This window comes from Bacillota bacterium (assembly GCA_040757085.1).
Lineage (GTDB): Bacteria > Bacillota > Sulfobacillia > JACIYH01 > JACIYH01 > JACIYH01.
In genome coordinates this window covers 1-57671 of the sequence record JBFLXJ010000007.1, presented here as the reverse complement: position 1 = coordinate 57671, position 57671 = coordinate 1, and the positions used below count along the sequence as shown (strand labels likewise).

61 protein-coding genes and 1 tRNA gene (1 of these 62 running past the window's edge) are annotated in these 57671 nt (G+C 63.4%); 55 read left to right on the top strand and 7 right to left on the bottom strand.

Going from position 1 to position 57671, the window contains the following annotated elements:
* The 28 genes from AB1446_02810 to AB1446_02675 form a co-directional block, all read left to right on the top strand.
* Positions 1-902, top strand: partial view of an FAD-dependent oxidoreductase gene (locus AB1446_02810; protein ID MEW6545837.1) — the 3' portion only. 421 nt of this gene lie to the left of the window's left edge; only the last 902 of its 1323 coding nucleotides appear in the window; its start codon lies off the left edge, out of view; the stop codon is at positions 900-902.
* Positions 903-981: 79 nt separating this feature from the next.
* Positions 982-1422 (top strand): hypothetical protein, encoded by a 441-nt coding sequence (locus AB1446_02805; protein ID MEW6545836.1) that lies wholly within the window; start codon positions 982-984, stop codon positions 1420-1422.
* Positions 1423-1522: 100 nt separating this feature from the next.
* Positions 1523-2980, top strand: a complete 1458-nt coding sequence (locus AB1446_02800) for a hypothetical protein (GenBank protein ID MEW6545835.1) — start codon at positions 1523-1525, stop codon at positions 2978-2980.
* A 70-nt stretch (positions 2981-3050) separates the two neighbouring features.
* Entirely contained in the window at positions 3051-3776 is a 726-nt protein-coding gene (locus AB1446_02795) for an FCD domain-containing protein (GenBank protein MEW6545834.1), read from the top strand.
* A 75-nt stretch (positions 3777-3851) separates the two neighbouring features.
* Positions 3852-4094 carry a hypothetical protein gene (locus tag AB1446_02790; GenBank protein ID MEW6545833.1) on the top strand — a complete coding sequence of 81 codons (243 nt, stop codon included), beginning with the start codon at positions 3852-3854 and terminating at the stop codon, positions 4092-4094.
* A complete protein-coding gene (locus AB1446_02785; protein ID MEW6545832.1) occupies positions 4084-5922 on the top strand; it encodes a cobalamin-dependent protein in 1839 nt (612 codons plus the stop codon). Before AB1446_02790 ends, AB1446_02785 begins: the two co-directional genes overlap by 11 nt.
* Positions 5923-6972, top strand: a complete 1050-nt coding sequence (locus AB1446_02780) for a hypothetical protein (protein MEW6545831.1) — start codon at positions 5923-5925, stop codon at positions 6970-6972.
* On the top strand, positions 6947-7732 hold the full coding sequence (locus AB1446_02775) for a pseudouridine synthase (GenBank protein MEW6545830.1): 786 nt from the start codon (positions 6947-6949) through the stop codon (positions 7730-7732). Before AB1446_02780 ends, AB1446_02775 begins: the two co-directional genes overlap by 26 nt.
* 64 nt (positions 7733-7796) lie before the next feature.
* Entirely contained in the window at positions 7797-8318 is a 522-nt protein-coding gene (locus AB1446_02770; GenBank protein MEW6545829.1) for an isochorismatase family cysteine hydrolase, read from the top strand.
* Positions 8319-8362: 44 nt separating this feature from the next.
* A complete protein-coding gene (locus AB1446_02765) occupies positions 8363-9382 on the top strand; it encodes a nicotinate phosphoribosyltransferase (protein MEW6545828.1) in 1020 nt (339 codons plus the stop codon).
* 167 nt (positions 9383-9549) lie between these two features.
* Positions 9550-9678 (top strand): hypothetical protein, encoded by a 129-nt coding sequence (locus AB1446_02760; protein ID MEW6545827.1) that lies wholly within the window; start codon positions 9550-9552, stop codon positions 9676-9678.
* 30 nt (positions 9679-9708) lie between these two features.
* On the top strand, positions 9709-10611 hold the full coding sequence (locus tag AB1446_02755) for a radical SAM protein (GenBank protein MEW6545826.1): 903 nt from the start codon (positions 9709-9711) through the stop codon (positions 10609-10611).
* 28 nt (positions 10612-10639) lie between these two features.
* Positions 10640-11356: a (d)CMP kinase gene (gene cmk / locus AB1446_02750; GenBank protein ID MEW6545825.1), complete on the top strand. Its 717-nt coding sequence runs from the start codon at positions 10640-10642 to the stop codon at positions 11354-11356.
* Positions 11341-11979, top strand: coding sequence for a lysophospholipid acyltransferase family protein (locus AB1446_02745; protein ID MEW6545824.1), 639 nt, complete (start codon positions 11341-11343; stop codon positions 11977-11979). The genes cmk and AB1446_02745 overlap by 16 nt, the downstream gene beginning before the upstream one ends.
* Entirely contained in the window at positions 11960-14164 is a 2205-nt protein-coding gene (locus AB1446_02740; protein MEW6545823.1) for a bifunctional 4-hydroxy-3-methylbut-2-enyl diphosphate reductase/30S ribosomal protein S1, read from the top strand. The genes AB1446_02745 and AB1446_02740 overlap by 20 nt, the downstream gene beginning before the upstream one ends.
* A gap of 154 nt (positions 14165-14318) precedes the next feature.
* Positions 14319-14990: a DUF1614 domain-containing protein gene (locus AB1446_02735; protein ID MEW6545822.1), complete on the top strand. Its 672-nt coding sequence runs from the start codon at positions 14319-14321 to the stop codon at positions 14988-14990.
* A gap of 53 nt (positions 14991-15043) precedes the next feature.
* Positions 15044-16195: a stage II sporulation protein P gene (spoIIP, locus tag AB1446_02730; protein MEW6545821.1), complete on the top strand. Its 1152-nt coding sequence runs from the start codon at positions 15044-15046 to the stop codon at positions 16193-16195.
* Positions 16182-16874, top strand: a complete 693-nt coding sequence (locus AB1446_02725) for a DUF3189 family protein (GenBank protein ID MEW6545820.1) — start codon at positions 16182-16184, stop codon at positions 16872-16874. The genes spoIIP and AB1446_02725 overlap by 14 nt, the downstream gene beginning before the upstream one ends.
* A 59-nt stretch (positions 16875-16933) precedes the next feature.
* Positions 16934-18289 carry a DUF512 domain-containing protein gene (locus AB1446_02720; protein ID MEW6545819.1) on the top strand — a complete coding sequence of 452 codons (1356 nt, stop codon included), beginning with the start codon at positions 16934-16936 and terminating at the stop codon, positions 18287-18289.
* On the top strand, positions 18286-19629 hold the full coding sequence (gene der / locus AB1446_02715; GenBank protein ID MEW6545818.1) for a ribosome biogenesis GTPase Der: 1344 nt from the start codon (positions 18286-18288) through the stop codon (positions 19627-19629). Before AB1446_02720 ends, der begins: the two co-directional genes overlap by 4 nt.
* Before the next feature lie 52 nt (positions 19630-19681).
* Positions 19682-21160: a stage IV sporulation protein A gene (gene spoIVA, locus AB1446_02710; protein ID MEW6545817.1), complete on the top strand. Its 1479-nt coding sequence runs from the start codon at positions 19682-19684 to the stop codon at positions 21158-21160.
* A 259-nt stretch (positions 21161-21419) separates the two neighbouring features.
* Complete coding sequence (locus AB1446_02705; GenBank protein MEW6545816.1) at positions 21420-21692, top strand: HU family DNA-binding protein; 273 nt, start codon at positions 21420-21422, stop codon at positions 21690-21692.
* A gap of 185 nt (positions 21693-21877) precedes the next feature.
* Positions 21878-21954: transfer RNA gene (locus tag AB1446_02700), tRNA-Pro, on the top strand.
* A 37-nt stretch (positions 21955-21991) separates the two neighbouring features.
* A complete protein-coding gene (locus AB1446_02695) occupies positions 21992-22822 on the top strand; it encodes a fumarylacetoacetate hydrolase family protein (GenBank protein MEW6545815.1) in 831 nt (276 codons plus the stop codon).
* A 94-nt stretch (positions 22823-22916) separates the two neighbouring features.
* A complete protein-coding gene (gene speD / locus AB1446_02690) occupies positions 22917-23300 on the top strand; it encodes an adenosylmethionine decarboxylase (protein MEW6545814.1) in 384 nt (127 codons plus the stop codon).
* Between the two features lie 201 nt (positions 23301-23501).
* Positions 23502-24560 (top strand): M42 family metallopeptidase, encoded by a 1059-nt coding sequence (locus AB1446_02685; GenBank protein ID MEW6545813.1) that lies wholly within the window; start codon positions 23502-23504, stop codon positions 24558-24560.
* 22 nt (positions 24561-24582) lie between these two features.
* Entirely contained in the window at positions 24583-25038 is a 456-nt protein-coding gene (gene ndk, locus AB1446_02680) for a nucleoside-diphosphate kinase (protein ID MEW6545812.1), read from the top strand.
* Complete coding sequence (locus AB1446_02675; GenBank protein ID MEW6545811.1) at positions 25023-25841, top strand: DUF72 domain-containing protein; 819 nt, start codon at positions 25023-25025, stop codon at positions 25839-25841. The genes ndk and AB1446_02675 overlap by 16 nt, the downstream gene beginning before the upstream one ends.
* A gap of 11 nt (positions 25842-25852) precedes the next feature.
* Here the strand turns inward: AB1446_02675 and AB1446_02670 are convergent, their stop codons facing one another.
* Complete coding sequence (locus AB1446_02670) at positions 25853-27049, bottom strand: DUF401 family protein (protein ID MEW6545810.1); 1197 nt, start codon at positions 27047-27049, stop codon at positions 25853-25855.
* A 115-nt stretch (positions 27050-27164) separates the two neighbouring features.
* Here AB1446_02670 and AB1446_02665 point away from each other — a divergent pair, with 115 nt between their 5' ends.
* Positions 27165-28217, top strand: coding sequence for an aldo/keto reductase (locus AB1446_02665; protein MEW6545809.1), 1053 nt, complete (start codon positions 27165-27167; stop codon positions 28215-28217).
* On the opposite strand, the gene AB1446_02660 is transcribed toward AB1446_02665, so the two are convergent.
* Positions 28177-28923, bottom strand: coding sequence for a 2-phosphosulfolactate phosphatase (locus AB1446_02660; GenBank protein ID MEW6545808.1), 747 nt, complete (start codon positions 28921-28923; stop codon positions 28177-28179). The genes AB1446_02665 and AB1446_02660 overlap by 41 nt on opposite strands.
* A 52-nt stretch (positions 28924-28975) precedes the next feature.
* Between AB1446_02660 and surE the strand changes: the two genes are divergently transcribed.
* The 6 genes from surE to AB1446_02630 all read left to right on the top strand — a co-directional run bounded on the left by surE (position 28976) and on the right by AB1446_02630 (position 33994).
* Positions 28976-29764: a 5'/3'-nucleotidase SurE gene (surE, locus tag AB1446_02655; protein MEW6545807.1), complete on the top strand. Its 789-nt coding sequence runs from the start codon at positions 28976-28978 to the stop codon at positions 29762-29764.
* 70 nt (positions 29765-29834) lie between these two features.
* A complete protein-coding gene (locus tag AB1446_02650; GenBank protein ID MEW6545806.1) occupies positions 29835-30887 on the top strand; it encodes a histone deacetylase in 1053 nt (350 codons plus the stop codon).
* 64 nt (positions 30888-30951) lie between these two features.
* On the top strand, positions 30952-31200 hold the full coding sequence (locus AB1446_02645) for an alpha/beta-type small acid-soluble spore protein (GenBank protein ID MEW6545805.1): 249 nt from the start codon (positions 30952-30954) through the stop codon (positions 31198-31200).
* A 176-nt stretch (positions 31201-31376) separates the two neighbouring features.
* Positions 31377-31763 (top strand): TIGR04086 family membrane protein, encoded by a 387-nt coding sequence (locus AB1446_02640; protein ID MEW6545804.1) that lies wholly within the window; start codon positions 31377-31379, stop codon positions 31761-31763.
* An 18-nt stretch (positions 31764-31781) separates the two neighbouring features.
* Positions 31782-32984 carry a polysaccharide deacetylase family protein gene (locus AB1446_02635; GenBank protein ID MEW6545803.1) on the top strand — a complete coding sequence of 401 codons (1203 nt, stop codon included), beginning with the start codon at positions 31782-31784 and terminating at the stop codon, positions 32982-32984.
* Between the two features lie 587 nt (positions 32985-33571).
* Positions 33572-33994 (top strand): PaaI family thioesterase, encoded by a 423-nt coding sequence (locus AB1446_02630; GenBank protein ID MEW6545802.1) that lies wholly within the window; start codon positions 33572-33574, stop codon positions 33992-33994.
* A 58-nt stretch (positions 33995-34052) separates the two neighbouring features.
* On the opposite strand, the gene dinB is transcribed toward AB1446_02630, so the two are convergent.
* Entirely contained in the window at positions 34053-35315 is a 1263-nt protein-coding gene (gene dinB, locus AB1446_02625; protein ID MEW6545801.1) for a DNA polymerase IV, read from the bottom strand.
* Between the two features lie 227 nt (positions 35316-35542).
* Positions 35543-35743: an NAD-dependent epimerase/dehydratase family protein gene (locus tag AB1446_02620; protein MEW6545800.1), complete on the bottom strand. Its 201-nt coding sequence runs from the start codon at positions 35741-35743 to the stop codon at positions 35543-35545.
* Positions 35744-35876: 133 nt separating this feature from the next.
* Between AB1446_02620 and AB1446_02615 the strand changes: the two genes are divergently transcribed.
* Positions 35877-36371 carry an ABC transporter ATP-binding protein gene (locus AB1446_02615; GenBank protein MEW6545799.1) on the top strand — a complete coding sequence of 165 codons (495 nt, stop codon included), beginning with the start codon at positions 35877-35879 and terminating at the stop codon, positions 36369-36371.
* Entirely contained in the window at positions 36368-37231 is an 864-nt protein-coding gene (locus AB1446_02610) for a phosphotransferase (GenBank protein ID MEW6545798.1), read from the top strand. Before AB1446_02615 ends, AB1446_02610 begins: the two co-directional genes overlap by 4 nt.
* Before the next feature lie 157 nt (positions 37232-37388).
* Here the strand turns inward: AB1446_02610 and AB1446_02605 are convergent, their stop codons facing one another.
* Positions 37389-37904 carry a hypothetical protein gene (locus AB1446_02605; GenBank protein ID MEW6545797.1) on the bottom strand — a complete coding sequence of 172 codons (516 nt, stop codon included), beginning with the start codon at positions 37902-37904 and terminating at the stop codon, positions 37389-37391.
* A gap of 180 nt (positions 37905-38084) precedes the next feature.
* Entirely contained in the window at positions 38085-38315 is a 231-nt protein-coding gene (locus tag AB1446_02600; GenBank protein MEW6545796.1) for an alpha/beta-type small acid-soluble spore protein, read from the bottom strand.
* A 148-nt stretch (positions 38316-38463) separates the two neighbouring features.
* Between AB1446_02600 and AB1446_02595 the strand changes: the two genes are divergently transcribed.
* From AB1446_02595 to AB1446_02560, 8 genes are all read left to right on the top strand, one after another.
* On the top strand, positions 38464-38952 hold the full coding sequence (locus tag AB1446_02595) for a DUF5680 domain-containing protein (GenBank protein MEW6545795.1): 489 nt from the start codon (positions 38464-38466) through the stop codon (positions 38950-38952).
* A 295-nt stretch (positions 38953-39247) separates the two neighbouring features.
* A complete protein-coding gene (locus tag AB1446_02590) occupies positions 39248-39538 on the top strand; it encodes a hypothetical protein (protein MEW6545794.1) in 291 nt (96 codons plus the stop codon).
* Between the two features lie 636 nt (positions 39539-40174).
* Positions 40175-40981 (top strand): FadR/GntR family transcriptional regulator, encoded by an 807-nt coding sequence (locus AB1446_02585; protein ID MEW6545793.1) that lies wholly within the window; start codon positions 40175-40177, stop codon positions 40979-40981.
* A complete protein-coding gene (locus tag AB1446_02580) occupies positions 40981-42171 on the top strand; it encodes an ABC transporter substrate-binding protein (protein ID MEW6545792.1) in 1191 nt (396 codons plus the stop codon). The genes AB1446_02585 and AB1446_02580 overlap by 1 nt, the downstream gene beginning before the upstream one ends.
* Positions 42172-42399: 228 nt before the next feature.
* Positions 42400-43257: a branched-chain amino acid ABC transporter permease gene (locus AB1446_02575; GenBank protein MEW6545791.1), complete on the top strand. Its 858-nt coding sequence runs from the start codon at positions 42400-42402 to the stop codon at positions 43255-43257.
* A gap of 18 nt (positions 43258-43275) precedes the next feature.
* Entirely contained in the window at positions 43276-44229 is a 954-nt protein-coding gene (locus tag AB1446_02570) for a branched-chain amino acid ABC transporter permease (GenBank protein ID MEW6545790.1), read from the top strand.
* Complete coding sequence (locus AB1446_02565) at positions 44213-44959, top strand: ABC transporter ATP-binding protein (protein ID MEW6545789.1); 747 nt, start codon at positions 44213-44215, stop codon at positions 44957-44959. Before AB1446_02570 ends, AB1446_02565 begins: the two co-directional genes overlap by 17 nt.
* Positions 44959-45672: an ABC transporter ATP-binding protein gene (locus AB1446_02560; protein ID MEW6545788.1), complete on the top strand. Its 714-nt coding sequence runs from the start codon at positions 44959-44961 to the stop codon at positions 45670-45672. Before AB1446_02565 ends, AB1446_02560 begins: the two co-directional genes overlap by 1 nt.
* A gap of 88 nt (positions 45673-45760) precedes the next feature.
* Here the strand turns inward: AB1446_02560 and AB1446_02555 are convergent, their stop codons facing one another.
* Positions 45761-47134 (bottom strand): ISNCY family transposase, encoded by a 1374-nt coding sequence (locus AB1446_02555; protein ID MEW6545787.1) that lies wholly within the window; start codon positions 47132-47134, stop codon positions 45761-45763.
* Between the two features lie 329 nt (positions 47135-47463).
* Here AB1446_02555 and AB1446_02550 point away from each other — a divergent pair, with 329 nt between their 5' ends.
* The 10 genes from AB1446_02550 (at position 47464) to AB1446_02505 (ending at position 57549) form a co-directional block, all read left to right on the top strand.
* Positions 47464-48096, top strand: coding sequence for a methylenetetrahydrofolate reductase C-terminal domain-containing protein (locus tag AB1446_02550; protein MEW6545786.1), 633 nt, complete (start codon positions 47464-47466; stop codon positions 48094-48096).
* Positions 48093-48959 (top strand): methylenetetrahydrofolate reductase, encoded by an 867-nt coding sequence (locus AB1446_02545; GenBank protein ID MEW6545785.1) that lies wholly within the window; start codon positions 48093-48095, stop codon positions 48957-48959. Before AB1446_02550 ends, AB1446_02545 begins: the two co-directional genes overlap by 4 nt.
* 18 nt (positions 48960-48977) lie before the next feature.
* On the top strand, positions 48978-50198 hold the full coding sequence (locus AB1446_02540; GenBank protein MEW6545784.1) for a DUF362 domain-containing protein: 1221 nt from the start codon (positions 48978-48980) through the stop codon (positions 50196-50198).
* Between the two features lie 119 nt (positions 50199-50317).
* The gene (locus AB1446_02535; protein MEW6545783.1) at positions 50318-50740 is read left to right on the top strand and encodes a MaoC family dehydratase; all 423 of its coding nucleotides are present in this window, start codon (positions 50318-50320) and stop codon (positions 50738-50740) included.
* Between the two features lie 24 nt (positions 50741-50764).
* On the top strand, positions 50765-52294 hold the full coding sequence (locus AB1446_02530; GenBank protein MEW6545782.1) for a CoA-transferase: 1530 nt from the start codon (positions 50765-50767) through the stop codon (positions 52292-52294).
* Positions 52295-52342: 48 nt separating this feature from the next.
* Complete coding sequence (locus AB1446_02525; protein ID MEW6545781.1) at positions 52343-53425, top strand: alcohol dehydrogenase catalytic domain-containing protein; 1083 nt, start codon at positions 52343-52345, stop codon at positions 53423-53425.
* A 38-nt stretch (positions 53426-53463) separates the two neighbouring features.
* Positions 53464-55398, top strand: coding sequence for an FAD-dependent oxidoreductase (locus tag AB1446_02520; GenBank protein ID MEW6545780.1), 1935 nt, complete (start codon positions 53464-53466; stop codon positions 55396-55398).
* Between the two features lie 133 nt (positions 55399-55531).
* Positions 55532-56767 carry a pyruvate carboxyltransferase gene (locus tag AB1446_02515; protein MEW6545779.1) on the top strand — a complete coding sequence of 412 codons (1236 nt, stop codon included), beginning with the start codon at positions 55532-55534 and terminating at the stop codon, positions 56765-56767.
* 136 nt (positions 56768-56903) lie between these two features.
* On the top strand, positions 56904-57200 hold the full coding sequence (locus AB1446_02510) for a hypothetical protein (protein MEW6545778.1): 297 nt from the start codon (positions 56904-56906) through the stop codon (positions 57198-57200).
* Positions 57201-57309: 109 nt separating this feature from the next.
* Positions 57310-57549, top strand: coding sequence for a 7-cyano-7-deazaguanine synthase (locus AB1446_02505; GenBank protein MEW6545777.1), 240 nt, complete (start codon positions 57310-57312; stop codon positions 57547-57549).
* Positions 57550-57671 lie beyond the last annotated feature (122 nt).

The following is a 57671-nucleotide window of genomic DNA, read 5'->3' as shown; positions in this document are numbered from 1 at the left end:
AGGGGGATGCCTTCGTGGACACCACCGGTGGTGCCGGCCCCCAGGGTAACTGCACCCGCTACGGGCATGGTTGCTGCATGTGCGTCCTGCGCTGTCCCTCCTTCGGGCCCCGGGTGAGCGTGGCGGAGAAGGCGGGGGTTAAGGAGAAGATGGGACGCACCCCGGCCGGCCAGGTGGGTTCCATGAGCGGGTCGTGCAAGATCCTCAAGGATTCTCTGGCTCCCGACTTGCAGCGGGTCCTGGATCGGGACGGGGTGGTCATCCTGCCCCTGCCACCGGAACTGCGTAAGGCCGACCTCTCCAGGAAGGCCTGTCAGCAGTACGCGCTGCCCGACTTCGGCGAGAACCTGATCCTTCTGGATACCGGGCACGCCAAGCTCATGACCAGCTACTTCCCGCTGGAGGCACTGCGTTCCATACCGGGCATGGAAAATGCGCGTTACGAGGACCCGTATGCAGCCGGGGTGGGTAATTCCATCCGCTACCTGGCCATGAGTCCCCACGATGAGGCCCTGAGGGTGGAAGGGGTGGCCAACCTCTTCTGTGCCGGAGAGAAGGCCGGTCCGATGGTGGGACACACCGAGGCCATCTGCACGGGTACGCTGGCCGGTCACAACGCTGCCCGCTGGGTCTCGGGCCTGCCGCTACTCGTTCTGCCCACCAGCCTGGCAGTGGGAGATGCCATTGCTCAGGTCACCGACAGGATGCGGGGGCCGGAGGAAGGGCTTACCGAGAAGTACACATTCTCGGGTTCGGTGTACTTTGCCCGCATGAAGTCGCTCGGGCTTTACACCACCGACCGCGCGCAGATCCGGCAGCGGGTTCGGCACGCAGGGCTGGAGGGGGTATTCTCCAGTCTGGCCCGGGCGGAAGCAGCCGCCGCGCGCGACGACGGCCGGTGACGGGGCCGGCGCTGCCCGGAGCCTCAGGCTTCCCAAGGGGTGGGCCCGAGAACGGCGAGGTAACCGAGGAGGGGAACAGGTGACACCCGGACGCGATCCTTACCTGAGACAAAACCCGCCCGCCCGGTTCGTGCGTCACCGGCCGGTCACCGGAGTGGTGGTGGCCGTGCTGGCGGGGTCGTTGCCCGATCGGGGGTTGGAGTTGATCCCGCAACCTTCCCGGGTGCTGTGCCAGGGTGAGGTGCACGAACTCATCCTCACTACCGAGGACGCCGGGCCCGGCTGCCGGGTGAATGCCATCTCCTACCTGGGCTTCTTTGAAGTTAAGCAGGGGGGCGTGGTGGTGGTGGGCGACGACGTCCGGGTGAGGGGTTCGGTAGTAGGTGAGATAGCCGGCTTCGATGCCACCCACATGCCCAACCACCTCAACGTGGTGCTCAAGGGCAAGGTGGCCCTGGACGGGCTGGCCTGGCGCGTCGGGCTGGGCGACCAGGTGGTGATCGGTGGTGCCCCGGCCTGACCGTTTCCGGGTCCGGGCAGCGGGAGAGAGCGGCGCGGGAGAGTAAGCTGGTAGCATGCAATCGAGAACGGGACAATGCAACACATCAGGAGGGGTGACGATGGGTTTCTCTTACCGGTTTCAGTTATACCGTTACCTGCAGCAAAACGCTGGGCGCATCTACGAGGAGATGCGAAAGGCAGCCGACGAAATCGGCATCCCTGCCGAACTGCGGGGCAAGTTCGGCCTGACAGGGGCAATTTCCGGTGCTCCTGCTCCCCTGCGTCGTGACATCCTGGAGGCGAGCGAGAAGGGGGCTACTGACGTAGTCCCGCTGGCCCGGCTGGTGGATGAGATCCGGGAAATCGTCAAGGACGTGTACGGCGACGAGTGGGACGTCTGCCCGGTTAACACCTGTGAAGCGGGTCTCTGGGTTTCGTTTGACTGTCTGTGCACGCCGCCCAATCTCGGCCGGGGCGATAACTACCGGGCCCGATACATTGTGCCCTACGAAAAGCACCTGCACCACCAGGGGGCGTACGGCCGGCCCTTCCCTCCCCGGTACAAGGACATCCTGGCTGACCGGGGTTGCACGGCCGGTGAGCTTGGGTTCTACGGCAAGCGGCTCAACAACCTCGACACGGTGATCGTCCCGCTGCCGGGGGCGAAATACCCAAATCACGGCATCAAGTTCTACCCGGTCCCCTTTATGCTGGACGTGGACCCCGAAGGCAGCCGCCAGGCTCTGGCCGAGGCCGCCGAGAGGCACCGCGACCTCCTCAGCGGGTTCAGTTCCCTGGGCTATGATACCCCCGGCTACGGATACGGGGTGAAGGACGAAAAGGGGACGCCGGTGTTGCTCAAGTACATCGGAGATCTGGCCCGCCAGTACAACGTGCCCTATGTGGTGGACAACGCCTGGGGCCTCCCGTTTGTGGGCACCGATCCGCGTGCCATCGGGGCGGACGTCATGGTTTACAGCATGGACAAGGCCTCGGGGGCGGCCACCAGCGGGCTGATCATCGGCCGGGAAGAAGTGATGGTGCCCATCCGGCGAGCCCTGGGCATGCACGGGGACCGCTACGGCACCACGGCCTCGTACGGCAAGGCTGCCTACGTGACCCAGGACCCGGGGAAAGAGGCGCTTCTGACGCAGATCCAGGCCCTCAAGGTGCTGCGCGACCGGCCTGAGGTGGTCACCCGGCCGGTGGACGAACTGGAGATCATCGTGCGTGAGGAACTGCAGGGGCTCCCCGCCCGGCTGCGCTCCGGCCTGGTGGTCACCAAGTCGTACAACTCCGGCACGGTGGAGATCAATTATGAGCGCACCTGGAGGGACGGTTTGGGCCTGCCGGTTTTCTCCATCGAAGACATGTACGCGGGCAGCCACCTCATCCAGAGCGGCCTTTCCCAGATGGGGATCATCCCTACCATCTGCTATGATGCCAACATCTTCATATCGCCCGGCATGGGCACCAGCGATCCCGACGGCAACCTGATCCCTGACCGCATGCGCCTGGCGGTGCGCGGGCTGGTCAAGGTGCTGGACATCCTGGCCCGCTGGGCGGGTGTGGCCTGAGGGCCGCGCGGACAGGCACGCATGCGCCGGTGGTGCGGCGGCGCAAGAAGACTGAGATGGGAGAGGCAAAGTGGAGCGAGAACTGGAGTATCTGGCCCTGAAGGCAATAGGGGAATCACCCGAGCCCATGGGATCGTGGGGTCTACGCGACGGGCTGGCCCAGGCGGGCATCAGGGTTTCCGAGGCTACCGCCGGGCGCATCCTGCGGGAGATGGACAAGCGGGGATTCACCGAGCGCCAGGGCTTCCGGGGGCGCGTGCTGACCGCCCAGGGGCGCGAGCGCCTTCAGGCTCTGGCCCAGGAGCGGCGGGCGTCCCAGAACCAGCGGGCCTTTCTGCAGGCACTGCGTGCTCACAACCGGGAACAGTTGCTGGAGATCCTGGAGGCACGCCGAGCGATCGAAAGCGAGGTGGCGCGCCTAGCCGCTCTGCGTGCCCCTGCCGACCTGGTCGAACAGATGGCACAGGTGGTTAACCACCACCAGGCCCAGGTGGCATCGCAGATGACCGGATGGCACGAGGATGCCTCCTTCCATCGCTTGCTCGCTCAGGCGGCCGGTAACCGCGTGCTGCTGGCCGCGAGCGAACTGGTGCGGGAAGAGGGGCAGCTCTCCCCCGTGCTGGAGTACATCCGGGGTCGGGTAGGGGGCGTGATGGTGGCCGACCACCGTGCCATTTTGGAAAAGGTGATAGCCCGCGATTCCGAGGGTGCGCAGCAGGCGATGGCTCGCCACATAGACAATATCATCCGCGACGTGATCAGGTTCTGGGAAGAACACGCCAGCGAAGCCCGTTAGAGCAGCAGCGAGTGTGGTGTGAATCTGCTCTCGTGTGGGGCAAGCTGGTCATCAATGATGAGCGGGAGGCAGGAAATGCACAGGGCACTGGACCATGTGGCCGACGCCATAGACGTGGAAACGTTCCTGCTCGGGCAGAGTGAAGAGGAGTGCGTGCGTCTTGCCCGCGCGCTGATCGAAGAGTTGGGGCTTGGCGAGTGCGATGTGGTGTCCCTGCAATTCCGGGGGGTAGGGGCACGGGTGAGGCTGCGTGCCTACGTGCACCGCCCGGGAGGCGAATACGCCTGGCTGAAGAAGGTGGTCGCCAATGCCGGCTAGCGAAACCGGGGCTGCTTCGCGGGCCAGGCGGGTCTTGCTGGCCCCGCTCGATCCCGTACACGACGTGGGCCTGAAGCTGATCAAAAAGCGCTTGGAGGCCCGCGGGCACCGGGTTACCCTCCTGCCGCCGGACCTCACCGCGGAAGAGATCACCCGGGCGGCCCTGGGGGATCACTACGACTGCCTGCTGGTCAGCCGCACCGTCGGGTACGAGTCGGCCGAGACTCTGGCGCACCTAGCGGACCTGCTGGATGGTGCCGGCCTGCGGCCGCGCCTGCGCGTTGCCGTCGGCGGGATGGCGGTGCGACCCGAACTGGCGGCGGAAATGGGATACGATGCTGGCTTCGGTCCCGGGACGCCGCCGGAAGCAGCGGTGGCGTTCGTGGAGGAAATGCCGTTCCACCACGGTGAGGAGGCCCTCAGCCTCGAAAAACCCGACCTGTGTGCCCGCTACACTTACCGGTGGAAGGATGCCCACATTGGCCGGTGGGCGGGGGAACTGGCGCGGGGGATTCTCGCCTGGGGAGAGGGCACCAGCACCCCGGGCACGGAGCGGGCCGTTCTCGTGCGGGCCATGCTCACGGCGGACGAGGTAGAGAGGGCCCGCCTGGAGGAGGAATACCTGCGCCTGGCCAGCCCAGAGGTGGTGGCCATGAGGCAGGGGCAGTTGCCCGCCCACTGCCGGCCCATCGGGCAGGAAGAGCGAGATCGCGCCCTGGAACTGCTGGGGAAGGGCAGGGGATGGCGTCCCCTGGTGGCGACCGGGTACGACCGGCGCCCCGTGGTATTCATCCAGTACGGCACGGGATGCCCGGTCATGGATGCCCTGCACGCGGTGGTGGCCGGCCAGTGGGGGGCGCAAGGTACCGTTCACTTCGATCCCGCCTGGAGCGCCCGGCACGAAGGGCTGCCACGGGGACTCCTGGCCTGGAGTGCCGATGGCACCTTCTGCACGCCGGAGAACCTGCGCTTCTTCCGGGAGGCCACCGGCAATCACCTGCTCTGGCAGGTGCGGGCCCACCGGGGTCTCAACACCCCGGAGACGGTGGTGTGGGCCGCCGCCACGGGTGCGGACCTGACTAAGATCAACCCGGTGTACGGGTCCCTCGGCGGGGGTACCGATCCGGAGCGCCTTCTGGCCGACGCGTTGTTTGCCATGCGCCTGGCCGCGGATTACGGGCTCCCATTCGACGTGGTGACGAACGAGGAACTGGGCGGGGTGCCCGCACACAAGGCGGTGGCCGGCATGCTGGCGGTGGTGGCCACGGCCCTGGAACTGGGGGCGCGGCCGATCCTGCAGCCCCTGTTCTGCTACTCTCCGGAGGCCATGCTGGAAGGATACATGGACCAGGACTACGTGGACTGGAACGCCGCCAAGGTGATTGCCCTGCGCCGGATCATCGATGCCCCCATCTGGCCAGGGGCGCCCATCGGATTCTTGACCCACACGGAGGAAAGGGTGCAATCGGCGGTAACCACTGCCCTGCACGCCGGCCTGGCCGCTTCTCTGGGGGTGGACGCCATTACCATCGCCTCCACCGACGAGGCTTACTCGCGGGGACCGATCACCGCCGCCGCCCGGGTGGATTCCCTCCGGGCGGTAGGGGAGGTGTTCCGTTTCCTGGGGGAGGCCGCCGTCTCCCCCACCCCCCGGGCAGAGCACCTGGCCGAGCAACTGCTGGAAGGTGTGGCGGCGACGTTGCGGGAAGCCCTGCAACAGCCTTCTTTTTGTGAGGCGCTGTATGCGGGGGTGTTCGGCAATCGCGAGGAAGGAGGCAACCCCGGCCGGGCGGGCAAGGGCACGGTGTCACGCTCCGGCCGGGCCTAGATGTACCTCCCGGTACTGGGGTGCGTGGGAACGGCCAAGAACACGGGCAAGACTACGGCCCTCACCGCCATCCTTCAAGAAGCCCGGCGGCGCGGCTACCGGGTGGCGCTGACCAGCATAGGTTACGATGGCGAAGAACTAGACAACCTCACTGGTCTTCCCAAGCCGCGGGTGGAGGTGCACGCGGGCGACCTGGTGGGCACGGCCCGCCCCTGCCTGGAGAAGTCCCCGCTGGGGTGGGACCTGCTGGCTGACTGTGGCGTCTCCACCGCCCTGGGCCCTCTGGTGGTTGCCAGAGTCACTTCGCCCGGACGGGTGATACTGGCCGGTCCCGCCCACCGGCGGGGCTTGGGCCGGCTTTGCCGCCTGCTGGCCGCCCGGCAGGAGTCCGACCTGCTCCTCGTGGACGGAGCCTTCGGGCGTCTTTCGCCCCTGGGGAGGGCGCAGGGGCTGGTGATTTCCACGGGAGCTGCGCGCTCTGTTGACCCGGAGGTGCTGGGCCGGGAGGTGCACGCCCTCACCCGGCTGTTTTCCTTACCCCGCCATCGGCTACAGGGATGCCGTTTGCGTCACCTGCAATCGGAGGATGAGTGCCGGGTGGCGGCCCGGCTGCTGGCCGGGGGCCAGACCGTGCTGATCCTGGGTATGGTAACCCTGGCCGGCCTGGCCTGGCTCGCCGATATGATAAGCGGCATGGAAGCGGGGAAGGGGTGGGGGTGGCTGCTTTTTGCTCATCCCGTGCAGCTATTGCTGGCTGGCCCGGCCGAACGGGTACTCGAGATGGTGTACCGGCTGGAGTCGCTGGGACCGGGTTTGGCAGTAGTAGGCGGACCTGCTATACTGGCGGTGACCGTAAACCCCTTTTATCCCCGGTTGCTGGGGCCCAACCGGTTCCGGGCAGCCAGGCTCGACGCGTCCCAGCTCAAGGCCCGGGTGGCAGAACACGTGGGATCGCAGATTCCGGTGATAGACGTGAAGCGGGACGGGCCCGAGCAGCTGGGGCAGGTGGTGGAGGACTGGTTACTTGGAAGAAGGCCCTCGCCCACGTGAGAGGTTGAATCGTTACCTGGCCCGCTGCGGGATGGGTTCGCGCCGCAAGTGCGACGAGCTGATCCAGGCGGGCCGGGTACAGGTCAACGGGCACGTGGTCACGCGCCTGGGCACTACGGTTGACCCCGCCTGCGACCGGGTAGCGGTGGATGGCCACCCGGTGCGGCCTCAGGAACACGTTTACATCCTGTTACATAAACCCCCCGGGTATGTGAGCACGGCGCGGGACCCGCAGGGCCGGCCCACCGTGCTGGATCTGGTGCCTGGGGATGTGCGGCTTTACCCGGTGGGGAGGCTGGACTGGGACACCTCTGGTCTCCTCTTGCTCACCAACGACGGCCCCCTGGCATTTCGCCTTACCCACCCGCGGTTCGAGGTGCCCAGGACCTACCGCGCCCTGGTACGCGGGGTGCCCGGGCCCCGGGCACTGTCTCGCCTGCGGCGGGGCGTGATGGTGGGCGGCAGGCCCACCGCGCCTGCCCGGGTACGGATACTGGGGAGGGATGGGGAGAACGCATGGTTGGAGGTCACCGTGCGGGAAGGCAGGTACCATCAGGTAAAGCTGATGGCGGAAGCGGTGGGGCATCCCGTTCTGCGCCTGACCCGCGTGAGGATGGGACCTTTGAGCCTGGGGCGCCTGCCGCCCGGACAGTTCCGTTACCTGACCGGGAAGGAACTGGCGGCTCTGCGCCGGGCAGTGGGCATCCCTGCCCCCGGAGAGCAGCGACCTGCCAAAAGTGAGGGAAAGTGGGCCAGGTGAGCCACCCGTATGGCAGGAAAGCCTCCCGAAGGAGCGAATATCAACGCCCAGGAGGGGGCGTAACATGGAAAAATGGGCACTGCTGGTTATAGATATGCTGCGGGATTTTGTGGTCGAGGACGGCAGCCTGTACTGCGGTCCGGCGGCTTCTGCCCTGGTGGACCCGGTCGCGGCGGAGATCGAGGAGGCACGGCGGGCCGGGGTACCCGTGATCTACGTATGTGACCGACACCGGCCCGATGACCCCGAGTTCGCCATGTTCCCCCCCCACTGCGTGGCGGGTTCTCCCGGTGCCGAGGTGGTTCCCGCCCTGGCCCCGCGTCCGGGCGATCGGGTCATCCCCAAGAGACGCTTCAGCGGGTTTTTTGCCACCGACCTGGACCTGACCTTGCGGGAACTGGGGATAACGCGCTTGCGGTTGGTCGGTGTGTGCACCAACATCTGTATCCTGTACACGGCCGCCGACGCACGCATGAGGGGCTACCAGGTGGAAGTCCCCAGGGAGAAGGTGGCCTCATTCGCCGCCGACGCCCATGACTGGGCCCTGAACCAGATGGAGAAGGTGCTGGGAGTGCGGGTGTTCTGAGAGGAGCGGCGTGTCCGAGCGGAGGGATCAATTTGGCAGAATTCATGACCTTGTCCGAGGTACCCGATTACGACCCCGGGCCCCGTCTTCTGCATTCGGCTACCCCTGAAGAAGTGGCCAGAGGGGCGACTACCGACGTCTATTTCTTGCGCACTTACGAGATCCTGAAACGTTTGGGTAAGTTGGAAACCCCCGTGGTGGCGGAGATTTTCACCAGCCGGGCCGGGGTGATGGCGGGAGTCCCCGAGTGCGTCAACCTGCTGCAGGGCCGCCGGGTGGAACTCTGGGCTCTGCCCGAGGGAGAAGAGTTCACCGAAAAGGAAGTCATTATGCGCATTGCCGGTCCTTACGGGGAGTTCGGATTGCTGGAGACTGCCCTTTTGGGCATTCTCGCCTCGAACTGCGCCTGGGCCACGGCGGCCAGGGAGTGCCAAAGAGCTGCGCGGGGGAAACCGGTGATTTGTTTCGGGGCCCGGCACGTGCACCCGGCGGTGGCCCCCGTCATGGAGAGAGCAGCGCTGGTGGGAGGAGCCAGCGGGGCAAGCTGCGTCATGGCCGCCCGGCTGGCAGGGCGGCTTCCCGCGGGCACCATTCCCCACGCTGCCATCCTGATCGTGGGGGATACGGTCGAAGTAGCCCGCGCCTACGACCGGTACATGCCCCCGGACGCGCCCCGCATAATCCTCGTGGACACCTTCAAGGACGAGGCGGAGGAGGCGCTGCGGGTTGCCCACGCCCTGGGGCCGGCGCTGAACGGGGTGAGGCTGGATACCCCGGCCGAGCGTGGGGGGGTCACGCCCGACCTGGTGCGGGAAGTGAGGCAGCGGCTTGACCAGGCGGGGTTTTCCCACGTGAAGGTTTTCGTCTCCGGCGGACTCGACCCCGGGCGCATTGCCATGCTGGCGGAAGCCGGCGCAGACGCATTCGGGGTGGGGAGTTACATTTCCGGGACGCGACCCATAGACATGACCATGGATCTGAAGGAGGTTGCCGGGCAGCCGATAGCCAAACGGGGTCGCATCCCCGGCATTACCCCCGGCACCCGGCTGCAAAAGATCCTGTGAGTGGGAGGGGAGGGCCGGAGCCGACGCGGGTTTTCCAGCGCCCTGCCGGCGGGCGCGCGGCGCGCGCCTCCGCCAGTTGGTTCCGTGCGTCGTTAGGTCGTACCGGTTCTCCGGCTGCCAGGGCGCACGTTGGTGGTGCCCGCCCCGGCAAGGCCGGGCGGGGGGTCGTGCGCACCAGGGTCCCGGCTGGAGGGTGGAATCCCTTTGCTCGCCCGGGCCTTTTCTTGGCCGTCACGACAGGCGTCTTTCTGATGGGGCTGGTGCTGGGTCTGGTCCTGGGTCTCAGGGGTCACTAGTTGGTACGCTACGGGGTGGAGGTGGCGACCTTGAGACGGGATTTCCCGGCGTACCGGCAGCTTGACGCGGGCGTGATCGAGGCCAGGGCGCAGGCTGCCTGGGAACTGGCCGACCCCTGCCGTCTCTGTCCCCGGGAATGCGGAGCACGGCGGCGGCGCGGACAGGTGGGCGTGTGCCGTACGGGCGAGCGGGCGGTGGTTTCCAGCTACGGGCCCCACTTCGGAGAGGAACCGCCTCTTACCGGGTGGCGGGGATCGGGTACCATCTTCTTCGGGTGGTGTAATCTGCGCTGTCTTTACTGCCAGAACTACCAGATCAGTCAGGAGGGTGAGGGTAGGGAGACTACGCATCTGGAACTGGCCCATATGATGCTGACTCTTCAGCACTGGGGGTGTCACAACATCAACCTGGTCAGCCCCACCCACGTAGTGCCTCAAATTCTCTCCGCTCTGGCCATTGCAGCAAGCCAGGGTCTTTCCGTCCCGTTGGTGTACAATACAGGAGGGTACGATGCCCTCCCCGTCCTGCGTCTCCTGGAAGGCATAGTTGACATTTACATGCCGGACATGAAGTACTCTGATGCAGAAGTGGGGAGGCGGTTGTCGGGTGTCCCCGACTACCCGCAGCGCAACCGGGAGGCGGTGCGCGAGATGCACCGCCAAGTGGGTGACCTGGTGATCGAAGACGGGCTGGCAAAAAGGGGGCTCCTCGTACGCCACCTGGTCTTGCCCCACGGTCTTGCGGGAACAGCAGAGGTGGTCCGCTTCCTGGTGGAGGAGATCTCTCCCCGCACGTACGTGAATGTCATGGGGCAGTATCGGCCGTGTTATCGGGCTTGGGAAGCGCAAGAACTGGCCGGGCCCCTGAGCACAAAGGAGTATCTCCGCGCCCGGGAGTTGGCCGTGCGTGCCGGTTTGCGCCTGGCCGAATAGGGATGGTAAGGGGCGGCGGCTTAGAAGCATGAAGAGTGAAAAAGGGAAAGAACAGATCATTGTCGAAAGGGAAGGCGAAAGAGACCGCCGGGCACGAGTTATTGCCATTGACGGGCCGGCGGGGGCGGGAAAAAGTACGGTGGCGAGACGGGTAGCGACGAGGCTCGGATATCTGTATGTGGATACCGGGGGCATGTACCGTGCGCTCACCCTGAAGGTGTTGCGGGCAGGGGTTGACCCGGACGACGAAAGGGCGCTGGCGGGTCTGGCTGCCAGCACGCGCATAACGGTGGAATCTGCTTCGGGGCGCATCCTCCTTGACGGTGAGGACGTTACCTCAGCTATCCGGGGACCTGCCGTTTCCGCTGCGGTCAGCAGGGTGGCCCGGTCACCTGCCGTACGCGAGATCCTCACCCGGCGCATGCGGGAGCTGGCGCAGCCGGGCGGAGCGGTGCTGGAAGGTCGCGATATCGGCACCTGTGTCGTCCCCGAGGCCGATTGCAAGGTGTTCCTGACAGCGTCCCTGGAGGAGAGGGCAAGACGCAGGTGGAAGGAACTCAGGGAGACGGGGTATCCGGTTTCCTTCGAGGAAGTCCGAGATAACCTGGCATCCCGCGACGAGGCGGATTCTCGCCGCGGGCTGGCCCCCCTGGCGGTGGCGGAGGGCGCGGTGGTGATCGATACCACCGACCTGGACGTGGAGCAGACGGTGGAGGCGGTGTTGCGGCTGTGTCAGGACGAGTAACCGTGGCTTACCGCCTGGCGCGGTACTTGGTGTCGGCGTTCCTCAAGCTGTTCTTCTTCTGGAGGGTTGAGGGGCGCCAGCACATCCCTCCGGAGGGACCGGTCCTGTTTTGCTGTAACCACATCAGCGCCTGGGATCCCCCCGTGGTGGGATGCGCCGCCACCCGTCAGGTATACTTCATGGCCAAGCGGGAACTGTGGCGGATACCGGTACTGCGCTCCGTCATCACCGCTCTGGGGGCGTATCCTGTGGACCGCAAGCGGGCCGACCTTTCCTCCGTGCGCCGGTCCCTGGAACTTCTGGAGAAGGGGCAGGCCGTGGGGGTCTTCCCGGAGGGCACGAGGAGCCGGACGGGCAAGCTGGGGCCCCTGCGCAGCGGGGGGGCCAAGCTGGCCCTGCGCACGGGAGCGGCGGTGGTTCCCATGGCCATTGTCGGTCCCTACCGGTTGTTCCGGCCTCTGCACGTGCGAATCGGCAGGCCCCTCTATTTCGGCCGGGATCTCAACCCCAGCCGGGAGAAGGTGAGGGCAGTCCGGGACGAGATGGCCCGGGCCATAGCTGCGTTGCTCGAGGGCTCTATTTCAGGCGAGGCAGGCAAGCGTCGTGAGGGTACTGCTGGCTAGGCACTTTGGCTTCTGTTTCGGGGTAGAAAGGGCGGTCCACATGGCCCGGGAGGCTGCGGGGCGAGGCCCGCTGGCCACTCTCGGGCCGCTTATCCATAACCGGCGCGTAGTCGCTGAACTGGAAGCGGCCGGGGTCAGGTGTGTTTCCGCCCTGGACGATGTAAAGGGCACCGTGATCTTCCGTACCCACGGGGTGGGGCCCTCGGTGTACGAGGAGGCCCGGCGCCGGGGGCTCAAGGTACTGGATGCCACCTGTCCCTTCGTGAGGCGCGCCCGTAGGGAAGCGCAGCGGCTGGCCGACCAGGGTTACCAGGTGGTGGTGGTGGGTGATCCTTCCCACCCGGAAATCCAGGCCCTGGTGGAGTGGGTGGGCGGTAAGGCCAGGGTGGTGAGCGGGCCGGACGAGGTGGCGGATTTCCCCCCTGCGGAGCGCGTGGGCGTGGTGGCTCAGACCACCCTTCCCGCGGAGACGCTGGAGCGCGTGGTCGCGGCACTGCGCCAGCGGTGCGGGGAGGTGACGGTGGCAGACACCGTCTGTACTGCCACCGTCCAGAGACAACAAGCCACCCGGGAGGTGGCCCGGGAGGCCGACCTGGTACTGGTGGTGGGCGACAGCGGGAGCGCCAACACCAGGCGACTGCTCGAGATCGCGCGCGAGCAGGGTTCCCCCGCATACCTGGTCGAGGGCGCCGAGGACATCCAGCCGGGTTGGCTGGAAGGGGTCGGCACGGTGGGCATCGTTGCTGGGGCTTCTACCCCGGAATGGGCGATAAAGGAGGTCGTGGCCAAAGTGCAGGAGTTATCTGGGGAGGATCGCAAGGAACTAGAGGGGGCGTCTGAGGAGGCAGCTACCCTGGAGACCCTGGTGACCGAAGCGGTAGACGTTACCCGCGTGGCGGTCCCGGCAGACGAAACCCAGGCCCCCGCGGACGACGAGGCTGGCGTCGCCGAGGAGGATGGGAGCGCGATCCCCGCGGGGGACCGGGATGCCGTTCCCGTAGAGGTGTCGGAGGCGGAAGACGCGGGCCTCTCGCCGGCGGGATCGGACGTGAGCCTGCTTGAGGAGAGCCTAGGTCTGCTTCAGCCCGGAGACCTGGTGCAGGGCAGGGTGCTGGAAGTGACCCCCCAGGGCGTACTGGTGGACGTGGGATACAAGTCCGAGGGCATCATCCCGCTGGGAGAACTGGCCCGGCGGCGCTTTAATTCCCCCGACGAGATCGTACGACCAGGGGACGAGGTCACAGTGTATGTACTCTCGGTGGACAACCAGGAACAGGTGTTGAAGCTGTCCAAGAAACGGGCCGACGAAATCCTGGCCTGGGAGGAGCTCAAGCAGGTGCGGCAGCAGGGCCAGGTAATCGAGGCCGAGGTCATCCAGGAGGTCAAGGGTGGCCTGGTGGTGGATGTGGGCCTGCGCGGCTTCGTTCCTGCTTCCCAGATTGAGCGGGGCTACGTCCAGGACCTCAGCAAGTACGTGGGGAAGAAGCTGCGCCTCAAGGTAATTGAACTGGACCGTAGCAAGGGTCGCTGCATTCTCTCTCAGCGGGTGGTGCTGGAAGAAGAGCGCCGGCGCAAGCGGGAGGAAACCTGGGCTACCATCGCCGAAGGCCAGATCCGGCCCGGCACCGTAAAAAGCATCACAGACTTCGGTGCCTTCATTGACGTGGGCGGTGTGGACGGGCTGCTGCACGTCTCCGAGATGTCCTGGGGGCGTGTCAACCATCCCTCCGAGGTGCTGCAGGAGGGCCAGGAAGTAAACGTCATGGTACTGCGTCTGGACCGGGAGAAGGGTAAGATCTCCCTGGGGCTGAAGCAGACCATGCCTGACCCCTGGCAGACCGTACAGGAGCGGTATCCGGTGGGCAGCGTGGTCACGGGGCGGGTGACCAGGTTGGCGCCGTTTGGAGCCTTCGTGGAACTGGAGCCCGGGGTAGAAGGACTCGTCCACCTGTCCGAACTGTCCAGCGACCGGGTTTCCCGGGCCGACGAAGTGCTCAACGTGGGGGAGGAAATCAAGGTCAAGATCCTGAGGGTGCGTCCTCACGACCGCCGTATCGGCCTCTCCCTGCGGCAGGTGCTCCAGGACCAGGAGCGGGCCGAGATCAAGCGGTTTCTGACCACGGGGAACTCTGCCCCGCTGAGCACGGCCGTTAGCGAGGTTCTCAACAACAAGGAAAATCACTGATCCGGACGTGCATTGATCCCACCGTCCGTCCGGGCTCTTCCCCGGTAATTCAGCAGTCGCCTGCCGCTCGGCAGGTGACCTGCTTTTTGCGGGCATACCCTGCTCCCGGGCCGGGCAAGCTAGGCTTGCCCGCCGTTTGGGGAGTGGTGTGGCCGTGCCCTGGGGATCCGTACTCCTTCTTGTGGTCGCCATCTTCGTTTACCTGGGCGCGGGTCACCGGGTGCTCGACCGCATGCGCCTGAGTGACCGCGCGGCTTTGGGGATACTCTTGCTCATGGCTGCCGGCAGCCTGGCCAATTTCCGCCTGGTGCCGCCCCCGCGGGAACTGGTGATCAACGTGGGCGGCGGGCTGGTGCCCCTGGGGGTGAGCGTATACCTTCTGGCCACTGCGGATACCCCCAGGGAGAGAGGACGGGGCGTCCTGGCCGCCCTGCTGGCGGGAGGAGCGGTTTATCTGCTCGGCAGACTGCTCCCTCCTGAGGAGCAGACCATGTGGATCGACCCCGCCTACGTGTTCGGACCCGTGGCCGGGATCATCGCTTACCTGGCCGGGCGATCGCGGCGGGCGGCATTTTCGGCCGGCGCCACCGGCACCATCCTGGCTGACCTGGGCCACTGGGTGGAGGGGTTTGGCCGGCCCTACCCCACCCGCACCTGGGTGGGGGGGGCAGGCGCATTCGATGCCGTGGTGATAGCAGCTCTCCTGGCCGTGGGCCTGGCGGAACTGGCCGGTGAAGTGCGCGAGAGGATGACCACCCGTGCCGGGCAGGAAGGTGACCGGCATCGGGAAACGGGTGGCAGAGGTGAGGGGGGGGACCAGCACTGAGGAACAGAGTCCTGGCCCTGACCTGCCTGACCCTGCTTTTCCTGTGGGCGCCGGTGGGGATCCCTCTGGCCAGAGCAGAGGACGAACTGGTCCCGCCCGCCCATATGATGGTGGTGGACGAAAACGGGCAGCACATCATCGCCACCGGGCATGTCCTGAAGCCGGGGGACGAGTTCTTAGCGTTCGATAACCGTCGTTACCGCGTGGTGCGGGTCGAGAACAGGCGCGCAGTAGCCCGCCTGATAGCTGAAGAAGATCTGGGTGCTCTGCTCACCCCTGCCGACCTCGAAGTCATTGCCCGCATCCTGGTGGGAGAGCCCCCACAGGCCGCCAGTGTCGGAACCGGCCGCCCGCTTCCGTCGGCCCGCACAGGAAAGTGGCGGGAGAGTTTGAGCGCGGTCCCGGGCTCCACGACCGGTGCTGAGCCGGTGCAAGCCCCCCAAAGAGTTGTCGGAATCTACCATACACATAGTGACGAGTCGTACGAGCCTTCTCAGGGTGCGGCCAGCGTAGAGGGCAAGGGGGGCGTGTTCGCGGTGGGCGCGAGCCTGGCCTCCCGCCTGAAGGAGAAGGGAATCACGCCCGTCCACGATATGTCCGTCTATCTGCCCCACGACGGGAGGGCTTACGAGCGGTCGCGGCGGGGAGCGGTGGCGCTGGCCGCCTCCAGGCCCCTGGCTCTCCTGGACGTACACCGGGACTCCGGGCCGGCCGAGGAATACCTGCGGAACATCGGGGGGCAACCCACCAGCCAGGTCATGATCGTCATCGGGCGTCAAAACCCCCAGGCCTCTGCCAACAGCTCCTTTGCGGAGCGCCTGAAAGCGGTGGCAGACAACATGTACCCCGGCCTGGTACGGGGAATCCTTTACGTGAGCGGGAAGTTCAATCAGGACGTCCACCCCCGAAATCTGCTGATTGAGGTAGGAACAGAGAAGGTCACCCAGGAGCAGGCCCAGCGGGGGGCTGCCCTCCTGGCCGACGCCATTCCCGTCGCCGCAGGTGCCGTAGGGCCCGCTGTGGGTGGAGGGCGCGAGGCGGCAGGTGCCCTGCGGGCACTGTGGTGGGTGCTCGGCCTGACCGGCGTCCTGGGAGGAGCGTATCTCTGGCTGAGCACCGGTAGCTGGCAAGAGGCCAGGCGTCGTCTGGGGCGCTGGCTGAACGAAGTGACGCTACGCGGTGGCCGGGGCTATGGAAGGAAATAAGATTGTTCTGCACCTGCGTCGCGGGCGGCCCGGACACCTCGTCTCCCTGGGTACCGATGCGGAAGGAAGGCAGAATTACATTCTCCACGTGGGGCGCCCTGTGCCCCTGGTCGCACGGTGGGTTTCCGCCTGGGCCGGCATCCTGGCCCCGGACCGGGCGCAAGTCTTGCTGCCCGGGGGCAGGCCAGCTCCTGGCCCGCCCGGACCTCGCCCAGAGCCGGTATGCGACGGCACCCGCTGCATCGTCTATCACTGTTTCGGGGGAGCCCACACCTCGGTGGTAGCCGGAGCGATCCACCTCGGGATGCTGCCACAGCGGCCCACCTGGCGCCAGGTGGCTACTTTTCCCCTGTTTGACCGTACCCCCACCCGCGAGCGGGGATGGCCCCTCTACCTGGGGACGGATGAGAAGGGGCGGCGGGTGTACGCCATGGGCAGAGGGCGCGACTCCCGGGGCGCCACCCTGGTATTCGACGCCCTCTTGCGGGCCCTGGGCCTGGACGGGCAGGTGACCAGCCACGATACCCTGGCCTGCGCCGGGCCCCTCACCAAGCTGGGAGGGTACCTCTCGCGCCGGCTGGGCCTGGTGAAACCCGGACGGGCGCTGGCTGCCGTGGGCATCACCAGGGACCTCCCCCGCCTGCTCCGAGTGGTCAAACAAGCCCGCAACTCCTCATAATGCATGGTTGACTCCCGCCTGTGCTGGGCTATAATGCCCGTGGGATGATGACAGGCGGTGTGTTGATCGAGCGTGTGGAATACGGGGGAACGGGCTGGCGCCTGGGTATTCGCCCGGGAGACCGGCTCGTGGCGGTGAACGGTAATCGTCCCCGGGACTGGCTGGACTTTCGCTTCGAGATCGCCGCACCGCGCGTGATCCTGGAAGTGTGGCGGGAGGGCCTGGGGACTTACCGAATAGAGGCTGTCAAAGGGTGGGACGACGACCTGGGGCTCCGGTTCACCCATCCCCTGTTTGACGGGGTGAGGACATGTGCCAACCGGTGCCTGTTCTGCTTCCTGGATCAGCTGCCGCGCGGCCTGCGGCCCAGTCTTTACGTGAGGGACGACGACTACCGGCTCTCCTTTCTGAACGGCAACTATGTTACGCTGACCAACCTGGGACCTGCTGATCTCGAGCGCATCGTGCGACAGCGGCTGAGCCCCCTGCGGCTTTCCATCCATGCCACCGATCCGGCCGTCCGGCAGCGGCTGATGCGCTGCCCTCCGCCTGGGGATATCCTCCCCCTGTTACGGCGACTTGTGGAGGCGGGCATCGCCATCCACGGGCAGGTGGTGCTTTGCCCTGGTTACAACGATGGCGATGTTCTTGATAACACCCTGCGCGACCTGGAGACCCTGGGCCCCGGGCTGGCCTCGCTGGCCGTGGTGCCGGTGGGACTGACCCGCTACCACCGCCGCGGCCTGGTCCCGCTCGACCCCGAGGGAGCAAGGCGCCTGGTGGCATGGGGGGAATGGAACCAGGCACGCCTCAGGCAGCAGCGGCAGCGGGGGGTGCTCTACCTGGCGGATGAGGTGTACCTGCGCGCCGGGATTCCCTTTCCTCCGGCATCGGGGTACGATGGATTCCCCCAACTGGAAAACGGCGTGGGGATGGTGGCCCGCTTCCGGCAGGGCTGGATGCGGCAGCGGAAATACCTGCCCCGCCGCCATCCGCGGGGGAGATACCGGGTGACCATCGCCACCGGGCGGGCAGGGGCCGGGGTGTTGGCACCGGTGGTGGAAGATGTGGCGACGATCCGGGGGCTGGAACTGGAACTCGTGGCCGTGCCGTCGGTCTTTTGGGGTGAGCAGGTGGACGTGGCCGGGCTCCTCACAGGGACTGACCTGGAAGCGACGCTGGCCGCGCGCAGGGGGAAATTGGGTGACCTGGTGCTCGTCCCCGGGGCCGCGGTTGACGCGGAAGGGAGGTTCCTCGACGATTATCGCCTTGCCGATCTGGAAGCCCGCTTGGGGGTGCCGGTGCGGGCGGTACCGGCCACGCCGGCGGCCCTGAGGCGGGCCGTACTGGGAATGGACGCCGCCCGGGATGCAGGTGCCCGGTGGCGCCCGCGGGTGGAGGTGGGGCATCCGTGACCAGGCCCCTGGTGGCCCTGGTGGGACGGCCGAACGTCGGCAAATCCGCCCTGTTCAACCGCATCATCGGTGAGCGGCGTTCCATCGTGGAAGAGAGTCCCGGCGTGACGCGAGACCCGGTATACGCCGAGGCGGACTGGGCAGGGCGGGAAATGGTGCTGGTGGATACGGGGGGCATGGCCGAAGGCGGCATCGACCTGGCCCGGGAAGTGAGGGAGCAGGCGGAAGCCGCCGTGGCCGCCGCTGACCTGGTGATCCTGGTGGTGGACGTGACCGAAGGCCTGCACCCCCTGGATCAGGAGGTAGCGGACTTCCTGCGCCGGACGGGCAAGCGCGTGCTGGTGGCGGCCAACAAAGCGGACAATGCGGAGCGGGCGCGGGGAGCCTCCGAGTTTTACCGCCTGGGACTGGGTGACCCCTTGCCTGTATCGGCCCTGCACGGGCGCGGCGTGGGCGATCTACTGGATCGGGTGGTGGCGCTGCTTCCCCCTCCGGCCCCGGGGCCTGTGGCCGGTGCCGGGGAAGCGGTGCGGGTCGCCGTGGTGGGGCGGCCCAATGCGGGGAAATCCTCCCTGGTGAACGCCCTCCTTGGTGAAAAGCGATTCATAGTTTCCGAGTTGCCGGGCACCACGAGAGACGCCGTGGACTGCTTGTTGCGCCGGGGCGACCGCTGCTACATCCTGGTGGACACCGCGGGGGTGCGGCGGGCGAGCAAGATCGTCCGCACCCTGGAGCGTCACGCCGTCATGCGGGCCCTGCGGGCCATCGACGGGGCCGAGGTGGCCATCCTGGTGATCGATGCTACCCAGGGGGTGGTGCAGCAGGACCAGCGCCTGGCCGGCTACATCCATGAGAGCGGGCGGGCGCTGGTGGTCGCCCTCAACAAGTGGGATCTGATCCCGGGGCCGGAGAGCCCCCAGGTCATGGCGCGGGCGGCAGCGGACCTTTCCTTTGTTGCTTACGCTCCCCTATGGGCGGTGTCCGCCCGGACCGGACGGGGCCTGGGCAAACTTCTTTCCGCCGTCGACCGGGTGGCGGCCGCCTACCGGCGGGAAGTTGCCACCAGGACGCTGTCCCGGTTCCTGGCCGACGCGGTCTCCCGTACGCCCCCTCCTGGGGGGGTGAGGGTGACCTCCCTCAAGCAGGTGGGTATCGCGCCCCCCACCTTCGTGGTGACCGCCAGCGACCCCGGGGAGGTCCCGCCTTCTTACCGGCGGTATCTGGAGACCAGGTTACGAGAGGCATTTGACTGGCAGGGCACTCCCCTGCGCATGATCTGGCGTCCCGCCGACGGCCCGGGCGGGGGAGGGATGTCTACCCGGGCTGGTAAGCGCATATAGTGGAGGAGAAAGGCGCCAGCGTGCCATCATGTGCTGGGGAGGCAAAAGGGCCATGGAGAAGTTCGATATTTTGCGGGATATGGCCGAGCGCACGGGGGGAGAGATTTACATCAGCGGGGTAGGTCCCGTGCGGGCGGGAAAGTCCACGTTCATCCGGCGGTTCATGGAGCTCCTGGTGTTACCCCACATCCAGGACCCCCATGACCGCGAGCGCGCCATCGACGCACTTCCCCAGGCAGGGGCCGGTCGCCTGGTGATGACCACCGAGCCCAAGTTTATCCCCGACGAGGCGGTGCAGGTAAACCTGCGGGAGAACGTCACCATGAAAGTGCGCATGGTGGATTGCCCCGGCTACCCGATCCCCGGCGCTCTCGGGTATGAGGAAGACGGCGTCCCCCGCATGGTGCAGACCCCCTGGGTGGAGGAGCCCATTCCCTTCCCCGAGGCGGCGGAGTTGGGAACCCGCAAGGTGGTTACCGAGCATTCCACCCTGGCCCTGGTCATTACCAGCGACGGCTCCGTGGTGGACCTGCCCCGATCCGCGTATTCCGAGCCGGAGGCGCGCCTGGTGGCCGAACTCAAGGAGCTGGGGAAGCCTTTCCTGGTGGTCCTGAACTCCACCCACCCGGAAGACCCCGTAACCCAGGATCTGGCCGGAGAACTGGAGGCCGAGTACGACGTGGCCGTGGTCCCCGTCAATGCCGCCACCATGGAGCTCGACGACGTGTACCTCATCATGGAGCAGGCCCTGTACGAGTTCCCCGTCACCCAGGTGAACGTCAGGCTACCGCGCTGGGTGGAAGAACTGGGGCGCGAACACTGGTTGCACCGTAAGTTCGCGGAAAAGGTAGAAGAAGTGATCCCCGGTGTCAGGCGTGTGCGCGACGTTGACCCGTGCATCTTGCGCCTTCGCCAGGCCGACTTCGTGGCCGACGTAACCCTGGAAGCCCTGGACCTGGGCACCGGCCGGGCCAGCCTGCAGGTGACTGCCCGCGAGGACGTTTTCTTCCGGGTACTGCAGGAAATGTCGGGTTACACAATGGAGGGAAAGCACGACCTGGTCCGGGCCATGAAGGAACTGGCGCACGCCAAGCGGGAGTACGACAAGCTGGCAGAGGGGTTGCAGGAACTGTGGCAGACCGGCTACGGGGTGGTGCCGCCCCGTTTCGAAGACATGAAGTTCGAAGAGCCCCAACTCATCAGGCAGGGTAACCGTTTCGGGGTGAGGTTGCGTGCCACGGCGCCCTCCATCCACCTCATCAGGGCCGATGTCAACACCGAGATCACGCCCGTCATCGGAACGGAGAAGCAGTCCGAGGAACTCCTGCGCAGCCTGCTCGTCCAGTTCGAGGATGAGCCCCAGAAGATCTGGCAGGCCCACCTCTTCGGCAAGTCCCTGGAACAGCTGGTCCGGGAGGGGATGCAGAGCAAGCTCTACCGGATGCCCGAGCACGCTCAGGCCAAGCTGCAGGAGACCCTGACCCGCATCGTGAACGAAGGGACGGGAGGCCTGATCTGCATCATCCTGTAACCAGGCCGCTTGTGCTTGCGCGGTGAGCACCCGAAGGCCTCCTCGGCCATAGGGGGTGCCAGCCGAACGAATGGGGCCAGTACCGATCACGCCGGTGCTGGCCTCTGCCTTGCGGGTGTCGCCCGGGCTTGCCGTCCACGGCAGACCACCGGTTGTCAAGCCCGGCAGGGCGCGTCTTAAAGGAAAACCCGCATCACTGTCGAATATCATACCCCGTCGGAAAAGGGCGCGGGAACTGAATCTGAAAGGAGGTGCGACGGTGACCAAGGCTGATCTGGTCGATAAGGTGGCCGAGAAGACCGGGTTCACCAAGAAGGACTCGGCCCGTTTCGTGGAGGCGCTGTTCGAGGCGTTGACGGAGGGCCTGGCGGCAGGGAACAAGATTTCGGTGGTGGGTTTTGGTACTTTTTCCGTACGCAAGCGGGCGGCACGCAAGGGCCGTAACCCACAGACCGGTACGGAAATCAAGATCGCGGCTCGCAAGGTGCCCGTGTTTCGACCGGGCAAGGCCCTAAAAGAAGCCGTCCGTTGAGCCCGGTGGGCATGTCTGACCCAACGCACATATAATGAGGCAGAAGGGGGCGACTTCTGGTCGCCCCCATGCTCCGATGGCCAGGGGCGTGTCGCCAGGTGTCGCCGGTGGTCGCCCCAGCCGCGGGCATAAGCCCGCAGCGCGGTTGCGTTCCCGGTCGCTATCCTTTATAATCAAGACGAGGTCGGGCCGTAGCGCAGCTTGGTAGCGCACTACCTTGGGGTGGTAGGGGTCCCGGGTTCAAATCCCGGCGGTCCGACCATCTTTCATTATATTCGGGGCATTTGGGGGAACGCGTGGTGACGGAAGGCGTAAAGGAGCGACTGGTGCGCGTCAGCACGGGGGCGGGCATTTTTTACGGGCTGATGGTAGAGGACCGCATATACCTGGCCGGGAGCCGGTGGCCCTGGGACCGCCCGGAATGGGCCTCCTTCTTACGGGGGGAGGGCGGGCGCCCCTCCAGACTGCCGTACATAGGGACCGACGAGGCCGAGCTGATATGCCCGGTGGAACCGGGCAAAGTGGTAGCGGTGGGGTTGAACTACCGGGACCACGCCCACGAAGTGGGAGCAGTGCTTCCGGAGGAACCGGTGCTGTTCGTCAAACCAGCCACGGCGGTGATCGGACCGGGTGCGGCCATTCTGTTACCCCCCGTGTCCCGGAGGGTGGACTACGAGGCAGAACTGGCCGTAGTGATCGGACGGCGGGCGAAGAGGGTTGCGGTGGGGCAGGCCCCCGATTACGTGCTGGGATACACCTGCGGAAATGACGTAACCGCCCGCGACCTGCAGCAAAAGGACGGGCAGTGGACGCGTTCTAAGTCCTTCGACACCTTTTGCCCCTTGGGGCCGTGGGTGGTGCCCGGGCTGGACCCGGCGGCCCTGCAGGTGGTTTGCCGCGTGAACGGAAAGGTGCGCCAGCAGGGGAACACCCGCGATCTCATCTTTCCGGTGGCCGAGCTGGTTTCGTTCGTTTCCGGGATCATGACCCTGGAGCCCGGGGACGTGCTCTTGACAGGCACTCCGGCGGGGATCGGCCCCCTTGAGCCTGGCGACCTGGTCGAGGTGGAGATCGAGGGGGTGGGGGTGCTTTCCAATCCGGTAAAGATTGCAGTTGACACCCCCTCTTAGTCTGCTAAAATCATCGTGGAATTGGCTGCCGGGCCGCTCCCCCGGGGGCCGTTCCCATGTTTGGGAGACCTGCCGAAAGGGGGCTGGGAATGAGATGCAAGCCCTGGGCCGTCACGTGCTGGCGGAAGTCTACGGTTGTGACCCGAACGTCCTCGATGACGTTCAAGCCGTAGAACGTATCCTGGTTCGGGCGGCTCAAGAAGCCGGTGCAGAGATACGGGAAACGGTGTTCCACAAGTTCAGTCCACAGGGAGTTTCGGGCGTGGTGGTGATCTCCGAATCCCACCTGGCCGTCCATACCTGGCCGGAACTCGGGTATGCGGCGGTAGACGTCTTCACCTGTGGCGAACGCGTAGACCCCTGGCTGGCCTGCGACCTCATAGTGGCCCAGTTCCGGGCGTCCCACATGACCGCCACCGAAAGCAAGCGGGGTATACTGTTCGCGGCACAACCCGCGGCCGTGGCGGCAGGATCGTGAGCAGGCAGGGGCGATTACAAGGAGGACGGTGAAATCTTGCGCCCTAGACGCAAGCGCAAAGGGAGCAAGGATCCGCACACTGGTGGCCCTACGGCGCGCGGGGCGGCGGTGCCGTAGGGCTGCTGTTACATAACCGGCAATACGAAGTTTGAAGGGCACTCATCGTGCCACGAAGTCGATGTTGCAGGAGGGCGAAATGTCATGCTGGACCTTTTGCGGGACCTCACCGCTGCTACCGGTCTGCCTGGGTTCGAGCACGAAGTGCGGGCAGTACTCAGGACCTACCTCGCCGGCGAGGCGATCGAGCAGGATCGGCTGGGCAGCCTCATCGCCCGCCGGGAAGGAAAGGCTTCCGGCCCGCGGGTGATGCTGGCCGGTCACATGGATGAAGTGGGATTCATGGTGACCCACATCACCGAGAAGGGTTTCCTGCGGTTCCAGACGCTCGGGGGATGGTGGGAGCACGTGATGCTGGCCCAGCGCGTGCTGGTCAAAGGCAGGGAGGGAGACGTCCCCGGGATCATCGGCGCCAAGCCGCCCCACCTCCTGAGCCCTGACGACCGCAAGAAGATGGTCGAGAAGAAGGACATGTTCATCGACGTGGGGGCCTCTTCGCGAGAAGAAGCCACCAGGATGGGCATCCGGCCTGGGGACCCGGTGGTGCCCGATTCCCCGTTCCAGGTGATGAAGAACGGGCGCTTTCTGATGGCCAAGGCCTGGGACGACCGGGTGGGATGCGCCATGTTCGTGGAGGTGCTGCGGCGTCTCCGGACGCGCAGTCATCCCAACACGGTGTACGGGGTGGGCACGGTCCAGGAAGAAGTGGGCCTGCGGGGTGCCACCACCAGCGCCCACGTGGTGAACCCGGACGTGGCCTTTGCCCTTGAGGTAGATATCGCGGGCGATACCCCCGGGATCGCAGAGCACGAGGCCCAGGCCAGGCTGGGAGGTGGCCCCAGCATCATCCTGTACGATGCCTCCATGGTTCCCAATTTCCGCCTGCGCGACCTGGTCATCGAAACGGCCGAGAAAGAGGGCATCCCCTGGCAGGTGAACGCCATGCCGGGAGGTGGCACGGATGCCGGTCGCATCCACATCAACGCCGCCGGGGTCCCGAGCGTGGTCATCGGCGTACCCTGCCGTTACATCCACAGCCACACCGGCATAATCGACCGCGAGGACTTGGAGAAGGCGGTCGAACTGCTGGTAGCTGTCATCGAGCGGCTGGATGCGCCCACGGTGGCTTCTCTGGTCGAATAGTCGATGTGGAGGGGGATTGGGGTTGCAGCGCACACTCGTTCTGGTCAAGCCCGACGGAGTACACCGGGGGCTGGTCGGTGAAGTCATATCACGCCTGGAGAGGAAAGGGTTGCGGCTTGTGGGCCTCAAGATGATGCGGGTTACCCGCGACCTGGCCGAGCGTCACTATGAGGTGCACCGGGGAAAGCCCTTTTTCCTCGGATTGATCGACTTTATCACCTCAGGCCCGGTGGTGGCCATGGTGTGGGAAGGTCCCGAGGCGGTGGCCGTGGTACGCAACCTCATGGGTGCCACCGACGCCCGTAAGGCCGCCCCAGGGACAATCCGCGGTGACCTGGGCCTGGACGTGGGCCACAACCTGGTGCACGGGTCAGATTCCGAGGAGACGGCCACCCGTGAGGTGGGCCTCTTCTTCTCCGAGGAAGAAATCGTGTCCTGGCGAAAGGTTGATGAGCCGTGGACATGGCCCCAGGGTTGATCCTGGTGGGGACGTCCGGCTTTTCTTACGAGGACTGGCGGGGTCCCTTTTATCCCGCTGACCTGCCCGCCCGCGATATGCTCACCTACTACAGCCGCCACTTCCCGGTGGTGGAACTGGACTTCACGTATTATCGCATGCCTTCCCCCCGCACCATGGCCCAGATCGAGCGCAAGACGGGGCCGGGCTTTACCTTCTGTGTGAAGGCCTACCGGGAGATGACCCACGAGCGGCCGCAGGACCCTTCCGAACTGCGCTCCCTCTGCCGCCAGTTCGCTTCCGCCCTGAAGCCCGTGATAGATGCGGGCAAGCTGGGATGCGTGCTGGTGCAGTTTCCCTGGAGTTTTGGCCCTGCTCCGGCCAACCGGGCCCTGGTGGAAGGCCTGCCCGAATTGCTGCCCGACTTTCCCCTGGTGGTGGAGTTCCGCAACAACCAGTGGATATCCGAGGACACGCGCCAGGCCCTGACTCGGGCGGGGCTGGGCTTCTGTGCCGTGGACGAACCCCGCCTGAAGGGGCTGATGCCCCCTATCACCTGGGTCACCGCGCCCGTGACCTACGTCCGTTTCCACGGACGCAACACCCAAAAGTGGTGGAAGCACGAGCACGCCTGGGAGCGCTACGATTACCTGTATTCCGAAGAAGAGCTAAAGTCCTGGGTTCCCCGGATCCGTAATATGGCGGTCCAGGCGGAACGTACCTACGTCCTGTTCAACAACTGCCACGCCGGCCAGGCGGCCAAGAACGCCTCCATGATGCAACTTTTGCTCACCATGGACCTGCCGGGGCCGCCCCCGCCCTGAGGGGGCATTCATCACCTGGTGAGCAAGAACAGGAGGATGACGCCGGCCGCGTTCAGGGCTACCGGGGGCAATAGGTAACGGTACGCCTGGCCCAGGCTCACCTCGAAGTAGCGGTTGGTGAGGATCAGGCACATGTGCAGGGGGGAAACCAGGTAGGCCTGGAACGTCAGGCCGAAGATGAGGCAAACGTACGCCCCTGGGTCCTGACCCATGGGCACCATGGGCAAAAGCGCCGGCAGGGCGATGCCCAATCCCGCCACCGGGTTGGCGGTCAGAAACCCCGTCAGTACCGACGCCAGCATGATGGCTGCCAGGGGTGCCCGGGCGCTGGCAGCGGTGATAAGCGTAGCCAGCCCCGGGGTTTCCCGCACCAGGGCGGCAAAGATCATGATGAGTTCCGTGGCAAGGGGCATTTCCCAGTCCGCGCTCATGCGCAGGATTCTCCACTGGAAAGTACCGCGGTGGCAGGCCACCAGGCAGGCGAAGACAATTCCCACGCTCAGCGCCAGCGGCAGCGGCAGCCTTGCTCCCAAGAACAGGGCCACGCTGACAAAGATGGGCGAGGCGGTTGCCAGGAAGTCAAGGGCCTCCCGTCCCCAGGGACGGTACGGGGCCCTATCTCCGGCGGATCCGCTCAGGAAGAGCAGGGCGGCGGTGAGGACGGCCAGCACCGTGAGCGGCCACTGCCGGGCGATGATGGCGGACACGGTGAGGCCGGAGAGGTGGGCGGACAGGATAAGAGAGGGGCTGAAGGGGAACACGAAGAACCAGGCGTGGCGCAGGAGCACGTTGGCGGTTGCCTTGCGGGCCGGGGACATACCCAGGGTTTCCCCCAGCCCGTCCACCATGGGGGCGGACAAACCTGCCCCGCCCGGTACGGGCAAGCAGCCCAGGATGCCGGGGACCAGGGCAAACGCCAGCCGGTCGCTGCGCAACATCCCTGCCAGGGACCTGCTCATGGGCCCAAGCAGGATGGAATTCTTCAGCAGTCCCGCCAGCAGCATGATCAGGGCCACCGTCAAGACCAGTTCCAGGGTAGCGGGATCCACTGCTGCTCTCAGGGTGGTCACCAGGGCAGATCCCGGGGGCCCTGCCCCTCCCAGGAGGAGGATGGCGGTGCCAACCGTCATGGTGATCCACAGGCGGGCACGGAGCGCACCCAGGACGATGATGGCGACGAAAGCGGCAGCGAGTCCTAACGTTTCCAAGGGCGGATTCCTTCTTTCCTCTTAGCTAATTCGCATGCCGAAGCAAGCGTTCCTGCGCACCGTGGGTTCGCCGGGAGAAAGCCGATTGCCCGATTGCAGGGGGTTGGGGAAGGAAATGCAGAAGCGCAGGCTGGGTCGGACCGGGTTGTGGGTTTCCGTGATCGGGTTCGGGGGCATCCCCATTATCACTGCTCCGGATGAGGCAGCGGAGCGGGTGGTGCGGCGCGCATTCGATCTGGGGGTCACCCTGTACGATACTGCCCGCGCCTACGAACGGGCTGACCTGCCCGTGTCCGCCAGCGAGGACAAGATCGGCCGGGCCCTGCGCACGGTGCGGGATCAGGTGGTGATCTGCACCAAGACCCAGGCCACCTCCGCTGCCCTGGCCCGGGAGCACCTGGAGGAGAGCCTGCGCAGGCTGGGGACCGATTACGTGGACGTGTGGATGCTGCACTCGGTGGACCAACTGAGCAAATGGGAGGCTATCAAAGGTCCGGGGGGGGCCCTGGAGGCATTCCGGCACGCCCGTGAGGAAGGAAAGGTGCGCCACCTGGGCATAAGCGGCCACCGGCCCGATCTGCTACTCCACATGCTGGGGGAGGAGGAATTCGAAGTGGTGATGGTCCCCGTCAACATCGTGGACCGCCATATATACGGGGCGGAAGAAACGCTGCTCCCGTACTGCCGGGAGCATGATATAGGGGTGCTGGCCATGAAGCCGCTGGCGGGGGGAGCTCTCAAAGAGTATGCCCCGCTCGCCCTCCGCTACTGCCTGGGACAGGCAGTTGCTTCTGCCGTCCCCGGTATGGGAACCGTGGTTGAGGTGGAAACTGACGTGGAGGTGGGTTGCCACCCCCACCCTCTCACGCCCGAAGAAGAGGACCAGCTCTGGCTACGCAGCCGAGAGTTGGGCCTGGAGTTTTGCCGTCAGTGCGGGTACTGCCTCCCCTGCACGGCGGGGATCAACATCCCCGGCATTTTTCGCCTGGACGGGTGCTTCGCCCGCTATGGTCAGGAAGAATGGGCCCGCCAGCAGTATGTATCGGTGGCCCCGCAGGCGGACGCCTGTGCCGGCTGCGGCGAATGTGAGACCCGTTGCCCGTATCAGCTTCCCATCCGGGAAAAGCTCAAGTGCGCCCACCAGCGCCTGACCGGCGCGCCGGCATGACCACTCCCATCAGGTAGCGGGGAACAACCCGGCTCCGGTCCAGCTGGACACAGAAAGAGACGTCCTCGTGGTAGCCCAGTTCGAGCAAGGTCTGCCCAGCAGGGACACCGGCAAAGAAGGTGTACCAGTCGGTCACGGAGGCGGTGAGACGGGTGGCCTCGTGCGCTCGGGGTAGGAGCCATGCGCCCTTTTGGGCCAGCCGGCCGGCCAGCAATCCCGCCACCGCCACGTCCTCGGGCGCCACCCCTCCCTCCCGGCCCGAGCACGCCAGCAGCACCCGGGCCGGCCTGTGCTCGACCAGGTATTCCACCACGGCCTCTGCGTTGCGCAGGCACGCGCACAGGGTGACCCGGGAAGCCCGGCAACGGCGCAGGGCCCTGGTCCCGTTGGTGGTGGTGAAGAAAACCACCCGGCCGCCCACCCGCTCCGGGCGGTAGGCCTGGGGCGAGTTGCCGAGATCGAAGCCGGGGATGAGCCGGCATCCCCGTTCTCCTCCGAGCAGGGCCGTGCGACCATCGCGATTCCAGTTGGCGGCAAGGGATCTGGCTTCCTCTGGCTCGAGGGCAGGGACGATCGCCCGGCATCCCGCTTCCAGGGCGGTGGTGATGGTGGTGGTCGCCCGCAGCACGTCGATTACTACCGCCCAGGAGTCGTGCACCACTTGGGGTTCGATATCCTGGGCACGGAAGGTAACATCAACCTGCACCTTGTCTCGCCTCCTCGGGGCAGTATATCATAGCCTGGCGAGGTGGTGACCGGTGCTGGTCCTGCTCACCAACGACGACGGTATTTTTGCCCCTGGCCTGCGCGCCCTGCGGGAGGTATGGGAAAAGCAGGAGGACTGCGAGGTGTACGTGGTAGCCCCCGCGGAAGAGCGTTCTGCCTCCGGTCACGCTATCACCCTCTTCCGCCCCCTCATGGTGGAAGAGGTGGTATTCCCGGGCAGCCTGGTGAAGGGGTGGTCGGTGGGCGGTACACCCGCCGATGCCGTTAAGCTGGCGGTCGGGGCACTTCTGCCACGTCCTCCCGACCTGATCATTTCCGGGGTGAACCGCGGTCCCAACCTGGGTTCGGATCTGTTCTATTCCGGGACCGTGTCGGCTGCCATAGAGGGGACCATCCTGGGTTTGCCCTCCCTGGCCGTTTCCCTGGCGGCCTACGAGGATGGCGACTACGGGGTGGCCGCGCGCTTCTCTCACCGCCTGGCCCGGGAAGTGCTGCGTCGGGGGTGGCCAGCTGGGGTGCTGCTCAATGTGAACGTCCCCCCCCTTGAGTCTCACGAGATCGCGGGGCTGGCCATCACCCGCCTGGGAGTACGGCACTACCGGAACATGTTCGACCGCAGGGTGGACCCCCGCGGCAGGGTGTATTACTGGCTCACCGGAGAGGCCGAAGACGGGGAGGAGCCCGGAGATTCGGATGTGATGGCCCTGCGGCAAAACCTCATCTCGGTGACACCAGTACATCTTGACCTCACCCACCACGGCCTGGTGGAGAGCATGCGGGAGTGGAACCTGGGAAGTCAGGAACCGGCACCCTGGTTATGAGCGCGCGGCCACGATCCCTCCGCCCACGCCGTCTCACAGGTGAGGGGGCACCGTTGGGGGGCGAAAAGCGTTGCAAAGGGTAGGGCTGGTGTACGACCCACGCTTCTTGGAACACGAGACGGGGTTCCATCCCGAATGCCCCGAGCGCCTGCTGTGGGCAGTGGAAAAGCTGGGTGACATGGGCCTGTGGGATTCGTGTCAACTGGTCGCCCCGCGCACGGCTACACCGGAAGAGGTGGCCCTCTTTCACGACTCCCGGTACATAGCCCGCGTGGAGGCATTTTCTCGTGCGGGGGGAGGCCTCTTTTGCCTGGATACGGCCGGTTCGGCAGGAACCTACCGCGCCGCCCTGCTGGCTGTGGGTGGGGTGCTACGGGCCATCGAGGCCGCCTGCACGGGCCAGTTCCCCTCCGCGCTGTGCCTGGTGCGTCCTCCCGGCCACCACGCCGGACCCGCTCTGGGCAAGGGCTTTTGCTTTTTCAATAACGTGGTGATAGGCGCCCTGTGGGCGCGGCAGAGGTTCGCCCTCGAGCGCGTACTAATCCTGGACTGGGATGTCCACCACGGAGACGGCACCCAGGATGCGTTTTACGCCGACCCCGGCGTTCTGTACTTTTCCTGGCATCAGTACCCGTTTTACCCCTACACCGGGTCCTGGGATGAATGCGGGACGGGAGCCGGGCTCGGGTACACGGTGAACGTAGCTCTTCCTCATGGGAGCACCGATGAGGAGTATCTGCTCGCATTCGACCGGCTGCTGGTCCCCCTGGCGAACGCTTACCATCCCCAACTGGTACTTGTTTCCACGGGGTACGACGCTCATTTCGCCGACCAGTTGGGAGACATGGATGTCACCGCCTCGGGTTTTTGGGCCCTGTCCTCACGTACGAAGGAGTTGGCGGCGAGCCTGGGAGCACCCCTGGTGATGGTCCTGGAAGGCGGGTACAGCCGGCAGGGGATGGGTTGGGGCGTGGCGGCCACGGTCGCCGCCCTGGCCGGCCTGCCCCTTTCTGGCCAGGAGCCGTTCGGACCCGAAAGCAGCGGCGTTCGCACAGAAGTGGAAATGCAGATTGAAAGAAGCCGCGAGAAGTTCTGTCAGATTTGGGGCAAGCTGTTTACATAACGGCCCCGACTCCGCTCATGCTAATAATGCCGCCGGCGCCGGAAGGGCGGAAAGGAGGGCGCCCATGCCGCGGAGGCGTCGGATCGTGCTTCCCGAGGCACGGCGCGGGCTGGACCGGCTGAAGTACGAGGTGGCCCAGGACCTCGGTCTGGCCGACGACGTGGAGCGACGCGGGTGGGGTGACATGACCACCCGCGAAGTTGGCCACATCGGAGGTCAGATGGTGCGCCGCATGGTGCGCTACGCCGAGGCGAACCTGGCTCGCCGGGGGGAACGGGAGAACGAGCGGCAGAATGAGCGGCAGGGTGGCTGAAGCCCGACCGTTGCCTGCCGCTGTCGGGCCCTTTCCCGGAGGACAGGTGAGTCGGGCCGCAGGCAGCCGGAAGGCCCAGGGGGAGTCCCGGGCTCCCCCTGTCCTGTTTTTCAGACGTTACCCGGCATAAGGGCAGAACGGCGTTCATATACCTTACCGGGCCGGGGGGTGAAAACATGCGCCCGGTAAGGCAAGAAGAGGCAGGTTGGGCCGTGGGCGGGGTGATCCGGGGGGCGATATCGGGACTGCTGGTGACCCTGCTGCTGCTCTGCGTCCTGGCCGTGGTCTTACTGTGGGTGGATCTGGGTGACCGCGCCACCCGGATCATCATGGACGTCATGGGGGGAATCGGGGCTCTGGTAGCCGGCTTCGTGGCTGGGCAACGGGCCCGGGCAAGAGGCCTGGCGCATGGGGCGGTGACCGGGGTCCTGTTCACCCTCATCGTGCTCATCATTGGGCTGCTCTTCTTCGGAGCCACGTTCTCGTTGTGGCCCTGGTTGCTCAGGCTGGCAGCCGGCGTGATCCTGGGAGCCCTGGGCGGCATAGTGGGCGTGAACTTCTGACCAGGCATAAGGTGGTGGGTGGAAGGGGAAGCTACCCCCGGATTGGGGGTAGCCATGATCCGCTTTTCGTGTGTTTTGGTTTTGACCGTATTTTTCGTCACGGCCGTGGTGCCAGCCGCTCGGGCAGGTCCGGATGTCCCGGTACGCGAGTACCAGTCCCTGCTGAAGGAAACCGGATACTACCGCGGACCGCTCGACGGCATCCGCGGCCCTCTAACCGAGGAAGCCGTCATACGCTTTCAAAGGGACCACGGTCTGGTCGCGGACGGAGTGGTGGGCCCGGCCACGCTGGCTGCGCTACGACGGGCTGCCGCCACCTATGTGGTACGGAAGGGAGATACTCTCGCTGCAATTGCCGCCCGCTACGGGGTCACCGTGAAATGGCTGTGCCAGGTGAACCGCATCAGGGATGCGGATCTCATCCGGCCCGGGCAGAAGCTGATAGTGCGGGAGGTCAAGGCCGCCGGGACTACCGGGCAGTCCAGGACAGGTTCGGGGCAAAACACCACCCGTGAGTCCCCGGGACAGCGCACGACCCAACCCCAGGCCGAGCGGGCTGCGGCCGAGAAGGATACGGTGAGCGGCAAGGATGAAGGCCCCGCCTGGCAGACCTTCCTGCCGGGTGCCGCCGCCGCGCCGCCGCGGCTGGGGCTGCAGGGCGCCCGGGTCGCCCTGACCTTCAACGACGCGCCCCACCGGAACACCGATTCCGTCCTGGACGTGCTGGCCCGGCATGGGGCGAAGGCCACTTTCTTCCTGATCGGGGAGAGAGTGGTCCCGTCCCGGGCTCAGGTCCGTCGCATGGTGACGGAAGGCCACCAGTTGGGCAACCACTCCTATTCTCACCACGTCCTGGTGGGGCAGGCCCTCGCTGACGTGGAGAAGGACATCTCTGCCGCCCAGGCTGCCATCGCTGCCGCCGCGGGACAGGAACCGGGGTACTTTCGGCCCCCCGGCGGCGCAATGGATCGCACTGTTGCCACGGCTGCCGCCCGCCAGGGGCTCACCACTGTACTCTGGCACAACGTGGGAGCCACCGACGACCTGCCCCTTCCCCCTGAGGAACTGGCCCGGCGCATCGCCTCCCGCTGCCGGGAGGGATACATAGTAATGCTCCATGCGGACCGCCCCCAGACCGCCGCCGTCGTCGACCATCTCATTCGCCTGCTCACCGGCGCAGGGGCGCGTCTGGTCACACTCGCCGAACTGGGGGCCCCCTGACCCCACATTGCCCTCTGACGGGGGCGGGGGTGCCTATTCGGGATCGCGCGCCACGTGTGGGCGGGGGAGGAAGGTCAAGATGCGCTCCAGCCCCAGCACCAGGTCCCCCAGGCTACGCAGCAATTCCTCCCTCGGCGGGATCATCCGCCAACGCCTCCCCTGTTTTCTCCGGGCGACCTACGGGTACCGGGTCTGGGATCGGTATCCCTGGCAGTGGCAGGTGCTCCTTGAGAGGCTACGCACCCGCCGTTCTTCGCAGGTCCTGGTGTCCCTGCGGCACCGCTCCGGGCGGCGGGTGCGCCTGGATGCTTCCCAGCGGCGGGTGCTGCGGTGGGCCTGCCGGATGGTGAAGCACGTGGGCAAGTACTGACCGTCGTGCCAAAATCCCCCCTCTAGCGCGGACCCCGGCAACAGGGTTGCATCGCCCGGGCGGGGAGGAGTAACGGGATGCCCCGGAGAACTCGAACGGGGCATCGCGTTGGGACGCCCCATCTAGTTTCCGATTCAGGTTCCCGGTTCACGTTCCGGGTCCGGGTTCCGGGTTAAGCCGCCCGCTCTGCTCGGGCATGTCGCCGGGGGGTGAATGGTTGCTCATCCGTGAGTATCCACTGTGCTTCGGCTGCGGCAGAGAAAACCCCATCGGCCTGGCCCTGCGGTTCAGTTGCGAAGACGGACTGGCAAGCGCCTCGTTCCTGCCCCGCGACGAGCACCAGGGCTACCCGGGCATGCTCCACGGCGGCCTGATCTGCACCCTGCTGGACGAGGCCATGGCCTATGCCGTACACGCCATTGGCTGCGAGGGTCATACCGCCCGCCTGGAGGTGCGGTTCCGCGCGCCCGTGCCCCTGCACCGGCCCCTCACCGTGGAGGCGCGGGCCGGGCGCCGCAAAGGACGGATGGTGGAGGTCTCCGCGCGCCTGCTCGGGGCGGACGGAGAGGAACTGGCCACCGCCACCGGCCGGTACATAACCGGCCCGCACGATCGCGCTGGCGAAGCGCCTGCGGGGTGACGGGTACGCTCAGCCCCAACGAGTGGCCACCAGCCGTTCGTTCCACTGTTCCCATTTCCTACTCCTCTCCGGTCCCATGGGAGGCGTCGTCCGAGGAGGCCCCCGGCCGACCGCTGGCCATTGACCTGGGCGGGACGCCTTCAGGGGGCTTCGGGCTCTGTGCCTGCGGTCGCAGCCGCCGGGCGCGGAAGACCACCGGTTTGCCGAAACGCCTGCGCAGTGCATCCAGGGTGCGGTCCACGGGGGTCTCGTCGGGGGCATCCCCCGTGAGCCCGGGGAAAGAAAGCTGCTGCCACTCTTCCAGGCTTGAAACCGAGATCCCCACCAGGCGCCAGGGCGGGTTACCCCGGTGCCGCAAGAAAAGCTCGCTGGCCACCCGGTAGATGGTGCTGTCGCTATCCGTGGCCTGCCGCAGCGTGGTGGCCCGGGTGATGGTCAGGAAATCGGGGAATCGCAGCTTGATCCCGATGGTGCGCGCTCTGAGACCGGCGGTACGCAGGCGATGGCCCAGTTCCTCGGCCATCTCCATGAGGGCAGAAAGGACCTGCTCGGGGTCGCCCACATCGGTGGCGAACGTCATCTCCTCGGACAGGGATCGGGCCTGATGCTGGGTGATCACCGGCCGCCCGTCCCGGCCGTGGGCATACTGGTAGACGGTGTGGCCGAATGACCCCAGGAGGGTTTCCATGAGCTGGGGAGAGGCGGCCGCCACATCTCCCACGGTCCGGATGCCCGCCCGCAGCAGCCTTTCTTCCGCTTTTGGACCCACCCCGGGCAGGATTCCCACCGGCAGGGGCCAGAGGATCCCGGCCACGTGGTCCGGCCAGAGTTCGCGGAGGCCGTCCGGTTTGGCCAGCCGGCAGGCTATCTTGGCCAGCAGCTTGTTGCAGGAGACACCAACGGATAGGGGGAGGTCGAGCTCCCTGCGCACCAGGGTGCGGATTTGCTGCGCGACTTCCGCCCCCTTACCTGCAGGGACGGCCAGGTATGCCTCGTCGATGGACACCGGTTCCAGATCGGGGGTGAACCGGTCGAAGATGGAGAAGACGCGGTCGGATACCTTGCGGTATCGAGACATGCGCACCGGCAGGACGATGGCCCGGGGACACAGCTCCAGGGCCTGGCGCATGGGCATGGCGGACCGCACTCCGTAAGCGCGGGCCTCATAGGAGCACGCGGCCACCACCCCCCGCCTTGACGCATCACCCCCGACGATCACGGGTTTGCCCCGCAATTCGGGATGGTCACGCTGCTCAATGGAGGCGAAGAAAGCATCCAGATCGCACAGCAGGATGTCCTGCCCGGGCCTCTCCGCCCTCAATCTCACCACCGCCCTGCCGCATCCCGTCTGCAGCCGACCTGCCCCATCGGTCCTGCAGGTCGGCAGCTCCATCATGCCCCCGCTGTACGGAAGCTGCCATCAGCCTCGGCTTTCTCCGCTTTCCATGAACCGGTGACTCACCACGCCCCTATGGTAGGTCCCTGGTTCGGCATTTGGGTTTCCCAGGCAGGCAACCTGGGCTAGAGCCACACCCTCAGCGTATACCATCACGTTGCATCGAACTCCCGGCCTGCCAGCGGCTTCAACCCGTCACGGAAGCGGTCGACCGAGATATGCTCCACAGCTCCAAGATAGGGTTGCCTCCGGTGGCCTCGACTGAGGAGAGTAAACCTGTCTCCACGCTCCAGCAACTGCGGTACCAGGTACGAACTGATGGTGCCGGTGCCACCTAGCACAAGGATCTTCACTCGGCAAGCACCTCCCCGGCCACTCTCCGCAGGAGACGAGGCTGGAGCCCGGCTAAATTCTCCCACGCGGACGCATGTTCCTGCAAGCGCCTCCCAGCTTTCCGGAAGCTCAGTGGTGGAGGGTGCGTAGCTGTTGCAAGTCCTCCTGCCGGTGAGGGAGCGGCGCAAAGTGAGAGCGGCGCAATGCGCGTTGATCGCGAGGGAGCGGCATGGTACACTGGCTGTGGTCAGGGTTTTGAGCGTGGACGCTTCACTGCGGGATGAGCTGCCCCACGGTCTCGGCACCGAGGTGGGCAAGAGGGGCTCACGCCTTTCTGGCGGCCAGCAGCAGTGCGTTTCCCCCATGCGCGCACTCTTCGCCCGCCCGCGCCTCGTGATCCTCGACGAGCCGACTTCCGCCCTCGACGGTGAAACCGAAGAACGCGTCTGCCGCGGCCTGGTGGCGGCCCGCGAGCACAGTACCATACTCCTGTTTTCCCACCGTTTGAGCACGGTAAAGGTGGCCGATCACGTGGTGGTCCTCCGGGACGATCGGGTGGTGGAAACGGGCACGCCCGCTGCCCTGCTGCGGCAACGCGGCGAGTTCTATCGCCTCTTCGCTTCCCAACTCCAGGAGGAGCGCGAATGAGGCCGGGTATTGCGGGAATCCGGCAGGCGCTCGAGCCCTTCCTCGTCCGGGAGGAAGTGGATCGGCTCCTCGATCTGCTGGCGCGCACTGCTCGGCTGGCGATTCCTTCGGGCCAGTGGTTCGTCAAGGCCCGTACCGATGCTGACCGATACGGTCTCAACGCAATACGCCACGAACTGCGTTTCTTGCAGGGGCATCCCTGCTTGCCCGTGCGGGTGCCCGCCCTGCGGGGCCGCCATGTTTCGGACGAAGTGGTGATCCTCGTTCTTGACCGTCTGGAGGCGGTGCCCCTGGCGGAGAAACGCAACGCTTTCCGCCTTCATACGGGCGCTCGGGCGGACGGCATCCTGGAGGAGGTGCTGCGCCTTCAGGGGGCGGTACCGCCCCAGGACCTCCCCATGGAATATGAGCGCGGCACTAAGCTGAAGAGGTATCTTCCGGTGATCGCCCCCCAACTGGACTCCGATACGGTCTCCTTCCTCGAGCTCGCCTCGCGCTCCTGGACCCCGGCGCCCGAAGTCGTCCTGAGCCACGGGGACCTGTTACCGGCCAACATCCTGGCCGATCGGGACGGCAGCTACTGGCTGGTGGACTGGGAATACGCGTCCCTGCGTCCCCCGTCCTACGACCCCGCCCTGTTCCTGCTCTTTTCCCACCCGCCCGGGGAGGGGATCGAACTGCTCGAGGGCCTCGCCGACCGGTGGGACCGCAAGGAGCTTTACAGGGACGCCATCGTCATCGTCGCCCGGGAGATCAAGAACTGGATGACCCAGGTGCCGCCGGGCCCGGTCCAGCTTGAGCACATCGAACTCTGGAAACAGGCCCTGCGGCAAGGCATAAGGCACCTCAGTCACTGTTAGTCCGGTCGACCGGCCCCGTTCCGGGGTGACCCGGCTCTCCTGGGGAGGACGGCCCGGGGGGTGGTGGGCTCCCGTGGAGTGAAGTAGCGGCCGGTATCAGGCGAAGGCACAGCTGAAGGCTCATCGAGGACGGGGGCGAGAGGGAACGAGGGACGCATCAGGAAACCACGTCGGTGGGTTTCTGGATCTGGGCCACCAGGTGTTCGGCCTCCGCCACCAAGCGGTTGAGGTCGCGGAATGACTGGCCCTGTATCATGGCAGCGTGGGCCTGCGCCAGGCTCGACACCGCCTGCTGGAGGGCCTGGGATACCTGGGTGCCGATCTGAGTTTCCTCTTCGGCGATCTGCGTCTTCAATTCCTGCAGGGTTTGCTGGAAGTGGGGCAGGTTCTGGCGTACGGCGTCGGCTCCCTCCTGGGCCGTCTGTACCAGTTGATTGATCAGGGTCAGCATCTGGTCCAGACGCTGGGATTGAGATACCTTGGTGGAGGACTGGGTCAGGCTGCTTTGCAACTCCTGCTCCGAGGTGAACTGCTCCTGACGGAGGATGTTTTGTATGGTGGTGACGGCCTGGGTGAGATATCCCGCCGGCGTCTGGGCACTGCCGGGGGAGGGGATGGGACCCAGGCTCTGCCGAAGCAGGTCTATGTTTTGCGACGTGGTATTTTTGGCCACCGGAGAACACCTCCTCTGAACTTGCCCCTGCTGGCCCGGTTTGACGAGTGGGGGCTCAGGGTCAGGGGTCACATGGGACCGTAGAGAGGAACCCTTATGCAAAGGGGGGAGCTTGGGTGAGAAGGGGCGAGGAGCGACACCCTCGCCCCACGGAGGCTTGCCCCCCGACCGTACCTCCGGTTAGAAGGTGGAGCGACCCTGGCCCTGGTTTTGTTCCAACGCTTGCTCGGCGTGACGGATCATAACTTTCACGATGTTGCCACCAATCTTGCCGCCTACCCTGCCGCATTCGCGCGCGGGAACATCACCCCAGTACCCGTCGCGGATCTTAGGCGTGATGCCCAGTTCATCCGCCAGTTCGTACTTGAAGGTATCAAGTACGGACTCTGGGAGCACCTTGGGCTGATTCATGAATTTGGGCACGCTCCTCACCTCCTCGCCACATAGTGTGCACGGGGCCCACGGCATTACTTGGGCATTTGCTGGAGCGTGCGGAAGGTGCATGCGCATTTGGGGGCAGGGTTAGCTTCTCGGCAAAGGTTCGGAGAGAAACGTCCGTTTGACACCGAATGCTATTCGTGAACGACAAACATACGCGTCCCAGGGGGGTGAGGCCAGCGTTTCGCCGCTGCTACCCGGTGCGCGGCGACTGGAATGCCGGGAGGGAGCACTGCTGTACCGGGACATCTACTTCGGCTTCCGACATTTTGTGGGTCAGGGGATAGTCTACTACGATTCGTCCCCTATCTGGGCCATGGGTTACGCCGGGGGCATTCTCCCGACCGAAGTCGACGCGGCCGAACTGTACGAGTTTCTGCGCTTAGCCCTGCAGCCGGTTACGCCGGAACGCCCCTATCGCCGTCCCCGCTTGCTCAGGAGCAGGCCTTACTTATACAGGGATGTGACTCATGGCCGCGTGGAACGCTTCTGGGGCATTGAGACTATCACCAGGGAGGGACATGTGGTCCACCGGCTCCGGTACCACGGAGGGATGCTTTGCTGCCCTGGGCTTACGGGCTGCTGGGGGGGCTGGGGGAGCATCCCTTGACACGGTCCCGACGGGGGAGGTACACCCTATGCAGGAAACGTGCTAATCTTTAAGTAATCGGTGAAAACCTTTGTTTTGCTCCGGGGTGGAGCAATTGGCCTCGTCCCGGGCGTAAGCCTTAGCCGGGGAGGCGCGGGCCGGGTGCTTGCGGGAGGGGGAGGGAGCTGTGGATGAGCTTCTGGCCAGGGGTTCCCTGGCCCTGCCTGCAAGTAGGTGCTTGTCGTGTCCCGCAACACAGGTCCAGGTTTAGGCTTCTAAAATCCATTCGTAGCAACAATTTGGAGCAAGGTCGGTGGTGCCGATGCTGGGCCGGGCCAACACCAACTGGCACGTGGAAAACACCTGGGGCTGGATGGACCGCATCCCCAAGAAGTCCTTCTGGGCCCGCTTCCGCGCCTGGGCCTGGGAACAGGGAAACCTCAGGGAAGAGGAGTTCGCCCACCTTTATGCAGGCATCGGCCGCCCCTCCGTGAGTCCCGCCCAGCTCGCCGGGCCGATCCTCATCCAGCGGGTCGGCATCCAGAGATTTCCTCAGGGTAGAAAAGCATCATTTCACGCCCTTTTGGTGCCGGCTCCTAGTGGGTAGGGTGCGCAGTTGGGGTGGCAGGCATCCCTTCATGGTGAGGGCAGACCTGCAGCGGATCCCGTTGAGACCCGGAATATCTCGGGAGGACTGGCTGGCTGACCGCGAGTGATCTGCTGATCGAGTTTCTGCAGAAAGGCGCAGGCGTTGCGCTGCCGTGGCCGTCGGACCCGCAGTCCGGTCGAGATATGCTTCTTGTGCGACGCATGACCTTGACGCACCAAGGCAGGTAGCGTTTCTCGGCGGAGCCCTGGCCGCCGCGAACTCCTCAGGCAACGTCTTTGGGGAAGACGAAAAGGAGTTGCTGAGGCGGCAGCTGGAAATGATCCAAGGAAACACTATGGTGATTGGCCGCTACCAGTTCAACGTTGCTAGCCCGCTTCATCGCATGATCTTTGCCCACCTGGGTCTACCCTTGCCGTAGCCATGGGGTTGAAACTCAGCTGTAGGAAAGACCCAAGCGCCCCAACGCACTCAGCCCTCAACACTTCCGCCACTTGCGACTAATCCCTGAGGACCTGTGGAGTGGTCCCGCCGCCGAGAAGGATTTGCGGAGTGCGCGTAGAATAAGGTATGGTGGTAAGGCCAGTTAAGTGGCATGCCCAGCTGGTCAGTTGGAACGCAAGGGTGTGGTATACGTTGACCCGTATTCCGTTCTCGCCCATCGAGCGGGACATCCTCGCGGTAAAAGTAGCCCGTCAGATTGTGTCCATGATATCTACCGGCCGTCTGAAGGCCGGTGACCGCCTGCCTCCTGAACGCGAGTTGGCTTCTGAATTGGGTGTTGGTCGGCCAGCGGTTCGCGAAGCTTTGAGGGCTCTGCAGATGATGAATATTCTTGAGGTACGTCATGGTGACGGTACATACGTGACTTCACTCCAGCCAGGATCCCTCATAGAGCCTTACCGCATGTTTCTGTCTCTCGGTGTCATGACTATCGAGCACTTATTTGAGGCTCGCAGGGTTCTGGAAGCAGCCGTGGCCGAGTTCGCTGCCCAACGCATCACGCAGGACGAGCTTGCGGCATTGCGTAAGTGCATTAGCCAAGCGGCGGAGGCTCTCGATGACCCGCGTCGCTTCCTTGAGGCAGACCTGCGCATACACTCCGTCATTGCTCAAGCGAGCCGCAACCCCGTGCTCATGGCTATCATGGAGAGCATAGGGAGTTTGCTGCGCGCCAGTAGAGAATTGACTGTCACGCTTCCTGGGGTGCGAGAACGGGCCTTGTCTGATCACAGGCTGATTGTCGATGCTTTAGAGGCTCGAGATGCAAAGCAGAGTTCGAAACTGATGGCTGCACACGTGGACGCCATCCGTGATGCCCTGACAAGTGCTCGTGTGGAGGTGCAGGGTCCATCCGAGGGAGGTGGGATTCCGATTTCGGGTAAAACCTGTGGAGAGGGGCGGAGGAGAAAGCGTGCGCAACCAAGGAGGGAGGAATCGTGATGCGCAGGTTAACGTGCGGGTGGATTGTCCTGCTCATAACTGCTGCCGTGTTCCTTGCTGGGTGCGGCGGCAAGCAAGGGAGTTCCCTGAGGGAGGTACCTGTAGGAGTAGTAATAGAACAGACGGGTCCTCAGGCTGTCTGGGGACTTCCGAGAGTGGAAGCGATGCAGGTAGCAGCATACCAGATAGAGAAGGCCGGAGGCTTCGACGTAAGCGGGACGAAATATAAGCTCAAGCTGCTCATATACGACAATCGTTCAAAACCAGACGAAAGCGTAGCATTCGTTAAACGTCTCCTCGATGTTGACAAGGTAAAGATACTGTTTGCTACGCAAACGACCCCGTGTACCTTGCCTGTGCTTGATCTCATCCGTGGGCGGCAGGTGTTACATTTTACGGCGGCAACGGCGCATCAAAAAATGTTGGGGCAGCCTGGTTACGAGTATTCGTTCAACTGCTACAATGCAGATTTCGGACCAAACGGTACAGCGAACAAGCTTGTTGACTATGTGCTCAGAAAAATTCCGGGCGTCAAGAAGGTGGCGTTTCTAGACCAGAACAACGCACTAGGGAAGATGCTCGTGCCCATATACTCAGAGGCTTGCCGCGCACGGGGTCTAGAGGTCGTGGCTGAAGAGTACTATCCCACCGGAACAACTGACTTCTATCCCCAGCTGAGCAAGATAGCCGCGCTCAAGCCGGATCTTTTGTTCATGGGTAACACCGACGAGGATGTCAGGCCCATGTTGAAGCAGGCTTTGGAACTGGGATTCCGGAACTTCGCGACGAACAGAATAACGCCCAAGGTTGCCCTTGAGCGGAAGGACGATATTGCCTCGGGACATTTCATCGGAGTAGAGGAAAAGAACTTCTTGGATCCGCAAACCCGTTCTCTCCCGGGCGTCCAGGAGTTCATTACAGATTATAAGCACCTGTTCGGTAGGGAGCCTGACTATGCCATGATTCCTCGGGCTGCGGCGGTATATGAACCGCTTTATGCCATCGTAGAGGCAATGAAGAAAACCGGAACAGTCGAGGACGTTCCCAAGTTGGCGGCCGCATTGCACGGAATGCGATACGAGGGGAAAATATGGACCATCTCGTTTGACGGTAAAGGACAAATCTTGGTCGACTACTTCATGTACGACGTACATGACGGTCAGATTGAGAGAGAGCACGTAACGCCGTAAGGGAGGAAAGTATTGGTGATCGGCGCAGCCTGTCCTGGCCGTGAGGGCACGCCTCCTTGTTGCGTCCCTTATCCTGAGCAGGGGGCGCGGCCTATGGACTCGGGATAGTATAGAGATCTTGTGGCACAGGTGGGGGGAGCAGGTGAAGGAGTAGTTTTAGGACGTTCGGTACCTGCTCTCCCCCCGGTAGGCGCGGGGAAGACTGATGACCGGTGGGGGTGCGAGGGCGTGGCCGCGTTGTTGCAAGCTGTACTGAATGGCTTAGCGCTGGGGTCTTTCTATGGGTTAGTGGGGATTGGGTTGGCAGTAACGTTTGGTCTCTGGGGCATCCTTAACCTCGCTCAGGGTGAATTCATGGTGCTTGGCGGCTATCTGGTCTGGATGCTGCTGGGAACGTTGCACCTCCCCTTGCCATTTGCTGCGCCCGTTGGGATAGTCTGCACAGGCTTGCTGATGGCCTTGGTTGCCCGCGGAACCTTTCATTTCACGCAGCGAGACCTTGTTAACGGGTTCATTATCTCGTCTGGCCTATCGCTCGTCATCCAGAATGGTTTGGAGTTGGCGGTGACAGGGGCGGCCCGAGAGATTCACGTGCCTTCGCTGGGCTCGTTGAGGGTATTTGGCGCTTCGATTCCGGTCCTCCGCTGTCTCTTTATCGGCCTATCGGTGGTCAGCTTGGCGGCGGCGTTGTGGATTCTGGGGCGCACCCGGATAGGACGCCAAATCCGTGCTGCGGCGTGCAACATAGACGGAGCTAAATTTGTAGGTGTCAATGCGGACAGAGTCGAGGCAGCGAGTTATGTTTTCAGTGGCATGTTGGCCGCATTGGCTGGAGTAGGGCTGGGTGTTCTATTTGTTCTGACTCCGTACCTGGGCGCACGATACGTGTTGAAGGGGTTTGCGGCGGTTCTTTTGGGTGGAGCTTACAGGGGCTTGGGTAATATTACCTCCACATTTGTTGCTGGCTTAGCAATAGGTCTTGTCGAGAGTGTGGGAACTGCACTGACGGCCGCTCAGTGGCAGGATTTGTTCGCCTACGCCCTCCTGTACGCAGGCCTCCTGGTGGCTTCAAAAGCCGGGCGCTAAGACGGAGGTGTAGTTTGAGTGAAGTCACAAACCCGGCTGTTGGTGATCGGAGTGTCCGTGTTACTCGGGTTCATCTTGCCTTTGGTAGCAAGCGAGTACACGCTGACCGTACTAAGCCTTGCCCTGATATACGCTATCATAGCCACAGGATACAACGTCCTATTTGGTTATGCCGGCCAGTTTTCGTTTGGGCACATGGCGTTTGCGGGCCTTGGGGCTTATACATGCAGCCTTTTGGTGACGAAAGGGGGGTGGCCGTACGTTTGGGCGTTGTTGGCAGGTATGACGACCGTGAGTTTCCTCGCAGCAGCGGTTGGTTACCCGGGCCTCGCGCTAAGGGGTCACTTCTTCGGCATCAGCACATTGGCGGTCGGGGAGAGCGTGGTTTTACTGCTTACTAACTTGGAAAGGTTGACAGGGGGGACCCAGGGTTTGCTGGTTCTTCAGCGGCCGAGAATACTGGGCTTTGAAATCAGCAGCCCCGAGGCATGGTACTATACCGTGCTCACGGTTTTCCTTTGCGTTACGCTCGTGGTCTGGATCGTAATCACAAAGACAACCTTGGGCAAGGCTTGGATCGCTGTCCGTGGGGATGAGGACTTGGCCGAGGCACTGGGTGTTCACAGCAAGGTGGCCAAGTTAACTGCATTTGTTGTAGGGAGTACTTTGGCGGCTCTCGGCGGGTGCTTGTACGCGCCATTTATGTCGTGCTTGACACCGGAGCAGTTCGGCGTAAGCGGCACCATAGAGGTCCTTATGATGGTTCTCATCGGAGGCAGAGGTACCGTTGTCGGTCCATTGTTAGGGTCGTTGTTGTTGACCTGGGTTCCTCAGGTCCTGCGCATGGGGCCGCAGTTGCGCCTTGTCACTTACGGTTTAATCCTGGTGGTGGTAATCCTTGTTATGCCGAGGGGCGTAATGGGCCTTGTCGAACGCCGTAGGGAGGGCACGAGCGTTGCTCGAGTTAGTTGAGCTGAGCAAGAACTTCGGTGGGGTGAATGCTCTCAATCGTGTGTCTATTCGCCTCGGTGAGGAGAGGATCACGGCCCTGATTGGGCCGAACGGGGCGGGAAAAACGACACTGATCAACGTTGTGACCGGGTTCCTTGAGCCTACGGCCGGGACGGTGCGTTGGAGGGGACAAGCCATATCCGGGTGGCCGCCCCATGCAGTGGCACGCCGGGGTATCGTTCGGACCTTCCAGATACCGCGTTTCTTGTCAGGGGTGTCTGTACGCGGGCATGTCGACATAGCGAACTCTCTGCTTGTGTCCTTTGGTGCGCAGGCGGGCGGTCGGCAAGCGAGTTGGTGGCGCGATCTAGCACTTGAGCTTCTTGAGAGCGCGGGGCTGGGGGCCGCTTTGAGGAGCTCGGCTGCAGTTGACCGGGTGGGCCTGGCGTACTGGCAGTTGAAGGTGCTCGAGGTGGCGACTGCTATCGCCCGGGGCCCGCAGCTTCTTTTCCTCGATGAGCCCGCGGGTGGCTTGTCGCCGAAAGAAGCATCAGAGCTTGGTAGAGTTGTAGAGCAAGTTGCCAAAGAGGGCGTGCGTGTGTGCATCGTGGAGCACCGAATCGGATTTGTGATGCAGCTGGCGGAGCGCGTTGTGGTTCTTGACCGGGGTCGGGTAATTGCAGACGGTACTCCTTCGGAGGTACAAAGCAACCCGGTCGTTATTGAGTGCTATCTGGGGGGCGAATGCTAGTGCTTGAGGTGCAAAACCTCACTGCTGGTTACGGGTCGGCAAGGGTCTTGCAAGAGGTTTCCCTCTCTGTGCGTGCCGGAGAGTATGTGGGGATCGTGGGGCCGAACGGGGCGGGCAAGAGCACGCTGTTGCGGTCGGTTTCGCGGCTCACAAGGATCTTGGGTGGGGTCATTCGGTACGAAGGTCGCGTGCTCAATAAGCTCAAGCCTTGGGATGTAGTAGGTCTTGGCATCTGCCATGTTCCAGAGGGCCGTATGATTTTCGCCGATATGACGGTAGGCGATAATCTCCTGGTTGCTCTGGATTCGCGAAAGTTCTCTCTTCGACAACGTCGTGAGCGGTTGGAATACGTAACTGGGCTGTTTCCGGTGTTGCGCGAGAGGTGGAGCACGAGGGCGGGGAGCCTCAGCGGTGGGCAGCAACAAATGCTTGCGGTGGCCCGCGGGCTTGTGACTGACCCCAGGGTTCTCCTCCTCGACGAACCGTCGCTGGGTTTGGCTCCCGTCGTGATACGAGAGATCATCGGAGCCCTCAGGGTTTTAAGGGGTACAGGAATGACCCTGTTGGTCGCAGACCAGAACGCGTCGCTGCTTTTGGGGATCGTAGATCGGGTTTATGTGATGGCTGAGGGGGGTGTCAAGTTGGAGGGTACACCGACCGAGTTGCGCTCGCAGGACGCAGTATGGAAGGCCTATCTTGGGGGTGGTAGCTAGTTCCCCCTGAAAAACGCCCCCCGCGGGGCGCCACCCAATCCCAACCTCCCTGGCGAGAGGAGGCTGTCTGCCCCTGAACCACCCTGTCTCACGTGAGAGCTGCCATCTTGCTCAGGTTGTGGGCCAGGATTGCCCAACCCACCCAGGTTTCCGCCCCCGCACGACCCCGGGACCTGCAGCGATCCAGCCCGAACTTCCGCTTCAGAAGGCTGATCCTGCCCTCGCACCCTGCCCGCCACCTCGCCAGGCGCCTGAACCATGCCTGTCGCTCAAACACCTTGCGGGCAGCACTCTTGTTGCCTCTGTAGGGGATGCACACGTGCTCGATCCCTCGCCCTTGAAGTTCCCTTTCCTGGCGCCGGTTGGAGAAGCCCCGGTCGGCGGCAAGTTCCTTGGGCGGCCTCCCGAACTGCCCCTCATGGCGCTTGACCGCAGCAGGCAGCAACTTCTCATCCGGTGGATTCCCCTGAGCGACTTCGTACCCCGAAACGATGCCGTTTTCCACTTCCTGCAATGCCACCTTGTAACCGAACTCGGTGGGCTCCTTGAGCCTGCCCCGCCTGATCGGCCTGGCATCCGGATCGAACACGCTGACCAGCCGATCGGCGATGTGGCGGTTGCCTGCCACGACCTGCTTTGCTTGAGCCACAGCCCGTCCCAAGAGGGCGACACCGCGCTCGAGCCGGTGCACCAGACGCTCTACCCCCACCGCGCATTGAACCCCGCCCCGGGACAGTTCAGCCTTGGCTTGCGAGAGAACCTTCCCAGCCTGGCGGGCCACCCGGCGCCCAATGACCACCATCTTGGCCGTGACCCGGTCCACCTCAGCACGGGCATCACCCGTCCTGCAGCGCAACACCTTCGCGATCTCAAGCAGCCTCTTCTTGGCCGCGCGCGTGGAGTTGCGGAATCTGACGGTTGCGGCCACTCCGGAAGCCTGGATCCTCTTGACCGCCCTGGTGACCAGCCTGATCCCGTCCGCGAGCAGGCCGGCGTCGGTTGGGTAGCGGATGTTGGCCTGCACGACGGTGGTATCCACCCTCAGTTTCCTGCCCCGAATCAGCTTCTCTTCCCGGCCCTTCTGGACGAGCAACTCGTTGAGTTCCCTGAGCGTCTCCGGCCCGCACCTCTTCACCAGCTTGATCAGGGTGGTGGGGTGAGGAGGCAACTGGTTCAGGGGGATGCGGCAGAACCGCCGCCACATGACGCTGTCGGAGATCTCGCGCACCAGGGTCTCGTATCCCAGGCCGTAGCGGAACTTGAGGTACATGAGGCGGAGGAAGGTGTCCAAGGGGATGGTGGGGCGGCCGATTCTCTTACTGAACCGCCGGCGGTAGGGAGCCAGAAAGCGGTCGTCGTCGAGGATCTTGTCCACCCTGCCAAGTTCGGGGCTGAGTTGGGTCAACTCCGGGGGCAGTGCCGCATCCCACAGGGTGATCTGGGGCTGGGTCTCGCGCAGCATCCGGGTGCCACCTCGCAGGAGGAACGCTTCGTCCTGTCGAACCAGGACATGGGGTTCCCCCTCTGGATGGGTGGTTTGCGTTGCCAACTCAACCATTCTATCCTGCAGGCGAGGATCCCTCCTTTTATGGGCCGGAAGCCTTACGGAATCACGGGTTTCTGCCATTCAGCACCCCAGACTTTTTCATGGGGAACTAGTTAGGCATCTCTGGGGGTTTGGTTGGCGAATCGGCCTTCAGGGGCCGATTAGGGACGGGCGAGAAGGGGGTTGTGCACTTGATCGTTACCGTGGCTAAGAAACCGGAAGTCCTCCGTGAGTTACTTACCGGTATGGAGCAAGTGTTCTTGGTCGGGTGTTCGGGGTGTGCTGAGGCATTTGGGAATGGTGGCACGGCTGGAATCCTCAGGATGAGGAAGTTATTGGGTGAGTGGGGTAAGGCAGTGGTGGGGGAATTGGTTGTCGATTTTGCTTGCGAGAAGAGCCTCACCGGGCTTTGGTTGTCGCGGAAAGCCGGTGACCTGGCCAGTGCGGAGTGCGTGCTTGTTGGCGCCTGTGGTGTAGGGGTTCAGAGTGTTTCGGCGCTTGTCTCGCACAAGGTCGTTATTGCATCGTGCGACACGGTGAGCCTTGGTGGGCGGGTTGGGCAGCCGTGGGGACCTGAGATGTGCAGGGAGTGCGGCGACTGCCAGGTTCACTTGACCTGTGGGGTTTGCCCAATCTCACGATGCGCCAAGGGCTTGCTCAATGGCCCCTGTGGGGGCTCTCGCGATGGAACTTGTGAGGTGTTCCCTGATCGTCGGTGCGCTTGGGTAGAAATTTGGGAGCGGATGCTCGCAAGTGGACGCTCGCTTGGTTTGGAGCGGACGTGCCGGATACGTGATCATCGCAAGTCTTTGCCACCAGATGACGTACGGGGTGCCCTGACCGAAATACTTGAGAGCGTGGTGGGATGGAAACGATGAGCAGCACTGTCATCGAGGCTATCGCGAAGCGCGGGTTCATTATCACGGTCGAGTTGACACCGCCCAAGGGAACGTCGGTTGACAGGTTCTTGGGCCGAGTTGAGTACCTCAAGGGTGTGGTGGACTTCGTAAATGTCACAGACCAGCAAGGCGCGAACATGGCCCTGAGCTCCTTGGCTGCTGCCCATCTGTTGCTGGATGCGGGCATCAAGCCGATTCTGCAGGTCACATGCCGGGACCGGAACCGGATCGCGTTGCAGTCCGACCTGCTGGGTGCGTATGTGCTTGGTGTTCGGAATGTCCTCTGTCTTACCGGTGATCACCCGGTAACGGGAGACCACCCTGCGTCGAGTGCCGTCTTTGACCTGGACTCGGTTTCCCTGCTGTGGACGGCGAAGCGGTTGGAAGGGAGGACGGACCTGGGCGGTCGGCCTTTGCGGGGGAGCCCGTCGTTTTGCTTGGGCGCCGCTTTTAACCCTCATTTGGCTCCGATCGAGCTACAGGTTGCGAAGGCGCGTGCAAAGGTCGCGGCAGGATGCCAATTCTTTCAGACGCAGCCTGTGTTCGACGTGCGTCAACTTGAGGCAGCTATCCGGAACATCGATGTTCCTGTAATTGCCGGGGTCGTTTTAATCAAGTCGGTAACCTTCCTCCAGAGCATGTTGAGCAGGCTTCCGGGGGTAAAAGTGCCCGGAGACTTGCTGGCGCGGTTTGAAGGAGGGGAGGACGCACAAAGAGCTGCTGTTTCCGTGGCTGCGCAGCTGATCAGGGATTTGCGCCAGGTATGCCAGGGGGCGCACATAATGGCGATGGGTTGGGAACATTTAGTTCCCCAGGTTATTGAGAGTGCCGGACTAGTCTGAGGGAGGGTGGATGGGACAGTGAATGCCACGAGTACGGTCGCCATAGTCCAGGATTCGTCTCCGCGGCGGGCGGTGCTGAAAGTTGTCGCGTTGCTCAGAGGAGCCGGGGTTTCTCTCGACGTACGGGGCAAGAAAGTGTTGGTCAAGCCGAATCTGGCTCTACCGGTACCTCCGAGCGTCAGACCTGAGACAACCGATCCCCTGGTGGTTGCAGCGGTGCTGGAATGGGTGAAGGAGGAGGGAGCTCAGGAAATTTGGGTCGGCGATGCACCTGCTTGGGGAGCCAGGGCCCGTGATGCCTTTCGCGTTACTGGGTTAGCCGAGGTGGTTCGAGACCTGGGAGTCCGTGCTGTGTACTTCGATGAGGAGCCTCGCGTGGAAGTGCCAGTCCCAGATGCTCATGTGTTCCCCTTCCTGAGCTTGCCGCGGGTGGTTGTAGAGGCAGACGTGGTGGTAAGCGTACCCAAAATGAAGACTAGCTTCATGCAGGAGGTAACCCTTGGGATAAAGAACTTGCTGGGCTGCATTCCGTTCGAGCAGCGAAAGCGCTTTCACAGGGAGATCGACTTAGGCTATGTACTTGCCGATATTGCGAGGGTAGTCCGACCGGGACTCACCATAATTGACGGCATGGTAGCCATGGAGGGCTACGGGCCACACGCAGGCACGCCGAAGAGGGTAAACCTCGTGATAGCCAGCGATGATGTTGTGGCCGCCGATGCGGTCGGGGCTGCCCTCATGGGCTATGACCCGCGTGCGTCAGTGGCAACGCAGGTGGCAGAAAAAGATGGTTTGGGCGTGGCCCACTTGGACCAGATACGCATCGTGGGTGAAGAGCTTTCGGCGGTCGCTTCGGTATTCAAACGGCCTGTGCTGGAGTTCGTGAATCCGAACCCGAACGTTAGAGTGCATGCCGGCGGGATTTGTCCTGGGTGCCGGCCGCGCATAAAGGTCGTTCCTCCTCGAGTGGAGGTGGACAAGACGTATGCGGTCATAATTGGCAGGGAGCCGATTCCCCTTGCGGGCGCACTTGATGCGGACGAGATATGGTTGGTGGGAAACTGCGGGTTGAGGGCAGGGATGGCATACCTTCTCAGGCGGCAGCTTAGTGATGCACCTGGTTCCAAGTTGGTAGGCCGAACGAAAATACATGTGGTTCCGGGTTGTCCGCCGCTTGACTGGTATGCGGAAGAGTCAGCATTCAAAGCGCTGAGAGCGAGCGGATGGATGACCGGATAGATATATGGACGAACATCGGGTGCACAGTATCGGGGTCCGTTCCATCATCACGATGCCGGACGTTGGTCCAGCACTGCGTATGGTGGGCACTAAAAGGCTGGCCGTAGGGGGGAAACACTGTGACTGATCCCAGGATGGATGTTCTTCCGATAGGTGAAACTGCGTCGTTTTCAAAGACGGTCGGAGAAGTGGACGTGTACTTGTTCGCAGGAATAAGCGGCGATTTTCACCCGAACCACATAAACGAGGAATACATGAAGGGTACGCGGTACGGGACTAGGATCGCACATGGGGCTTTGCTGGTGGCTTATGTTTCTTCTGCCACGAGGCTTCTCGCCGAAAGAATTCCGCCTCCCGGTTGTGTGTCTTTTCGGTACGATATTCGCTTTGTCGCACCCGTGCGGATTGGAGACACGGTCACAGCAACGGTCAAGGTCAGCAACAAGAACGAGGAGAAGCGCGAGATAGTTCTGGATGCTAGCGTCACGCGGCAGGATGGAGTGGTTGCCGCCGTGGGGCAGAGCTATTTGCGCCTCATATGATGCGCTTCGACGGAGGCGGTGGAGATGGGATGCAGGGCTAGGTTCGTCAGTGCGGAGGACGCGGTAGCCAAGATACGGGACGGGGATACTGTCGTCGTGGAAGGAGGAAGTGGCGGATTCGCGGATGCCGAACGGCTTGTGTTGGCTCTGGAGGAAAGGTACTTGCGGACAGGGTCCCCGAAAGATTTGACGATATACCATCCTAACGGTTTGGGTGACGGGATTGACCGTTCCATAAACCATTTAGCTCACAGGGGATTGGTGAAGAGGTTCATAGGCGGTCATTTTGGGCTGCTTCCCGCAGTCGCCAAGATGATCTTAGGCAATGAGGTGGAAGCATACAACTTCCCCCAGGGCGTGTTGGCTCAACTTCTGAGGGAAATCGCCCGCAGAGGGCCGGGGCTCGTTACCAAAGTTGGCCTGGGGACATTTGTGGATCCAAGGTTTGGGGGCGGAAAGCTCAACGACGTCACGAAGGATGACCTCGTCACTCTGATTTGCATCGAGGGAGAAGAGTATTTGTTCTACCGTGCTGTGCCCGTGCATGTTGCGCTCGTCCGGGGCAGCATGGCAGACGAGTACGGCAACATTTCTTATGAACATGAGTGTGCCACCTTTGAAGGGATATCGGCGTGCCAAGCTGCAAGGGCTTGCGGGGGGATAGTCATCGCACAAGTAAAAAGGGTCGTCAAGTGGGGGACACTCGACCCAAAGCTCGTCAAAATTCCTCGCACATTGGTGGACTACGTGGTGGTAGATGAGCAGCAGTGGCAAAGTTACCGATCGGAATTCGATGGAGCGCTTAGTGGACAGTTTAGGTTGGCGAGGGTTCAGGGTGCACTTCCCTCTGGTGATGTGAAAGCGGTGATCGCCAGGCGGGCAGTTCGCGAGCTCGCTCCCGGAATGGTCGCGAACGTGGGCTACGGGACGTCCGCCTTTGTGGTTCAAGCTGCCTTGGAGGCAGGCCTCTTTGAGGACGTGGTGTTTGTGATTGAACAGGGGATCGTTGGAGGCATGCCTTTGCCAGGGGTGTTATTTGGGTGCGCAGCAAATCCCGAAGCCATCATTGATCAACCTTACCAGTTTGACCTCTTTCATGGCGGAGGGCTAGACATTGCTTTCTTGAGTTTTGCAGAATGTGACGCTAAGGGCAACGTCAACGCCAGTAGGTTCGATGACCACCTTGCGGGTGCAGGGGGGTTCATTGATATATCCCAGCACGCACGCAAGGTGGTATTCTGCGGCACCTTTACGGCTGCTGGCTTGTCGGTCGGTATTAACGATGGGTCGCTGAAAATCTTGTCAGAGGGTCGGATCCGCAAGTTCGTACCGCAAGTGCAACAGGTTACTTTTTCTGGTGAACGTGCATTGAGGCAAGGCCAACAGGTTGTCGTGGTGACAGAGCGGGCTGTTCTCGAGCTGACTCCTGGTGGGTGGGTAGTGACTGAGGTGGCTCCGGGAGTGGACCTGGAGCAGGATGTGTTGCGTCGCATGGGGTTTCAATGTACCGTCCGGCGCCCGGTGAGGTGCATGAATTCGACACTGTTTCGGTAAGCGGCATCAGATGCTGCACCAAACGAAGTGCATCGGGGAGGGTTTTCGATGGGGCGTGGCGCGGCAGCAGTTTTGCCCGGACCAGGACGCGGATTGGAGATCCGTGAATACCCTTTGGCTCCCTGCGAACCGGGGGGTATGGTAATCAAAGTAGCTATGGCGGGTGTTTGCGGTACCGACTTACACATTCTTGAGGGCAAGCGGCCAGATTCCCGGTATCCGATGATTCCGGGCCATGAAATCGTAGGGTGGGTTGTGGAGGCTGATCCCCTCTGTCGTGATCCGTTCGGCGACTCTTTCGCACCCGGTGACCGGGTATTGGTGTTCCTAAGCGTTTTCTGCGGACACTGCCGAGCTTGCCTTAGAAAAGAGCCCAATCTTTGCGATAACCGTTTGATCTACGGTATTGCTCCGTTCGTGTGTTCGGAGCCGCCGCATTTTCGGGGCGGTTATGCCGAGTATTTGTACGTCTTGCCTGGTAGTACGGTGTTCCACATACCGAACGCAGTTACTTTTGAGGCCGCTGTAAGCGCTGGCTGTGCTGGCGGGACAGCCATGCATGCCCACAGGAAAGTTGCCCTCCTTCCTGGTGATCTGGTGGTTGTGCTGGGTGCGGGACCCGTAGGACTTTACTGCGCGGCCATAGCTCAGGAAAGAGGGGCGACGGTGGTGGTAGCTGACGTTGCGGAGGGGCGGCTTCGGGTGGCCAAACGGTTCTGTCGGTTTACGGTCGATGCTGCTTCCGTCACGCAGACTGTTAAAGACATGAGCGATGGTCATGGCGCCGATGTGGTCTTCTCCTGTACGGGAAACCCAAGGGCATTCCCGACTTGTTTGTTGCTGATTCGCCGCGGGGGGATCGTGGTAGAGGTGGGCTATGGTGCTGACGTGGGGGAGGTTAGCTTCAACCCGTATCGGATGCTGACTCATCGGGAGGCTCGGATATTCGGTTCTTGGTCCCTTGAGGCGTACGATGTCTGGCGTGTGCTTGAGTTTCTCGGTCAAGGGATCTATCCGTTTGCGGAACTAGTCACGAGAAAGGTGCCGTTAGTTCACGCTTCGGAGGCTCTGAGCGCTGCGCGTAGTGGGACAGAGGGCAAGGTGGTTATTGTTCCCACTGACAGCGAGTAGTAACAGTATGCGTATAGCGGGAGAGGAGCGTGCGGTCGATGTCAGTCTTGTTCAAGCCGTTTGAACACCCCAAGCTCGCCCTCAAGAATCGGATCGTCATGGCACCGATGGGCACGAATCTCGGTACCGGCGATGGAGCACCTACTGAGGCCACCCTGGCGTACTACGCAGAGCGTGCGGTGGGTGGCTGCGCACTGGTAATTGTTGAAGCAGCTTTCGTGGCCGATTCAGGCAGGCACCGGACACGCCAGTTGGGTGTGGAACATGACGGGAGAATCGAGGGCCTGTCTGCCGTTGCCGATGCTATCAAGGCTCGCGGGGCCAGGGCCGCAATTCAACTGAGTCACGCTGGGCGGCAGACCAGCAGCAGGATCACAGGCGTACCCACGGTTGGCCCCTCTTCGGTAGCTCTTGGCGAGTATGAGATACCGCGGGAGCTAAGAAGGCGGGAAATTCGGTTAATCGCGGAGCAGTTCGGGGCGGCGGCGGCTAGGGCGCGAAAGGCTGGGTTTGATGCTGTGGAAATCCACGGGGCTCACGGGTACCTGCTAGCGAGCTTCCTTTCCCCCTTTTTTAACAAGCGAGCCGACGAGTACGGTGGTACTCTGGAGAACCGGATGAGATTTCCTCTTGAAGTAGTGCGGGAGGTACGGCGGGCCGTTGGTTCCGAGTACCCAATAATATATCGCTTAAGTGCGGATGAATTTCTCCCAGGAGGGCTTTCGAGCACAGAGGCGTGCTACTTTGCCCGTGAGTTGGTTCGGGAAGGCGTGGACATCCTTCACGTAAGCGCGGGAGCAGGAAGCCGGGATTTCCCGGCGTCTATAGGTACTGCCATCGCACCGTACCTCTTGCCTAGGGGGCACTTGGTCGACCTAGCGGGGATGGTCAAGGCTGCTTCAGGTGCGCCCGTGATCGCTGTGGGGCGGCTGAACAGGCGGGAGATCGCCGAGAATGCACTACAGGATGGCAAGGCTGACCTTATTGCACTCGGCAGAGCCTTGATCGCAGAACCTGACTGGCCCAGCTTCGCAGCAGACGACTCCCAAAGACGAGGTAGGCCATGTCTTTCGTGCAATGAATGCCATGCAGCTTTGAGGTCGGAGCAAACCATCGGATGTACGGTGAATCCACGGGTTGGCCGGGAGCATCTGTACCCCAGGCCCCCGGCCCGTGCGGCTCAAGCCAAGAGGGTCCTGGTCATCGGCGGAGGGCCGGCGGGTTTAGAATGCGCGAGGGTTGCCGCCGAACGGGGGCATACGGTCACATTGTTGGAGAGGTCACATCAACTAGGGGGGCAGTTGTTGTTGGCCAAGGTCCCCCCCGGCAAACAGGACATTGCGCAATACCTTGAGTATCTTGTGTGTTCGGTTACCGCGGCGGGGGTACGCATCGTACTCGGGGTTGAGGCAACCGCTGAGATCGTGCGGGAGCATTCGCCCGATGTCCTTGTCGTGGCAACCGGCGCCGAGCCATTGATTCCGCCAATTCCCGGAGTCGAGTCCGGTACCACGTGCACCGCTTGGGAGGTGCTCGGCGGTAAGCTCACGGGTCATAAAGTGATTGTTGTGGGGGGAGGGTACGTCGGCCTTGAGACAGCCCATTACCTTGCCATGCGTGGTAAGGAGGTGATGGTCATAGAAATGCTGCCCGAGGTGGGTCGGGACGTGGAAGCATTCACGCGAGCTCATCTTCTGCGCGAGCTTAAGGAGAGGGGGGTTTCGGTGGTCGTAGGTCAGCAAGTTGTGTCGGTTGGAACCGGCTTCGTCGAGACTCGAACCGCGGCCGGTCTTCAACGGTATGCGGGGGATACAGTTGTTTTAGCGACTGGGTCTCGTTCGCGCCGGCTTGCCCTTACGGACGAGGGTGCAGTTGGTCGGGTGGGCTCCGTATTTGTAATCGGCGATGCTCGCGAGCCGAGGAAGATAAAGGATGCAGTGCGGGAGGGATTCGAGGTTGGGCATGAGATATGAGCGGCGTCTCAAAGCACGGGTTTTAGTTCGCCCTTCTCATGGTTGCGGACATCTGTAGTGCGTGCCGTTGGGGCAGGAGAGTCTGTTTTGTGGAGCAACTGACTTACTCGAGGATAAAGGGAGGAAAGCTGAGATGCAGGCTCCGTGGAAGACCGACCACTGGTTTGTAAGCCCCTGGAACTATGAACCTGAGGCAGTGGGGGGCGCATCGTTCTCTGAAAAGATCCTTATCCACGATGTAACCCTCCGGGACGGCGAGCAGCAAGCAGGTGTAGTCTTCACAAAGGATGAAAAGGTGCGGATAGCCGAAAAGCTCGCGGAAGCGGGGGTGCATCGCATCGAAGCCGGAATGCCGGCCGTGTCAAGGGAGGATGCGGAAGCAGTAGCGGAAATAACAAAGCGAATCGGGACGAGGTGTAAAGTGTTTGCATTCTGTCGTTGCATGAAGGAAGACGTGGACAAGGCAGTAGATTGTGGCGTTTCGGGAGTAGTGGTGGAGATTCCCGCCAGCGAGCATATCATCCGCAATGCCTATAAATGGCCGTTGAACAAGGCTATCGACCTTGCCGTGGAGGCAACTTCGTACGCCAAGGAATGTGGTTTGTACGTCGTTTTCTTCCCGATCGACGGTACGCGGGCCGAACTGAACTGGTTTTTGGAGTTGATTAACCAGGTCGCTACTCATGGGCATATGGACGCGCTTGGCTTGGTCGACACCTTCGGAGTACTTTCACCTCACGCCGTTCCATATTTCGTAAGGAGTGTGAGAAGACGGGTCGACAAACCCCTCGAGGCTCATTTCCATAACGACTTCGGACTTGCGACGGCAAACACGGTTCTTGCGCTCGCGAATGGGGTAGAGGTGGCTCACACCACAGTGAGTGGGTTGGGGGAGCGGGCCGGTAATGCCCCGTTCGAGGAGGTCGTGTTGACGCTGTTGACAATGTATGGCGTCAATGTTGGTGTTGATTTCCGCAAGGTATACGAGTTGTCTAGGCTCGTTAGGGAAACGTCGGGCCAATCTTTCCCTTCGAATCGTCCAATAGTCGGAGACATGCTTTACTCCATCGAATCAGGGATTATCTCCACTTGGTACCGGAACTGCGGCCAGGAGTTGCCTCTTGAGTTGCTGCCGTTCCACTGGGACCTCGTTGGGCACAAAGCACCCTCCGTTGTTCTTGGGAAGAACAGCGGAATCGACTCGGTTCGCCTTTGGGTTGAGAGAATGGGTATGTCGCACTTGAGCGAAGACAAGTTGCAGGAGCTTTTGCTGGCGGTCAAGAACGCGTCGATTAGGTTGCATCGGGTTCTCACGGAGGAGGAGTTTGAATCGCTAGTCAAAGAGATCACCAGTATCGTCGCTGGTTAGAAGACCGTCATTGTAGCCCGGAGTTTGCTGCTGGCGTTCGACGAGCAGTCCTCTACCCTGTGTCCGCTGGTTGGTCCGATGCAGGACCTAAGTCCCCAAAAGGGGCGTATAGCCGAGCCGTTCCGGGGGGATTTGCGTGAACATGAGCTACTGGGTCCGTAGACTCGGAAGAGAACTTGATCAGCTAAGCCCGGTATTTGAGCTAGCTGTTGAAGGCGTCGAGTTCCGGGTCATCGAAGCGGCAAAGGGTGGTTGTGTGACTGCAACGGTTCGGGACTCCGGCGGAACGGGCGTTGTGGTGTCCGTCCCATTTGAAGATTTTGCCGGTGTCTCCATCGAAGGTGCAGCGTGCTTTATGCTCGGGATGGCCGTGGGCATGATCAGGCAGAGACTCGGAAGTGCAAGACCAATCGGCTCAGGCTGCCAAGAATGACAGCGGTTGGCTTGCTTCCTGACACCGATCAGATGTTACCACATGCCATGTCTGGTCCTTGGTGTGGCAGGTCTGACAGCAAGTCGATCGCTGTAATGCGGTTAAACCAATGTCGACGGAAAGGCGTAGGCGTCTCAGGGAGATTCTCGGTCGTTTACCGGGTGCTGTTCTGGCGTTTTCGGGCGGGGTGGACAGCACGTTTCTCCTGTACGAGGCCAGGGAGGTGCTGGGGGAGCGGGTGCTGGCGGTCACTGCCAGTTCCCCCATCCACCCCCAGGAGGAAGTAGAACGGGCCCGGCGGCTGGCCGGGGCGATGGGGGTGGCGCACCTGGTGCTGGCCACTTCGTAAGCGTCAAACTGTACCCACCTGGTGTGCTGCTCGGCGCTGAAGGATAATCTCCCCGAAGTTCATCAATTCGGGGAGGGTCCGTGATGGCGAGTGGTGCGCGGCAGAAACTGCGGCGAGAATGG

Coding starts and splice junctions, on each gene's coding strand:
- AB1446_02790 (MEW6545833.1), top strand. CDS start 3,852: ATGCACAGGGCACTGGACCATGTGGCCGACGCCATAGACGTGGAAACG.
- AB1446_02610 (MEW6545798.1), top strand. CDS start 36,368: ATGAGGCCGGGTATTGCGGGAATCCGGCAGGCGCTCGAGCCCTTCCTC.
- AB1446_02725 (MEW6545820.1), top strand. CDS start 16,182: ATGGAAGGAAATAAGATTGTTCTGCACCTGCGTCGCGGGCGGCCCGGA.
- speD (MEW6545814.1), top strand. CDS start 22,917: ATGCAAGCCCTGGGCCGTCACGTGCTGGCGGAAGTCTACGGTTGTGAC.
- AB1446_02545 (MEW6545785.1), top strand. CDS start 48,093: ATGAGCAGCACTGTCATCGAGGCTATCGCGAAGCGCGGGTTCATTATC.
- AB1446_02525 (MEW6545781.1), top strand. CDS start 52,343: ATGGGGCGTGGCGCGGCAGCAGTTTTGCCCGGACCAGGACGCGGATTG.
- AB1446_02505 (MEW6545777.1), top strand. CDS start 57,310: ATGTCGACGGAAAGGCGTAGGCGTCTCAGGGAGATTCTCGGTCGTTTA.
- spoIVA (MEW6545817.1), top strand. CDS start 19,682: ATGGAGAAGTTCGATATTTTGCGGGATATGGCCGAGCGCACGGGGGGA.
- AB1446_02770 (MEW6545829.1), top strand. CDS start 7,797: ATGGAAAAATGGGCACTGCTGGTTATAGATATGCTGCGGGATTTTGTG.
- cmk (MEW6545825.1), top strand. CDS start 10,640: ATGAAGAGTGAAAAAGGGAAAGAACAGATCATTGTCGAAAGGGAAGGC.
- AB1446_02530 (MEW6545782.1), top strand. CDS start 50,765: ATGGGATGCAGGGCTAGGTTCGTCAGTGCGGAGGACGCGGTAGCCAAG.
- AB1446_02765 (MEW6545828.1), top strand. CDS start 8,363: ATGACCTTGTCCGAGGTACCCGATTACGACCCCGGGCCCCGTCTTCTG.
- AB1446_02780 (MEW6545831.1), top strand. CDS start 5,923: ATGTACCTCCCGGTACTGGGGTGCGTGGGAACGGCCAAGAACACGGGC.
- AB1446_02555 (MEW6545787.1), bottom strand. CDS start 47,134: ATGCTGCGCGAGACCCAGCCCCAGATCACCCTGTGGGATGCGGCACTG.
- AB1446_02640 (MEW6545804.1), top strand. CDS start 31,377: ATGCGCCCGGTAAGGCAAGAAGAGGCAGGTTGGGCCGTGGGCGGGGTG.
- AB1446_02785 (MEW6545832.1), top strand. CDS start 4,084: ATGCCGGCTAGCGAAACCGGGGCTGCTTCGCGGGCCAGGCGGGTCTTG.
- AB1446_02520 (MEW6545780.1), top strand. CDS start 53,464: ATGTCAGTCTTGTTCAAGCCGTTTGAACACCCCAAGCTCGCCCTCAAG.
- AB1446_02675 (MEW6545811.1), top strand. CDS start 25,023: ATGGCCCCAGGGTTGATCCTGGTGGGGACGTCCGGCTTTTCTTACGAG.
- AB1446_02800 (MEW6545835.1), top strand. CDS start 1,523: ATGGGTTTCTCTTACCGGTTTCAGTTATACCGTTACCTGCAGCAAAAC.
- AB1446_02665 (MEW6545809.1), top strand. CDS start 27,165: ATGCAGAAGCGCAGGCTGGGTCGGACCGGGTTGTGGGTTTCCGTGATC.
- AB1446_02580 (MEW6545792.1), top strand. CDS start 40,981: ATGCGCAGGTTAACGTGCGGGTGGATTGTCCTGCTCATAACTGCTGCC.
- AB1446_02515 (MEW6545779.1), top strand. CDS start 55,532: ATGCAGGCTCCGTGGAAGACCGACCACTGGTTTGTAAGCCCCTGGAAC.
- AB1446_02685 (MEW6545813.1), top strand. CDS start 23,502: ATGCTGGACCTTTTGCGGGACCTCACCGCTGCTACCGGTCTGCCTGGG.
- AB1446_02550 (MEW6545786.1), top strand. CDS start 47,464: ATGGAGCAAGTGTTCTTGGTCGGGTGTTCGGGGTGTGCTGAGGCATTT.
- AB1446_02600 (MEW6545796.1), bottom strand. CDS start 38,315: ATGAATCAGCCCAAGGTGCTCCCAGAGTCCGTACTTGATACCTTCAAG.
- AB1446_02645 (MEW6545805.1), top strand. CDS start 30,952: ATGCCGCGGAGGCGTCGGATCGTGCTTCCCGAGGCACGGCGCGGGCTG.